Origin of the sequence: Aquincola tertiaricarbonis (assembly GCF_000969605.1) — a bacterium.
Lineage (GTDB): Bacteria > Pseudomonadota > Gammaproteobacteria > Burkholderiales > Burkholderiaceae_C > Aquincola > Aquincola tertiaricarbonis.
In genome coordinates, this window is the sequence record NZ_JZUE01000021.1 from 56,091 (window position 1) to 107,717 (window position 51,627).

The window sequence follows — 51,627 nt, forward strand, 5'->3', positions numbered from 1 at the left end:
CGCGATGAACTCCTGCATCGTCCTGGCCGGCACCTTGGGGTTGACCGCGAACACGCTGGGCACGGTGGCCACGTTGGTCACCGGCGCGAAGTCCTTGACCGCGTCGTACTTCATGCGGCCGGCGTACACCGCGGGGTTGGAGCCGTGGGTGCTCATCGAGGCCATGCCCAGCGTGTAGCCGTCGGGCCTGCTCTTGGCCACCTGCTCCATGCCCAGCGAGCCGCCGGCGCCGGCGCGGTTCTCCACCACGAAGGTCTGGCCCAGCTCGCGGCCGGCGTACTCGGCGATCAGGCGGGCGGCCATGTCGGTGCTGCCGCTGGGCGAGAAGGGCACGATCAGCTTGATGGGCCGGCTGGGATAGGCCTCCTGCGCGGTGGCAGGAGCCAGGCCGGCCGTGGCCAACGCGGCCAGCGCCAGGCAGGCGGCGCGGCGGCCGGGGGAGGGAAGGCGGTGGATGCTCATGGCGGCGCAGTCTGGTGCAGGGCGGCCGCGGGCACAAACGACAATCCGGCACTCGCGCATTACCTTTGTTCATACCGCCTGCCATGCGGCTGCATTCCCCTTCGATGTCCGAGCTGCACGCCTTCGTGGCCACTGCCCGCAGCGGCAGCTTCACCCGCGCGGCGCAGGCGCTGTGCGTCACACAGGGTGCGATCAGCCGCGCGGTGGCGCGGCTGGAAGCGCACTTCGGCCAGGCGCTGCTGCTGCGCCAGCCGGCCGGACTGGTGCTCACCGAGGCGGGCCGCAGGCTGCTGCATCAGGTGCAGGCGCCGCTGGCAGCCATCGAGCAGGCCAGCGCCGGGCTGCGGCAACCGGCCGGCGCCCCCACGCTGGCGCTGGCCGTGGTGCCCACGCTGGCCAGCGTGTGGCTGGTGCCCCGGCTGGCTGGCTTCCAGCGGCTGCATCCGGAAGTCACGCTGCGCTTCGTGCCCTACCGCAAGGACGAGGATTTCAGCGGCAACGCCGCGCCCGATGCGGCCTTGCTCACCGGCCTGGGCCCGGCCCAGTGGCCGGCCTGGCATTGCGACGAGGTGATCGGCCGCCAGGTGGTGCCGGTGTGCCACCCGCGGCGGGCCGCGGCGCGGGCCTGGGCCACGCCAGCCGCACTGGCCGCGGAACCGCTGCTGGGCCACACCACCTCGCCGGCCAACTGGGCGCTGTGGTTCCAGGCCGTGGGCGCGGCCGATGTGCAGCCGGTGCTGGCCTCGGCCTTCGACCAGGTCAGCATCCTGGTGCAGGCCGCACTGGCCGACATGGGCGTGGCCCTGGTGCAGCGCTGCCTGGTGCGGGCCGAGGTGGAGTCGGGTCGACTGGCGGTGCCCTTCGACCTGCCGGTGATCCTGCCGCGCGGCTACTACCTGTGCTGCCCACCCGCCCATGCCCACCGGCCGGCACTGGTGGCGTTCCGCCAATGGTTGCTGGCCGAGGCGGAGGAGGATGCGGGCAGGCCGTTCACGCTGCCCGGCGCCGCTTGCGCGGCCTGAGCCCCCGTCCTACAACCTGTTGCGAATGGCGCCGACGGGTCCTGCGGGGCGCCGCGGCCATGATCGGCGCAAACGCTGCCGTACCCATGACCACCACCGCCACCCGCCCGCCGCTGCCGCCTCTTCGACGCGGCCAGGACCTTGCCGAGCCCACTGCGCCGTGGAACCGGCCCACCCGCGCCGCGCGCTGGTGGAGCATGGGCCTGCCGCTGCTGCTGGTGCTGGTGGGCAACGGCCTGCTCTTCGCCACCGGCGTGCGGGGCGGCAGCGACGGCTTCGAGAGCCTCCGCCTGGCACCGCCCGGCTGGTTCGTCGGGCTGATGTGGGTGCTGATCTTTCCCATGTGGGGGCTGGCCCGCTGGCGCGTGTGGCAGGCCGGCGCGGTGGGCCGTCGCGCGGCGCGCTGGGTGGTGGCCCTGATGGCCTGGTCGCTGGCCTATCCGGCATTGACGCTGGGCTTCGATGCGGGCCTGTCGGCCGCGGCCAACCTGGCTTCGCTGGCCCTGGTGCTGCTGACCACGCGCCGCGTGCAGCGGGCCAGCGCCGCCGCCGCCGTGTGGCTGTACCCCTCCATTGTCTGGATCGGCTTCGCCACGCTGCTGGGCCTGGTCGCCTGGTGGCCGCACTGACCTTCCTGGAAGAACATCCCCTGCCCATGGCCGATCCGCTGCAGCGTTACCGCGACAAGCGCAACTTCAGCGCCACGCCCGAACCGCAGGGCGGCCAGCCCAGCGGCAGCGGCCTGCACTTCGTGATCCAGAAGCATGCCGCCCGCTCGCTGCACTACGACTTCCGCCTGGAGCTGGACGGCACCCTGAAGAGCTGGGCCGTGCCCAAGGGCCCCAGCCTCGACCCGCACGAGCGCCGCATGGCCGTGGAGGTGGAAGACCACCCGCTGGACTATGCGCGCTTCGAAGGCACCATCCCGGAAGGTCACTATGGCGCCGGCCAGGTGATCGTGTGGGACAACGGCACCTGGCAGCCCGAAGGTGATGCCCGGGCCGGGCTGGCCGCCGGCAAGCTCAAGTTCACCCTCCATGGCCACAAGCTGGCCGGCCGCTGGACGCTGGTGCGCATGCGCGGCCGCGGCAACGAGCGACAGACGCCGTGGCTGCTCATCAAGGAACACGACGACGCGGTGCGCCCGGCCAGCGAATACAGCGTCACCGAGGCCGAGCCCGGCAGCGTGCTGAGCGACGCCGCCATCGGCGAGCCCGGTGCCGCCCGCAAGACGGCGCGCAAGAAGCCGGCTGCCCAGCCCGCCACCCGCAGGACCGCCGCCGCCAAGACCGCTGCGGCGAAGCCCGCCCCGCGCCGGGCTCGCGTGCCGCTGCCCGAAGCCCTGCAGCCCCAGCTGGCCACGCTGGTGGACGGCGTGCCGCCCGATGGCGAGTGGCTTTACGAGATGAAGTTCGACGGCTACCGGCTGCTAGCGCGCGTCGACGGTGGCGAGGTGAAGCTATTCACCCGCAACGGCCACGACTGGACGGCCAAGCTGCGGGGCGTGGCCAAGGAAGTGGCGCAGCTCGGCATCGACGCGGCCTGGCTGGACGGCGAGATCGTGGTGCTCGACGAGCAGGGCGTGCCCAGCTTCCAGCGCCTGCAGAACGTGTTCGAGCAGCGCCGCACGCAGGACATCCTGTACTACCTCTTCGACGCGCCCTTCCTCGACGGCCAGGACCTGCGCGAGCAGCCTCTGCGCGAGCGCCGCCGCCTGCTGCGAGAGCGCATCGAGGCCGCGGGCACGCTGCCACACATCCGCTTCAGCGAAGACTTCGCGGTGGAGCCGTCGCACCTGCTGCACACCGCCTGCCAGATGCGCATGGAAGGCGTGATCGGCAAGCGGGCCGATGCACCCTATGCCACCGGCCGCAGCAAGAGCTGGATCAAGCTCAAGTGCAAGCAGCGGCAGGAATTCGTGATCGGCGGCTGGACCGATCCGCAGGGCAGCCGCACCGGCCTGGGCGCGCTGCTGCTGGGCGTGCACGACGCGGCCGGCGCGCTGCACTATGCAGGCAACGTGGGCACCGGCTTCAACCAGCAGTCGCTGGCCGACCTGTCTAGACAACTCGAGCCGCTGGCCGCCGACGCGGCGCCGTTCACCGAGCTGCCGCGTGGCATCAAGGGCCATTGGGTGAAGCCCGAGCTGGTGGCCGAGGTGTCGTTCGCCGAATGGACCAAGGACGGCCGCGTGCGCCAGGCGGTGTTCCACGGCCTGCGCAGTGACAAGCCGCCGCAGGCCATCGGCGTGGAGCAGGCGGTGGAGCCCCCTCGACAGTCAGGCTCACTGGCGGCCAGGCCGGCGAAGAAGCCGGCCGGCGCGCAGGCCAAGGCGCCGCCCGCCGCCCCTGCGGCCACCACCCGCTCGCGCCCGGTGAAGCTGCCTGCCGGCCTGCGGCTGACGCATGCCGACCGCGTGGTGGACGCCAGCACCGGCATCACCAAGCAGGAGCTGGCCGAGTACGCGGCCCGCGCCGCCAGCCGGCTGCTGCCGCACCTGCGCGGACGGCCGGTGTCGCTGGTGCGGGCACCGGCCGGCATCGGCGGCGAGCTGTTCTTCCAGAAGCACGACAGCGGCAAGATCAAGGGCCTGCTCCAGCTCGATCCTTCGTTCGACCCCGAGCATGCGCCGCTGATGGAGATCGCCAGCACCGAGGCGCTGCTGAACGCGGTGCAGTTCAACGTCATCGAGTTGCATACGTGGAATGCGACCACCGCGGCCATCGACCAGCCCGATCGCATGACCTTCGACCTCGACCCCGGCGAAGGCGTGGCCTGGCCGCAGATCGCCGAAGGCGCGCAGCTGGTGCATGCGCTGCTGGACGAGCTGGGCCTGCAATCGCTGCTGAAGACCAGCGGCGGCAAGGGCCTGCATGTGGTGGTGCCCTTCAAGCCCTCGCTCGGCTGGGACGCGGTGAAGTCGCTGTCGCAGCGCATCGTGCTGCACCTGGCGCAGACGCTGCCCGACCGCTTCGTGGCCAAGAGCGGCCCGAAGAACCGCGTGGGCCGGATCTTCGTGGACTACCTGCGCAACGGCCGCGGTGCCACCACGGTGGCCGCCTGGTCGCCGCGGGCGCGGCCGGGCATGGGCGTGTCGGTGCCGGTGGGCTGGGACGAACTGGCCTCGCTCACCAGCGGCGCGCACTACCACCTGCGCAACGTGGACGAGCGGCTGTCGCAGCCCGAAGCCTGGGCCGGCGCCTCGGCCGCCAAGAAGCAGGGCCTGGCCAATGCGATGCGCATACTGGATTTCGTACCGCCCGCAATGAAATAGTTTGCAAATGGGGGGCGCTACCCCCTGAACGGGGTTACACTGGCTAGGTAGGCATACACAAGACCGTCTCTATGAGGTCATTCGATCTTCCTGTCCCATTCGGTGGCAGGCTCGGTATGGATTTCTCCCCCTGGTGATTTCTTGCGTGTCTCTGCCACGCGTCAGCATGTGCTGCGCGTGCTTCTTTTTACCCAAGGAACATCATGTCCACCAAGCAAACGCAAACCGGCATCGTCAAGTGGTTCGACGACGGCAAGGGCTTCGGCTTCATCACGCCGGAACAAGGCGGCAAGGACCTCTTCGCGCACTTCAAGGAAATCCGCGCTGAAGGCTTCAAGAGCCTGAGCGAAGGCCAACGCGTTGAATTCGAAGTGACCCAAGGCCAGAAGGGCCCCCAGGCTTCGAACATCCGCCCGCTGTAATCAGCTCACGCTGATTCGGTAGCAAAGAACCGCGGCTTGCCGCGGTTTTTTTACGCCTGTACTTTCCGCGGTCGCCGGCTGCGGCGGGCCGACTGGGTCACTTCCAGCTCCGCGAAGAAGTCGAACAGCTGCTGCGCCGCCGGCGACAGGCTGCGGCCGCGCCGGCGGATCAGCCCCACATGCCGCGTGACCACCGGCTCCTCCAGCGGGATGCTCACCAGCAACGGATGGTCCTTGCCCGGCATCGCCATCGAAGGCACCGCCGCCACGCCGAGGCCCGCTTCCACCAGGCCCAGCAGCGTGGTGACGTGCTGCGCCTCGTACACCGCCTGCGGGCGGCCGTGCACGCCGGCCAGTGCCTGGTCCAGCAGCAGCCGGTTGCCGGAGCTCTTGCTCACGGCGATGAAATCGAAGGCGGCCAGTTCCTGCCAGGTCACGCGCCGCTTGCGCGCCAGCGCATGGTCGCGCCGGCAGGCCGCCACGAAGCGCTCTTCCAGCAGCGGCGTGAACTCGATGTCGGGCTCCTGCGCGCCGATGAAGTTCAGCCCGAAGTCGGCCTCGCCGCGCGACACCGCATCCAGCACCGCATTGGCGCTGGCATCCAGCACCTTCACGCGGATCTTCGGGTAGGCCTCGCGGTAGCGCTGGATCACCCGCGACAGGTAGTAGTACACCGTCGACGGCACGCAGGCGATGGTCACCTCGCCCATGCGCGTGGCCGCCACGCCGCGGATGCCCAGCAGCGTGCTGTCCAGCTCGTCCAGGATCTGCTGCACCTTGCGCGCGAAGTCGCGGCCCACGGCTGTCAGGCTCACGCGCCGGGTGGTGCGGTCGAGCAGGCGCACGCCCAGCGCCTCCTCCAGCTTCTCGATGCGGCGGCTGAAGGCCGGCTGCGAGATGTGCACCGCTTCCGCCGCACGGCGGAAGTTGCTCAGCTCGGCCACCGCGCGGAAGGCGAGCAGGTCGTTCAGGTCGAAATGGATGGCCATGGCGGGCGCCGCGTCAAGTTCCGGATTGATCGACAGTGTGGATCAATCGATACCCACTGTGCAATTCACGCGCATCGATGGGCCGCCCATGATTCAACCCATGGCACAGCTCACCCTTCCTTGCGTATTGATGCGGGCCGGCACCTCCCGCGGGCCGTTCTTCCTGCGGGAATGGCTGCCCGCCGACGACCTGGCGCGTGACCAGGCGCTGATCGGCGCCATCGGCGCCTCCGACCTGCTGCAGGTGGACGGCGTGGGCGGCGGCAGCACGCTCACCAGCAAGGTGGCCATCGTGTCGCGCTCCCAGCAGCCCGATTGCGAAGTGGACTACCTCTTTGCCCAGGTGGGCGTGGGCCAGCAGTCGGTCGACACCCGGCCCAACTGCGGAAACATGCTGTCGGGCGTCGGCCCCTTCGCCATCGAACAGGGCCTGGTGGCCGCACAGGAAGGCGAGACCCGCGTGCGGGTGCACAACGTCAACACCGGCGCCCGCATCGACGTGACGGTGCAGACCCCCGGCCGCCGGGTGCAGTACGAAGGCAGCGTGCGCATCGACGGCGTGGCCGGCACCGCGGCGCCCATCCAGCTCGATTTCCTCGATGCCTGGGGCGCGGTCACGGGCAGCGTGTTCCCCACGGGCCGGCGCACCGACCTGATCGGCGGCATCGCCGTCACCTGCATTGACGCGGCCATGCCGCTGATGGTGGTGCAGGCCGCCAGCCTGGGCCTCACGGGGCGCGAGACGCCGGCGGTGCTCGATGCCGACGCGCCGCTGCTGGCCACGCTGGAATCGCTGCGCCGCCAGGCCGGCGAGCTGATGGGACTGGGCGACGTGTCCGACAGCGTGATCCCCAAGCCGGTGATCGTCAGCGAAGGCGACGGGCCCGACAGCATCACCTCGCGCTACTTCACGCCGCGGCGCTGCCATGCATCGCATGCGGTCACCGGCGCCATCGGCGTGGCTGCGGCCTTTGCGCTGCCCGGCACGGTGGCCAGTAGCGCGCGGCAGCGCAGCGGCCCGCGCAACGTGCTGGTGCTGCACCCGCAAGGCCGCATTGATGTGGCCGTGGCCATCGAAGGCGAGGGCGCCGAGGCCCGCATCCAGCGCGCGGCGCTGGTGCGCACCGCCCGAAAGATTCTGCAAGGGGAGATCCACATCCCCGATTACGTGTTCTCGAAACCCCTGGACGGAGACAAGCCCGTGAAGAAGTTGATCGCCCCCCTGGTGTCCGCCGCCCTGGCGGCCGCCGCGCCCGCCCTGGTGCAGGCCGGCCCCGCCGATGCCGCCTATCCCACCAAGACCATCACCATCGTGGTGCCCACCGCCGCCGGCGGCGCCAACGACGCCATGGCCCGCACCATCGGCCAGAAGCTGGGCGGCATGCTGGGCCAGACGGTCATCATCGACAACCGTGCCGGCGCCAACGGCTCCATCGCCAGCGAATACGTGGCCCGCGCCGCACCCGACGGCCACACGCTGATGCTGGGCTACATCGCCACCCACGGCATGAACCCCGCGCTGCAGAAGCTGCGCTACGACCCGGTGGCCGACTTCGAGCCCATCGGGCTGGTGGGCTATTCGCCCACGCTGATGGTGGCCAGCAAGAACGTGCCCGTGAAGGACGTGCGCGACCTGGTGGCGCAGCTCAAGGCCAAGCCCGACAAGTACACCTATGCCTCGGCCGGCAACGGCACGGCGCCGCATTTCGCGGCCGAGCTGTTCAAGCTCAATGCCGGCGTGGTGATGCTGGGCGTGCCCTACAAGGGCTCGGCGCCCGCGGTCAACGACACCATCGCCGACCAGACGCAGTTCATGTTTCCCAGCCTGTTCACCGCCTACCCGCATGTGAAGAACGGCAAGCTGCGCGCGCTGGCCGTGGCCGGCCCCAAGCGCGTGCCCGCGCTGCCCGACGTGCCCACGCTGAAGGAGGCTGGCGTGGACGGCGTGGACGTCACGCAGTGGTATGCGCTCTTCGCACCCGCCAAGACGCCCAAGGCCGTGGTGGACAAGCTGAACAAGGCCGTCAACCAGGTGCTGGCCGATGCCGAGGTGGTCAAGCGCTTCGAGGACAACGGCGCCGACGTGCAGACCAGCAGCCCGGCCGAGCTGGGTGCGCTGGTGAAGGCCGAGCTGGCCAAGTGGAAGCGCGTGGTGGCCGATGCCCGGCTGACGGTGGAGTGAGCATGCGCGCCCTCCACTTCCACCATCGCCACGCGGCCGGTGCCGCCCTGGCCGCCGCCGCCACCGCCATCGCGGGACCGGCGCTGGCCCAGTCCAGCGTCACGCTGTCCGGCATCGTCGACCTGGCTGCACGCACCGTGCACAACGAAGGCCTGGGCAGCATGCAGTCGCTGGTCAGCGGCTCCAACGCCACCAGCCGCCTGGTGATCCGCGGCACCGAGGACCTGGGCGGCGGCCTGTCGGCCGGCTTCCACCTGGAGCACGGCATCGCCGCCGACGCCGGCACCGCGGTGCAGGCCACGCAGTTCTGGGACCGCCGCAGCACGCTCAGCCTGGCCGCCAAGGCCTGGGGCGAGCTGCGCGCCGGCCGCGACTTCGTGCCCAGCTACACCGGCTGGAGCCGCTTCGATCCCTTCAGCTACGTGGGCGTGGCCGGCTCCAACAACCTGATGGCGGCCAGCCAGCGCGGGCCCATCCGCTCGGCCTTCGGCACCACGGCCAACACCACGGTGCGCTCCAGCAACGCCGTGCAGTGGCTGCTGCCCGCGGGCCTGGCCGGCCTGGAAGGCGGCGTGATGCTTGCGGCCGGCGAGGGCGGCGCGGCCGGCAGCGGGCAGTACAAGCTGGCCGGTGCCCGCATCGGCTGGGCCGGCGGCGCCTGGGTGCTGTCGGCCGCGCACACGGCTACCGAGCCGGCCCTGCCCGACGACGAGCGCTTCCAGGACACGGCCCTGGGCGCGAGCTATGCGCTGGGCTTCGGCCGGCTCAGCCTGGCCGTGCGGCGCTTCGAGCTGCCCGATGCACGGCAGCTGAACCTGCTGGTCGGCCTGGTGGTGCCGGTGGGTGCGCACGAGCTGAAGTTCTCCTTCAACCGGGCCGACTTCTCCGGCCGCGTGGGCACCGCCGGCATCGGCGGCAACGAAGCGCGGCAGTGGGGCCTGGGCTACGTGCACAACCTGTCCCGTCGCAGCGCGCTGTATGCCACCGCCTCGGTGATCGACAACCGCGGCGGCGCCAGCTTCAGCGTGCCTGGCGGCCCGGCCGGGCTGGCCGGCGGCCAGCGCTCCACCGGTGCCGAAGCCGGCATCCGACACACCTTCTAGGAAAGGGCTGCCATGCCTTCCACCCTCATCGATTCCGCCATCTTCCAGGGCATCTTCTCGTCGGACGCCATGCGCCAGGTGTGGTCGGACGAGAACCGCACGCAGAAGTACCTGGACGTGGAACGCGCGCTGGCCATCGTGCAGGGCCGCCTGGGGCTGATACCGCAGGAGGCGGCCGACGAGATCGTGCGCCACTGCCGGCTCGACGAGATCGACATGGCCAAGTTGCGCCAGCAGACCGAGCGCATCGGCTACCCCATCCTGGGCGTGGTGTCGCAGCTCAATGCGCTGTGCCGCGACCGCCTGGGCGAGTACTGCCACTGGGGCGCCACCACCCAGGACATCACCGACACGGCCACCGTGCTGCAGATCCGCGAGGCGCTGCAGATCGTGGACGACGAGCTGGCCGCCATCAGCGCCGCGCTGGCGCAGCTGGCGCGCCGCCACCGCGACACGCCGATGATCGGCCGCAGCAACCTGCAGCAGGCCATTCCCGTCACCTTCGGCTACAAGATGGCCGGCCTGCTGTCGGCCATCGAGCGGCACCGCCAGCGGCTGGTGCAGCTGAAGGCTCGGGTGCTGGTGGGCGAGTTCGCCGGCGCGGCCGGCACGCTGGCCTCGTTGTCCACCGGCGCGATGGAGACGCAGGCCGGCCTGTGCGCCGAGCTGGGCCTGCAGCAGCCGCTGATCGCCTGGCACACCATCCGCGACAACATCGCCGAGGTGGGCGCCTTCCTCGGCCTGGTGGGCGGCACGCTGGGCAAGCTCAGCATGGACGTCAAGCTGATGATGCAGACCGAGGTGGCCGAGGTGTACGAGCCCTATGCCCACGGCCGCGGCAGCAGCAGCACCATGCCGCAGAAGCGCAACCCGATCAGCAGCTGCTACATCCACGCGGCCATCTCGGTGGTGCGCCAGCATGCGGCCGCGCTGATGGATGCGATGGTGGCCGACCACGAGCGCTCCACCGGCCCGTGGGAGATCGAATGGATCGTGCTGCCCGAGGCCTTCTGCCTGATGGCCGGTGCGCTGAAGCAGTCGCGCTTCGTGCTGGAAGGGCTGGAGGTGGACGAGGCCCGCATGCGCCACAACATCGACATCACCCACGGCCTGGTGATGAGCGAGGCGGTGATGATGGGCCTGGGCCCCTACCTGGGCCGCGAGGCGGCGCACGACCTGGTGTACGACCTGTGCCGGGATGCGGTGCAGCAGCAGCGGCCGCTGCTGGACCTGCTGGCCGCGCACCCGGACATCAGCCGCCACCTGGACCGCGACGCGCTGGCCGCGCTGTGCGAGCCGGCCGGCTACCTGGGCCAGAGCGGCCACATGGTCGACCGCGTGCTGGCGTCGCTCGGGTGACCGGCGCGGGAGGTTGGCCAGGCCCGGATGGCATCATCCCGGCTTTGCGAACCTTCCTACCGGGAGCCCGAACTTGAAGCGACTTTTCCCGCTGCTGACCGCCGCTGCGCTGATCGCGCCGGCTGCGTCGGCCCTGGCGCAGGTGCCTGTCGGCAAGACCAACAGCAAGGCACCCATCATGACCAAGGAAGAGCTGCGCGCTTGCATGAAGCGCGAGGCCGACGTGGAGCAGCGGCGGGTCGCCGCCGAGGCCAGCAAGGCGGCGCTGGATGCGGAGCGGGCCGAGGTGGTCAAGCTCTCGCAATCGCTGCAGCCGCTGAAGGCCGATGCCGAGGCCAAGGGCCAGGCCATCCGCCAGCTCAACGAGCGCATGCGCGAGCTCAGCGGCCGCATCCAGGCCTTCAATGCCAAGGCCGCCCAGCCCGCCGCCGACGACACCGCGCGGCAGGCCCTGCAGGCCGAGGAAAAGCAGCTCAAGACCGATGCCGCCGCGCTGCAGGCCGAAGGCGCGCCGCTGCAGCCCGCCTACGACGCCGCGGTGAATACGCTGAACGAACAGTCCAAGGTGCACGACGCTCGCGCCGCCGCCTGGAACGAGAAGCAGGCAGTGCTGGCGGCCGAGACCGCCGCCGCCGAGGAACAGCGCCAGGCCTGGCTGCGCGACTGCGCCGACCGCCGCTATCGCGAGGACGACGAAAAAGCCATCAAGGCGGGCAAATGAGCGCGGACCTTCGATCGCCGAACCCGCTGCTGGCCCCGTGGACCGCGCCGCACGGCCTGCCGCCTTTCGCGCAGATCGAGGCCGCGCACTTCGCGCCCGCCTTCGAGGTGGCGATGCAGCAGCAGCGCCAGGAGCTGGACGCCATCGCCCAGCAGGCGGCGGAGCCCACCTTCGACAACACCATCGCCGCCTTCGACCGATCGGGCCGGCTGATGAGCGACCTGGAAGGCTGCTTCGCCAACCTCGCCGCTTCCGAGGCCACGCCCGCCTTGCGTGAGGCGCAGCGCGAACTGGCGCCGCGCATCGCGGCGCACGAGAACGCCATCTCGCTGCATGAGCCGCTGTTCCGCCGCATCGATGCGGTGTGGCAGCGCCGCGCCGAGCTGGGCCTGGACCCGGAGCAGCTGCGCCTGGTCGAGCGGGTGCACCTGGACTTCGTGCGCACCGGTGCCCGGCTGGCGCCCGAGGCCCGCGCGCGGCATGCGCAGATCATGGAACGGCTGGCCACGCTCACCACGCAGTTCGGCCAGAACGTGCTGGCCGACGAATCCAGCTGGCAGCTGGCGCTGCCCACGGCGGCCGAGCAGGCCGGCCTGCCGGACTTCGTGCTGGCGGCCGCACGCGAGGCGGCCCGTGCGCGGCAGCTGCCGCAGCCGGTGATCACGCTGTCGCGCTCGCTGATCGTGCCCTTCCTCACCTTCAGCGCCCGGCGCGACCTGCGCGAGCAGGCCTGGCGCGCCTGGACCCGCCGCGGCGAGCATGCCGGCCCCACCGACAATCGCGCGCTGGTGCACGAGATCCTGCAGCTGCGTGCCGAGCGGGCCGCGCTGCACGGCCATGCCAGCTTTGCCGACTTCACGCTGGCCGACACCATGGCCGGCACGCAGGCCGCGGTGGCCCGGCTGCTGGACGACGTGTGGACCCGCGCGGTGGACACCATGGGCCGCGAGCGCGCGCAGATCGATGCGCTGCGCGCCGAAGCCGGCGACACCGGCACGCTGGAACCGTGGGACTGGCGCTACTGGGCCGAGCAGGTACGCCAGCGCCACTACGCCATCGACGATGCCGAGGTGAAGCCGTACTTTTCGCTGGAGCGCATGGTGGCCGCGGCCTTCGACTGCGCGCAGCGCCTCTTCGGCCTGCAGTTCACCGAGCAGCCGCAGCTGCAGCTCTACCACGCCGACGTCAAGGCCTACGAGGTGCGCGATGCCGCGGGCGGGGTGGTGGGCCTGTTCCTGCACGACAACTTCGCGCGGCCCACCAAGCGCAGCGGCGCCTGGATGAGCGCCTACCGGCGCCAGCACCGCAACGGCGCCGAGGTGCATCCGATCATCGTCAACAACAACAACTTCGCCAAGGCCGCGGCCGGCGAGCCCACGCTGCTCGGCTTCGACGATGTGCGCACGCTGTTCCACGAGTTCGGCCACGGCCTGCACGGCCTGCTGTCCAGCGTGCGCTATGAACGGCTGGCCGGCACCCAGGTGCTGCGGGATTTCGTGGAGCTGCCTTCGCAGCTGTACGAGCACTGGGCCACCGAGCCCGAGGTGCTGCAGCGCCACGCCCGCCACGTGCACACCGGCGAGCCGATCCCGCAGGCGCTGGTCCAGCGGCTGCAGGCCGCCGAGCGCTTCGGCCAGGGCTACGAGGCGGTGCGCTACGTGGGCAGCGCCCTCACGGACATGGCCGTGCATGCGCTGCCGCTGGCGCAGGTGCCGGCCGATCCGGTGGCCTTCGAGGCGCAGGTGCTGGCCGAGCGCGGCCTGCCGCATGCGGCCGGGATCAACCACCGCTTCACCCACTTCCAGCACCTGTTCGCCGGCCACGGCTATGCGGCGGGTTACTACGTGTACCTGTGGGCCGAGGTGCTGGACGCCGATGCCTGGGACGCCTTCATGGAAGCCGGCAGCCCGTTCGATGCGCAGGTGGCCGGCCGGCTGCTGCGCCATGTCTACGCGGCGGGCAACAGCGTGGCGCCGGAAGAGGCGTTCGTGGCCTTCCGCGGCCGGCCGCCGGTGGTGGAGCCGATGCTGCGCCAGCGCGGCCTGCTGCCCGAAGCCGCCAGCCAGGGAGCGGCCTGATGCCCGCCGTGAGCGCGCCACAGGCGGTGGCCGAGACGCGGGCCTGGCTGGAGCATGCGGTCATCGGCCTGAACCTGTGCCCGTTTGCCAAGGCGGTGCACGTGCGCGGGCAGGTGCGCTTCGCGGTGTGCGAATCGCCCGAGCCCGAGGCGCTGCTGCAGCAGCTGGCCGACGAGATGCAGGCCCTGGCCGCCACCGACCCGGCGGAAACCGACACCTGCCTGCTGATCCATCCGGCGGTGCTCACCGACTTCGACGACTACAACCAGTTCCTGGACGCCGCCGACGCGCTGCTGGAAGACCTGGGCCTGGAAGGCGTGCTGCAAGTGGCCAGCTTCCACCCGCAATACCGCTTCGAAGGCACCGAGCCCGGCGACATCGAGAACGCCACCAACCAGTCGCCCTATCCGATGCTGCACCTGCTGCGCGAGGAGAGCATCGACCGCGCGGTGGCCGCCTTCCCGGAGCCCGAGGCCATCTTCGAGGTGAACCAGCGCACCCTGGCCGACCTGGGCCACGACGGCTGGGAGGCCCTGCGTGCGCGGTGGGAAGCCGATGCGCGCACGTCGATTGCTGCAGGCCCTTCGGGGCACGATTGAGCGCCCCCGCGGCTGCCGCGCCCGCTTCCTCCCGCGCGGCCATTTCCGACTGAAGGTGCCTCCATGGCCGGTTCCAGCTTGCTCGCCCTGATCGACGACATCGCCTCCGTGCTGGACGACGTGGCCGTGCTCACCAAGCTGGCCACCAAGAAGACCGCCGGCGTGCTCGGCGACGACCTGGCGCTCAATGCCCAGCAGGTCACCGGCGTCAAGGCCGACCGCGAGCTGCCGGTGGTGTGGGCGGTGGCCAAGGGCTCCTTCGTCAACAAGGCGATCCTGGTGCCGGCGGCGCTGCTCATCAGTGCCTTTGCGCCCTGGGCGGTGACGCCGCTGCTGATGCTGGGCGGCGCCTTCCTGTGCTTCGAAGGCGTGGAGAAGCTGGCGCACAAGTTCCTGCATTCGAAGGAGGAAGACGCCGCCACCCGCGCCCGCCATGTACAGGCGCTGGGCGACAGCCACGTGGACCTGGTGGCGCTGGAGAAGGACAAGATCAAGGGCGCCATCCGCACCGACTTCATCCTGTCGGCCGAGATCATCGCCATCACCCTGGGCACCGTGGCCGACGCGCCCTTCACTACCCAGGTGATGGTGCTGGTGGGCATTGCGCTGCTGATGACGGTGGGCGTGTACGGCCTGGTGGCCGGCATCGTGAAGCTGGACGACGCCGGCCTGGCGCTCAGCCGTAGCGGCAGCGGCGGCCTGCAGGCCCTGGGCCGCGGCATCCTGGCCGCCGCGCCCTGGCTGATGAAGTTCCTCAGCGTGGCCGGCACCGCGGCCATGTTCCTGGTGGGCGGCGGCATCCTGGTGCACGGCGTGGGCCCGGTGGCCCATGCCATCGAGGGCTTTGCCGAGCCGCTGGGGGGCGTGGCGGGCTGGCTGGTGGCCAACCTGGCCAACATGGTGGTGGGCGCCATCGCCGGTGCCATCATCCTGGCGGTGGTGATGGGGGTGCAGCGCCTGCGTGGCAAGGCCCCCGCCGCCGCGCATTGATACTCCCGGCTTTGCCCGAGACCGTTTCGTTCCCGTGACCATCCGCTTGCTGCTGGCCCCGATGGAGGGCCTGCTGGACTTCGCCCTGCGCGACACCCTCACCGCCGTCGGCGGCATCGACCGCTGCGTGTCGGAGTTCATCCGCGTCACCGGCACGCTGCTGCCGGAGAAGGCCTTCGTGCGGGTGATGCCCGAGCTGCACAACGGCGGCCGCACCCGTGCCGGCGTGCCGGTGCGGGCGCAGCTGCTGGGCTCCGACCCGGCCTGCCTGGCCGAGAACGCGCAGCGCCTGGCCTCGCTCGGCCCGGCCGGCATCGACCTCAACTTCGGCTGCCCGGCCAAGGTGGTCAACCGCCATGGCGGCGGCGCCGCCCTGCTGGTGGACCCGCCGTTGGTCGGCCGCATCGTGGAAGCCGTCCGCCGCGCGGTGCCGGCGCACATGCCGGTGTCGGCCAAGATGCGGCTGGGCTTCGAGGACGACCGCCTGGCTATCGACTGCGCGCAGGCCATCGAGGCCGGCGGCGCCGAGGAACTGGTCGTGCATGCCCGCACCAAGGCCCACGGTTACAGGCCGCCCGCCTACTGGGAGCGCATCGCCGACATCCGCGCCGCGGTGAAGCTGCCGGTGGTGGCCAACGGCGAGATCTGGACCGTGGCCGACGCGCTGCGCTGCACCGAGGTGTCTGGCTGTGACGCGCTGATGCTGGGCCGCGGCATGGTGGCCGACCCCGGCCTGGCGCTGGCCATCCGCGGCGCGGAACAGGCGGTGGGCTGGCCGGCACTGCAGCCGCGGCTGGCCGACTTCTGGCAGCTCATCCGCCTGCGTGTGGAGGCGCGTCACCAGGCGGGCCGGCTAAAACAGTGGCTCAACTTCCTGCGGCGGGTGCATCCGCAGGCGGAGGACGCCTACCAGGCCGTGCGCACGCTGACCGACCCGCAACTCGTCACGCAGCGGCTGTTCGGCGGCGCCACGTCTCACAGCCTGTAGGCGAACTTGCTACGTCCTTCGTAGTGGGGTGCCGACACACCCTTGAGGTGGTGGGACATGGCGCATCAGAGGGGTGGTGCCTACGCTTGGCACCAAGGACGATGTACCCATCCACCCACCGGGAGCGATGCCATGATTTCCACTGCATCCCACGCCGAAGCCGCCTACGAGCTGCGCTTCGAGTCGCTGTTCCACTCGGGACGCGCACTCACCTTCCCGTGTGACGAGCGCGGCCAGGTGCACCTGGATTCGCTCAGCGAGCGGGCGCGGGACAACTACCTGTACGCACGCGCCGTGGTCGGCCGGGAATACTGCCCGCCCGCGGTCTGCCTGAGCGACCGCGTGCACTGACCACACGCCTGCCGGGCCTGCCCTCAGGCCCCGGGCCGGCGCTGCTGCAGCAGCTGCGCCACCACCGCCATCGCGATCACCTCCGGCTCCTTGCCGGTGATGCCTTCCACGCCGATGGGGCAGTGCATGCGGGCCAGGGTATCGGGCGCCATGCCCTTGGCTTCCATGCGGTGCACGAAGCGCGCGCGCTTGGTGGCCGAGCCGATCAGGCCGAAGAAGCCGAAGTCCCCCCGCTTCAGGATGGCTTCGGTGATGCGCAGGTCCAGGTCGTGGCTGTGCGTCAGCACCAGGTAGAAGGCCCCGGGCGGCGCAGCGTCCACCTCACCTTCCACCGCATCCACCGCCAGCGCGCAGATGTGGTCCGGCGCCGGCACGAAGGCATCGGCGGGCGGAAACTGGTCCTCCCGCTCGTCGATCCAGTCCACCCGGCAATCCAGCGTGGCCAGCAGCCGCACGATGGCCTGCCCCACATGGCCGGCACCGTACAGCTGCAGGTGGAACATCGGCTCGGGCTCGGGCCAGGCGGCCAGGGCCGCATCGTCCAGCCAGTCGAAGGCCAGCGTCACCGCGCCGCCGCAGCACTGGCCCAGCGCCGGGCCCAGCGGATAGTGCCGCTGGAATGCGGCCTGTCCTTCGGCCAGCATCGCACGCGCGGCGTCGATGGCCTTCAGCTCCAGGTGGCCACCGCCGATGGTGCCCACCGCCTCCCGCGCCGACACCAGCATGCGCGTGCCGGCATGGCGCGGCGCCGAGCCGCGCGACTCGACCACCTGCACCACCACCGCGGGATGGCGGGCGGCATGGCGCCAGGCGCGGGCGGTGCGGCGGACGTGGCGGTCCATCGCGCTCAGCCCGCCGCCTTCACCGCGGTGAGCGCGGCCAGGATGGCTTCCGACGTGGCCGGCGCGCGCAGCGGTGGATCGACGCGGTGGTCGGCCGCGGCCGAGATGGCGTCGCGTATCGCGAAGAACACCGAGAACGGCAGCAGCAGCGGCGGCTCGCCCACGGCCTTGCTGCGGTGGATCGAGTCCTCGCGGTTGGGGCCTTCGAACAGCTTGACGTTGAACACCGGTGGGCAATCGTTGGCCGTCGGGATCTTGTAGGTGCTGGGCGCATGCGTGGTCAGCTTGCCGGTCTGCGGGTGCCACACCAGCTCCTCGGTGGTGAGCCAGCCCATGCCCTGGATGAAGGCGCCTTCCACCTGGCCGATGTCGATGGCCGGGTTGAGCGAGCGGCCCGCGTCGTGCAGCACGTCGGCGCGCAGCAGCTTCCATTCGCCGGTCAGCGTATCCACCACCACCTCGCTCACGGCCGCGCCGTAGGCGAAGTAGAAGAAGGGCCGGCCCTTCATCGTCTCGCGGTTCCAGCTCAGGCCGGGCGTGGCGTAGAAGCCGTCGGACCACAGCTGCACGCGATCCAGGTAGGCCTGCGCCACCACCGCATCGAAGGGCAAGGTGCGGCCGCCGACCTGCACCTGGTCATTCGCGAACACCACCTTGGCCGGCGTGCCGCCATGGTGGGCCGCAATGCAGGCGGCCAGCCGCTCCTTGATCTGGCGCGCCGCATCCTGCGCGGCCTTGCCGTTCAGGTCCGCGCCGGTGGAAGCGGCGGTGGCGGAGGTGTTGGCCACCTTCTGCGTGTCGGTGGCGGTCACGCGCACCCGCTCGAAGCCGACGCCCAGCTCATGCGCCACCACCTGGGCCACCTTGGTGTTCAGGCCTTGGCCCATCTCGGTGCCGCCATGGTTCACCAGGATGGAGCCGTCGTTGTACACATGCACCAGCGCGCCGGCCTGGTTGAAGTGCTTCACGTTGAACGAGATGCCGAACTTCAGCGGCACCAGCGCCAGCCCGCGCTTGAGCAGCGGGCTGCCGGCATTGAACTGCGCGATGGCCTCGCGCCGCGCGGCGTAGTCGCTGCTGGCCACCAGCTGGTCGACCACCTCGTGCACGATGTTGTCGGTGACGGTCTGCTCGTAGGGCGTGACGTTGCGCTCGGTGGTGCCGTAGAAGTTGGCCCGGCGCACCGCCAGCGGGTCGCGGCCCAGCCGGCGCGCCACCGCATCCAGGATGTTCTCCACCGCGATGGCGCCCTGCGGCCCGCCGAAGCCGCGGAAGGCGGTGTTGCTCTGGGTGTTGGTCTTGCCCGAGTAGCCGTGCAGCGCCACGTCGGGCAGCCAGTAGGCATTGTCGAAGTGGCACAGCGCGCGGGTCATCACCGGGCCGCTCAGGTCGGCGGAATGGCCGGCGCGCGAGACCATCGTCACCTCGGCGCCCAGGATGCGGCCTTCGTCGTCGTAGCCGACGTCGTACTCATACCAGAAGCAGTGGCGCCGGCCGGTGATCAGGAAGTCGTCGTCGCGGTCCAGCCGCAGCTTGACCGGCCGGTTGAGCTTCTTCGCGGCCACCGCGGCCACGCAGGCGAACAGGCCCGACTGCGACTCCTTGCCACCGAAGCCGCCGCCCATGCGCCGGCATTCCACCTGCACGTGGTGCGCGCGCAGGTGCAGCGCATGGGCCACCAGGTGCTGCATCTCGGTGGGATGCTGGGTGCTGCAATACACATGCATGCCGTCGTTTTCCTTCGGCACGGCATAGCTGATCTGGCCTTCCAGGTAGAACTGTTCCTGGCCGCCGACGTCGAAGCTGCCCTGCAGCCGGTGCGGCGCCTTGGCGATCGCGGCCTGCGCGCCGCCTTCGTTGGTGCTGCGCACCAGGTGCATCGGCGGCACCACGTACTGCTGCTTCTCATGCGCCTGCTGCGGCGTGAGCACCGGCGGCAGGGCATCGATCTGCAGCACCTGCCTGGCCAGCGCGGCCGCGCGCCGGGCCTGGTCGCGGCTGGCGGCAATGACGGCGAACACCGGCTGGCCGAGGTAGCGGATCTCGCCGTCGCACAGGATGGGGTCGTCGTGCACGATGGAGCCGCAGTCGTTGCTGCCGGGGATGTCGGCCGCGGTGAGCACGGCCACCACGCCGGGCATGGCCTTGACCTTGTCGAGCTCGGCGCCTTTCAGCGTGCCGTTGGCCACCGGCGAGAGGCCCAGCGCGCAGTGCAGCGTGCCCTGCAGCTCGGGAATGTCGTCGATGTAGGTGGCCTCGCCGACCACATGCAGGTGCGCCGATTCATGCGGCCGGCTGATGCCGACACGGGCCCCGGCGGCCTCGGCCGTGCGTTCGGCCGGCTCGTCGATGCGGGCCGCGGTGTTCTTCGCATAAGGCGCGAAGGCTTCGGCGGGCTGCAGCAGGCTGGGGGCGATGGGCTTGTTCATGGTGCGGCTCTGGTTTTTTCGGCGGGCGGCGTCGACTTGTCTAGGCAAGTGGCCGGTGCCGGCTTGCGGCGGTGCGCTGTGTTGGGCGGTGTTGGGCTTGCTCTCGCGCCTGGGCTGGGGGCGCGTTGGCGGAGGCTCGGCGGGGCGGGGGGGTGTGCGGGCAGGCCCGGGGGCGCAACTTCCGCGGTTCGCGCTGCGCGCGAACTGCCCTGCGCTGCTCGGTCGGGCGGCCCGCGCCGCGTAACTCGCTGCGGGTGCTTCGCCCCCTCCGCTCAGACACCCGCCTGCGAGTCAGATGTTGTGGCGCGCTGCGCGCGCGGGCCACCCGCCCTGCGCTGCTCGGCGCTCCACATGCGCCCCCGGGCCTGCCCGCACGCCCCCCCGCCGAACACCGGGGGTTCTCGTGCCGGGGCACCTTGAACCCCAACACCAGCTGCTGCGCGTTGGCAGCGACAGCTTGCGCATCACACCGCCTGTGCTGGGCGGGGGGCGGGGCCCGGTGGGGGCGATTTGGGGCTCGGCGAGGAGCGCAGCGACGAGGTCGGCACGCGCAGCGTGCTTCGTAGACTGACTCGCGGTGGCTGTCCGACTGCACTGAGCGAAGCGAACGTAGCGAGTTCCGCCGTGCGACCTTGTCGTGAGCACCGGAGCGCAGTCGGCCCGCAGGGCCGACCGAGAGCGCGCGAGTGCCGCCCGGCCGCCCGAAGGCGCTCGCACCGACGGCCAACGTGCCGGCGGTTTGGCATTTCACCCCCGCTGGGCCCCGCCCCACGCGCAGCGCCGCGAGACAGAGCCGTCGTGCAAGAACTCGCTGCCCAAGCACGGCTCCACCCACCTCACACCCCATGCGGCATCACCGCAAACACACTGGTCTGCTCGGCGGGCAGCGGGTCCACCGTGCGTGTCTCCAGCCAGAAGCGCATCAACAGGTTCTGCGCCACCTGCATGCGGTAGTCGGCACTGGCGCGCATGTCGGTCAGGGGCTTGAAGTCGGTGAGCAAGGCGGCTTGCGCGGCCTTTACCGTGTCTTCGGTCCACGGCTGGCCGACCAGCGCGGCTTCGGCCGCCGCCGCGCGCTTGACCACCGCGGCCATGCCGCCGAAGGCCAGGCGCACGCTCTTCACGGTGTCGCCGTCCAGCTCGATCGAGAAGCCTCCGCACAGCGCCGAGATGTCGCAGTCGAAACGCTTGCTGATCTTGTAGGCGCGCACGGTGCGGTCGAAGGCTGCGCCTGGCACCACCAGCGCCTGCACGAATTCGCCGGGCTCCAGCCTGTTCTTCATGTAGTCCACGTAGAACTCGGGCAGGGGCATGCTGCGCACACGCTCGCCCTGGCGCAGCTCGATCTGCGCGTCCAGCGCCATCAGCACCGGCGGTGAATCGCCGATGGGCGAGCCGTTGGCCACGTTGCCGCCCATCGTGCCGGCATGGCGGATGGGCGGCGAGGCGAAGCGCAACCACACGTCGGTGAGCGACGGCAGGCGCTTCGCCAGCGTTGCATAGGCATCTTCCAGCGACGCACCGGCGCCGATGCGCAGCCCGCCGTCCGGCAGCGTTTCTATCGTTTTGAGCGCAGCCACGTTGCCCACATGGATCAGATCGCCCACGTCACGGAACTGCTTGCTCACCCACAGGCCGATGTCGGTGGAACCGGCCAGCAGCGTGGCCTTCGGCTTGTCCATGCGCAGCGCGGCCAATGCCTCGATCGTGGTGGGCGCATGCAGCGTCGCGGCGGGCTCGCCGGCACGGGCGCCGGTGTACGCCAGCGAGCCTGCCTGCAGGGCCTTCAGCGCGGCCACCACGGGCGCTGCGTCCAGCCGGGCCGCGGGCAGGTCGAACATGCGCTGGCCGGCGTCGATGATCGGCCGGTAGCCGGTGCAGCGGCACAGGTTGCCCGAGAGTTCATCGGCCAATTGCTGGCGGGTGGGCTGGGTGCCGGCGGCCTGGTGGTGCTCGTAGGCCGACCACAGCGACATCACGAATCCCGGCGTGCAGAAGCCGCATTGCGAGCCGTGGCACTCCACCATCGCCTGCTGCACCGGGTGCAGCGTGCCGGCGCACTGGGCCTTCAGGTCCTCCACCGTGAACAGCGCCTTGCCGTGCAGCGTGGGCACGAACTGGATGCAGCTGTTGACCGTCTGCAGCTTCAGCGCGCCGGCCTCGTCCAGCTCGCCGACCACCACGGTGCAGGCACCGCAATCGCCTTCGTTGCAGCCTTCCTTGGTGCCGGTGCAATGGGCGTCCTCGCGCAGCCAATCGAGCACGCTGCGGGTGGGATGCACGCCGCTGACGTCGACGATGCGGCCGCGGTGATGGAAGCGCACGGGTTGTGTTGTCATGGGTAGGAACTTACCCGTTGAGGGGCGGGCCGTGAATACGATAGCCCTCATAGCACCTATCGAGCCAGCCATATGACGCAGCGCGCCGAGTTCGACAAGATCGAGCTGTACCTGATCAGAGTCCTCCACACCGTGATCGTCGAACGCAGCGTCTCCCGTGCCGCCCTGCGCCTGCAGAGCACCCAGCCCGCCGTCAGCGCCCAGCTGAAGCGGCTGCGGGAGCTCACCGGCGATCCGCTGCTGGTGCGGGCCGGCAACGGCATGACGCCCACCGCCACAGCGCTGCAGCTGGTGGGCCCGGCGGCCAGCCTGCTGCAGGCGGCCGATGCGCTGTTCAGCCCGCGCATGCGCAGTGCCTCGTTCGATCCGCAGACCACCACCGCCACCTTCCGCATCGCCGCCAGTGACTACCTGGACCCGAGCTTCCTGCCCGAGCTGGTGGCGCACGTGCACCAGGCCGCGCCGGGCGCGCGCATCGAGCTGCAGGCGCTGTCGCGCGACTTCGACTACCGCCGCGGCCTGGCCGACGGCGAGGTCGACCTGGTCATCGGCAACTGGCTGCGCCCGCCGGAAGAGCTGCACCTGGGCCGGCTGATGTCCGACGAGATCGTGTGCCTGGTGGCCGAGGGCCATCCGGTGGTGCGGCTGGCCGAAGGCGCCGGCAAGGGCTGGACGGTGGAGAAGTACCTGGGCTGCGAGCACGTCGCGCCTTCGCCGCTGAGCCCGGGCGCGCTGGGCGTGATCGAGGAGCACCTGGCTTCGCTGGGCCTCAAGCGCAACCTGGTGGTGCGCAGCGCGCACTTCAGCCTGATCCCGCTGATGGTGGCCCGCAGCGGCCTGGTGCTCACCACCGGCCGCCTGTTCTGCTCGCGTTATGCCGGCGTGCTGCCCGTGCGCATCGTGCGCTGCCCGGCGCCGTTCCCGCCGCTGGCGTACTACCAGCTGTGGCACGACCTGACGCATGCCTCGCCCTCGATGCGCTGGCTGCGCGAGCAGGTGCGCGAGGTGGCCCGCCGCGTGGCCGGCCCCACCGCGGTGCCCGCCACGGCGCATTGAAAATTCCGTTCGACGATTGAAGTGCCGATGACCTCCACCCAAGCCCCGCCCTTCCGACTGGCCCTGCGCGGCGACCTGCTCGACTTCACCGGCATGCCCGACTGGGGTGCGGTCACCAGCCCCGCGGTGCGCTGGCGGCCCGATCACTGGCTGCTGGTCGAAAACGGCCGCATCACCGGCGTGCAGCCGGCCAGCCAGCCCCTGCCCGGCGAGGGCTGGCAACAGCAGGACCACCGCGGCCGGCTGATCCTGCCCGGCTTCATCGACACCCATGTGCACAGCCCGCAGCTCGACGTGATCGGCAGCTACGGCACCGAACTGCTGGACTGGCTCAACACCTACACCTTCCCGGCCGAGAGCCGCTATGCCCAGGCCGCCGAGAGCGAATCGGGTGCCGCGCGTTTCGTGCAGGCGCTGCTGTCGCACGGCACCACGACCGCGGTGGTGTTCCCGACGGTGCACAAGATCAGCGCCGACCTGCTGTTTGCCGAGAGCGCCCGCCGCGGCATGCGCCTGGTCACCGGCAAGGTGCTGATGGACCGCCATGCGCCCGACAACCTGCGCGACGACGTGGTGCAGGCCGAGCGGGACTGCATCGAGCTGATCGAGCGCTGGCACGGCCACCAGCGGCTGAGCTATGCGGTGACGGTGCGCTTCGCGCCCACCAGCACGCCCGCGCAGCTGGCCATGGCCGGCGCGCTGTGCGCCGCCTACCCGGGCCTCTACATGCAGACTCACGTGGCCGAGAACCGCGAGGAAGTGGCCTGGGTGCAGCAGCTCTTCCCCGAGGCGCGCAGCTACCTCGACGTGTACGCCCGCGCCGGCCTGATGAACGAACGCAGCGTGCTGGCGCATGGCATCTGGCTCGACGCGGAAGACCGCGCGGTGCTGCGCGATACCGGCGCGCAGATCGCCCACAGCCCCAGCTCCAACCTGTTCCTGGGCAGTGGCCTGTTCGACTGGCGCGCGACCGAGGATGCGGGCGGCCGCGTCACGCTGGCCAGCGACGTGGGCGGCGGCACCAGCCTGTCGATGATGCGCACCGTGCTGGACGCCTACAAGATCCAGGCGATGCAGGGCCAGCGCCTGACCGGCTGGAAGGCCCTGCATGCCGCCACGCTGGGCGCCGCGCAGGCGCTGCACCTCGACCATGAGATCGGCTCCTTCGAGCCCGGCCGCCTGGCCGACGTCTGCGTGTGGGACTGGGCGGCCGACCCGGTGGCCGAGCGCCGCATGTCGGTGGTGCAGAGCCTGCACGAGCAGCTCTTCGCCTGGTTCACCCTGGCCGACGACCGCAACCTGGTGGCCGCCTACATCCAGGGCGTGCCGCAGTACTGGCGGGCGGCCATGCCCAGCGGCTGAGCCCCGCGGCCGGCGCGCCGCCCACCGCACGACACGACAAGCCAACACATACCGGCCATGAAGCCGGAGGAGACAAGCCATGTTCGAGAAACTGTTCCGCCTGCAGGAGCACGGCACCACCGTGCGCACCGAGCTGGTGGCCGGGTTGACCACTTTCCTGACGATGGCCTACATCATCTTCGTCAACCCCTCCATCCTGGGCGACGCCGGCATGCCCAAGGGCGCGGTGTTCGTGGCCACCTGCCTGATCGCGGCGCTGGGCTCGGCCATCATGGGCCTGTACGCCAACTACCCCATCGCGCTGGCGCCTGGCATGGGCCTCAACGCCTATTTCGCCTACGTCGTGGTGCTGCACATGGGCTTCACCTGGCAGGCGGCGCTGGGGGCGGTGTTCATCTCGGGCTGCCTGTTCTTCCTGGTCACGGTCTTCAGGTTGCGCGACCTCATCATCCGCGCCATACCGCCGGCGCTGCGCATCGGCATCACCGTGGGCATCGGCCTGTTCCTGGCCATCATCGCGCTCAAGAGCGCGGGGCTGATCGCGCCTTCCAAGGCCACCTACGTCACCCTGGGCAACCTCCACACGCCCTCGGTGGTGCTGGCCACGCTGGGCTTCTTCGCCATCGTGGTGCTGGACAAGCTGCGGGTGCCCGGCGCCATCCTGATCGGCATGCTGGGCATCACCGTGGCCTCGTTCTTCTTCGGCGGCAACACCTTCGCCGGCGTGTTCTCGGCGCCGCCGTCCATCGCGCCCACCTTCCTGCAGCTGGACATCGCCGCGGCGCTCAAGGGCGGCATCCTGAACGTGATCCTGGTGTTCTTCCTGGTGGAGCTGTTCGATGCCACCGGCACGCTGATGGGCGTGGCCAAGCGCGCGGGCCTGCTGGTGCCGGGCAAGATGCACCGCATGAACAAGGCGCTGATGGCCGACAGCGGCGCCATCTTCGCCGGCTCGCTGCTGGGCACCAGCAGCACCACCGCCTATGTGGAAAGCGCGGCCGGCGTGCAGGCCGGCGGCCGCACGGGCCTTACTGCGCTGACGGTGGCGGTGCTGTTCCTGGCCTGCCTGTTCATCTCGCCGCTGGCGGGCGCGGTGCCCGCCTATGCCACCGCGCCGGCGCTGTTCTTCGTGGCCTGTTTAATGCTACGGGAGATCACCGAACTGGACTGGGACGAGACCACCGACGTGATCCCGGCGGCGGTGACGGCACTGATGATGCCGTTCACCTACTCCATCGCCCACGGCATGGCCTTCGGCTTCATCACCTACGCGGTGTTGAAATTGCTGACGGGCCGCGGACGCGGCGTGCATTGGATGGTCTGGGTCATCGGGTGTATTTTCCTGTTCAAGTACATCTACATCGGCACTGAATGAATGACAGAACAACGCAGGGGGGCGGCATGCTGAGACTGGAGCTGGCGCACATCAGCAAGCAGTACCCGGCCGTCAAGGCCAACGACGACGTGAGCCTGCGGGTCAAGCCCGGCGAGATCCATGCCGTGCTGGGCGAGAACGGCGCGGGCAAGAGCACGCTGATGAAGATCATCTACGGCGCGGTGCGCCCGGATGAGGGCGAGGTGCGCTGGAACGGCCAGCCGGTGTCCATCCGCAACCCGCAGGAGGCGCGGGCGCTGGGCATCAGCATGGTGTTCCAGCATTTCTCGCTGTTCGACACCCTGACCGCCGCCGAGAACGTGTGGCTGGGCCTGGACAAGAGCATGACGCTGGCCGAGGTCACCGGGCGCATCCGCCAGGTGTCCCAGGCCTACGGCCTGGAGGTCGACCCGCTGCGGCCGGTGCACAGCCTGTCGGTGGGCGAGCGCCAGCGGGTGGAGATCGTGCGTGCACTGCTGACGGACCCCAAGCTGCTGATCCTGGACGAGCCCACCTCGGTGCTCACGCCGCAGGCGGTGCAGAAGCTGTTCGTCACGCTGCGCAAGCTGTCGGCCGACGGCTGCAGCATCCTCTACATCAGCCACAAGCTCGACGAGATCCGCGCGCTGTGCCACCACTGCACCGTGCTGCGCGGCGGCCGGGTGACGGGCGAGGTCGACCCCACCACCGAGACCAACGCCGGCCTGTCGCGGCTGATGATCGGCGCCGAGCCGCCGCAGCTGAAGCATGTGCAGTCCACGCCCGGCGCGGTGGCGCTGGAGCTCAAGGGCCTGTCGCTGGCCAAGCAGTCGCCGTTCGGCACCACGCTGGCCGACATCGCGCTGCAGGTGCGCGCGGGCGAGATCGTGGGCGTGGCCGGCGTCTCGGGCAACGGCCAGCAGGAGCTGATGGCCGCGCTGTCCGGCGAAGACCCGCGGGCGGCCAGCGGCAGCATCACGCTGTTCGGCCAGGACATCGCCGCCGCCAGCCCCGGCCGGCGCCGCGCGCTGGGCCTGCACTTCGTGCCGGAGGAACGGCTGGGCCGCGGCGCGGTGCCCACGCTCAGCCTGGCGCAGAACACGCTGCTCACCCGCACCGAGGCGGTGGGCCGCTGGGGCTGGATCCAGGTGGGCCAGGTGCAGAAGCTGGCCGCCGACCTCATCGCCCGCTACCACGTGAAGGCCGGCGGCCCGGGCGCGGCGGCCAAGTCGCTGTCGGGCGGCAACCTGCAGAAGTTCATCGTCGGCCGCGAGATCGATGCGCGGCCCAAGGTGTTCATCGTCTCGCAGCCCACCTGGGGCGTGGACGTGGGTGCCGCGGCGCAGATCCGCGCGGCGCTGCTCAAGCTGCGCGACGAGGGCTGCGCCCTGCTCGTCGTCAGCGAGGAGCTGGACGAGCTGTTCGAGGTGAGCGACCGGCTGGTGGTGATCGCGCAGGGGCGGCTGTCGCCCAGCGTGCCGGTGGCCCAGGCCACCATCGAGACCATCGGCGAATGGATGTCGGGCCTGTGGCCCGGTGCGGCGGTGAAGGCGCCTGCGGAGGTGGAACATGCTCAAGCTTGAGGCGCGGCCGCAGCCTTCGAAGGTGATGTCGCTCGGCTCGCCGCTGATCGCGCTGGCGCTCACGGTGGTGCTGGCCAGCCTGCTGTTCATCGCCTTGGGCAAGGATCCGGTGCGCGGCCTGTCCATCTTCTTCGTCGAGCCGCTGAACGGCCTGCGCGCCACCGCCGAGGTGCTGCTCAAGGCCACGCCGCTGATGCTGTGCGCGCTCGGCCTGGCGGTGTGCTACCGGGCCAATGTGTGGAACATCGGCGCCGAAGGCCAGTTCCTGCTGGGCGCCATCGCCGGCGGCGGCGTGGCGCTGTGGCTCACCACCCATGGCGTCACCGGGGCGCGCGGCATCTATTCGCCGCTGGTGCTGCTGGCCGGCGTGGTGGGCGGGGCGGCCTGGGCCGCCGTCACCGCGGTGCTGCGCGACCGCTTCAATGCCAGCGAGATCCTGGTCAGCCTGATGCTGGTGTACGTGGCGCAGCAGCTGCTCAACTACCTGGTGTTCGGGCCCTGGAAGGACCCGATGGGCTTCAACTTCCCGCAGACCAAGACCTTCGATGCCAGCACCTGGCTGCCGCAGCTGCTGGCCGGCACGCGGCTGCACTGGGGCATCGTCGTCGCGCTGGTGATGGTGGTGGTGTTCTGGGTGTTCCTGTTCCGCATGTTCCGCGGCTACCAGCTGCAGGTGGGCGGGCTGGCACCGGCGGCGGCGCGGTATGCGGGCTTCTCGGCCCGCAAGTCGCTGTGGACGGCGCTGCTGGTCTCCGGCGGCATGGCCGGCCTGGCCGGCGCGATGGAGGCGGCCGGGCCGCTGCGGCAGCTCACGCCGCACGTGTCCACCGGCTATGGCTTCACCGCCATCATCGTGTGCTTCGTCGGCCGGCTGCATCCGGTGGGCATCGTGCTGTCCAGCGTGCTGCTGTCCATGATGCTCATCGGCGGCGAACTGGGCCAATCGCGCCTGGGCCTGCCCAACGCGCTCACCGGGGTGTTCCAGGGTTCGCTGCTGTTCCTGCTGCTGGCCTGCGACACGCTGATCACCTACCGCGTGAGGTGGCGCTCCGCGCCGCGGCCGGTGGCCCCCAGCGCCGCGCCCGCCGCGCAGCAACTGAAGGAGGCCCAGCCGTGAACGAAGTCGCCCTGTTGATCGCGGCCACGCTGGCCTCGGGCACGCCGCTGGCGGTGGCCGGCCTCGGCCTGCTGCTCAACGAGAAGGCCGGCGTGCTGAACCTGGGTGCCGAAGGCATGATGCTGGTGGCCGCCATCGCCGGCTTCGCCACCGCGCTGGCCACAGGCAGCGACGTGCTGGCCTTCGCCGCTGGCGCCGGCGCCGGTGCGCTGATGGCCGCGGTGTTTGCGCTGCTGGTCATCGGCCTGAACACCAACCAGTACGCCACCGGGCTGGCGCTCAGCCTGTTCGGCGGCGGCTTCTCGGCCTTCGTGGGCGTGGGCTTCGTCGGCAAGAAACTGGAAGACCGCGTGCCCTTCGAGGTGCCGGTGCTGGCCGACATCCCCTTCATCGGGCCGGCGCTGTTCAAGCAGCACTGGATGGTCTACGTGGCCATCGCGCTGGTCGTCGGCCTGTCGTGGTTTCTCTATCGCAGCCGCGCCGGGCTTGTGCTGCGCGCGGTGGGTGAGTCGCCCGAGTCGGCGCATGCGCTGGGCTACCCGGTGCGGCTCATCCGCTTCGCCGCGGTGCTGGGCGGCGGTGCGCTGTGCGGCGTGGCCGGGGCCTTCCTGTCGGTGGTGTATGCGCCGCTGTGGGTCGAGGGCCTGGTGGCCGGCCGCGGCTGGATCGCGCTGGCGCTCACCACCTTCGCCACCTGGCGGCCGGCGCGGGTCTTGCTTGGCGCCTACCTGTTCGGCGGCGTGACGATGCTGCAGTTCGCGCTGCAGGGCGCGGGCGTGGATGTGTCCAGCCAGCTGCTGACGATGCTGCCCTACCTGGCCACCATCGTGGTGCTGGCGCTGATCTCGCGCAACCCGCTGTGGATCCGCATCAACATGCCGGCCTCGCTCGGCAAGCCGTTCCATCCGGGCGCCTAACATAGGCCTTTCCAAGTGTTTCCAGATTCCTCCGAGGAGCCAACATGACTGTTCTGAGCAAGCGCGACCTGCTGAAGTGGGCTGCGCTGTCGTCCGTGGCCGCGGCCGCGCTGGTGGGTTGCGGCAAGAAGGAAGAGCCGGCCGCGCCGGTGGCTTCCTCCCAGCCCGCCTCCGCCCCGGCTGCCGCCGCACCCGAGCCGCTGAAGGCGGCCTGGGTGTACGTCGGCCCGGTGGGTGACGCCGGCTGGACGTTCGCGCACGACCAGGGCCGCAAGGAGGTGGAAGCCGAGTTCGGCAACAAGGTGCAGACCAGCTTCGTCGAGAAGGTGCCCGAGGGCGCCGACGCCGAGCGCGTGATCCGCGACCTGGCCACCCAGGGCAACAAGATCATCTTCGCCACCTCCTTCGGCTACATGGAGCCGATGATGAAGGTGGCCGCCGAGTTCCCGGACGTGAAGTTCGAGCACGCCACCGGCTACAAGACGGCGCCGAACATGCGCATCTACGATGCCAAGTTCTTCGAGGACGCCTACCTCGCCGGCATCATCGCCGGCACCATGAGCAAGACGGGCACCATCGGCTTCGTCGGCTCCTTCCCCATCCCCGAGGTGCTGCGCAACATCAATGCGTACACCCTGGGCGCGCAGAGCGTGAACCCGAAGATCAAGACCAAGGTGGTGTGGGTCAGCACCTGGTTCGATCCGCCGAAGGAAGGCGAGGCCGCGCAGAGCCTGATCAACGGCGGCGCCGACGTGCTGCTGCAGAACACCGATTCCTCGGCCGTGCTGCAGACCGCCGAGAAGAACGGCAAGTACGCCTTCGGCTGGGACAGCGACATGAGCGCCTTCGCTCCCAAGGCCCACCTGGGCTCGGCCGTGGCGCTGTGGGGCGGCTACTACAAGAAGGCCATCAAGGAAGTGATGGACGGCACCTGGAAGACCGAGCGCACCGTGTGGGGCGTCAAGGAAGGCCAGAACGACCTGATCAAGGTCGCCGAGGTGGTGCCGGAAGACACCCGCAAGAAGATCGACGAGATCAAGGTCAAGATGAAGGCGGGCGAGTTCGAGGTGTTCACCGGCCCGGTGGTCGATGCCGCCGGCAAGGAGCGCCTGGCCGCCGGCACCGCCGCCGACCAGGACTGGAAGGACAAGATCGACTTCTACGTCAAGGGCGTGGAAGGCAAGATCCCGTCGGGCAAGTAAGCCCGGTCACGGCCGGCCCGCGGGCCGGCAACGGGCCGCCCTGGCGCCGCAAGGCGGCGGGCGGCCTTTTTCTTTGCAGCGGCAGCCGTTTTGCCACCCATGATCGAACACCATCACTACCACCCCGTGCTGCTGGCCAGCGCGCTGGACGAAGCCCGTGCCGACGGCCGCCGCTGCCCGGTGCCCGCCCAGCTGCTGGGCACCGACCTGGCCATCTGGCGCGACGCCGCCGGCACGGTGCACGCCTTCGACGACCGCTGCCCGCACCGCGGTGCGTCGCTGTCCCTGGGCCGCATCGAGGGCGACCGGCTGGAGTGCGCGTACCACGGCTGGCAGTTCGCGCCCGGCGGCCGCGTGGTGCAGGTGCCGGCGGTGCCCGGCTGGCAACCGCCCGAAGGGCACCGCGCCCGCAGCTACCGCGCCAAGGAAGCCTACGGCCTGGTGTGGGTGGCGCTGGTGCCGGCCGGCGCCGACGACGCCGACGTGCCCGAGCCGCCGCTGCCGGCCTTCTCGGCCGAAGGGGATGCGGAGCTGCGCAAGGTCAACTGCGGCCCCTACGACGTGGCCACCAGCGCGCCGCGCATCGTCGAGAACTTCCTCGACATGGCCCACTTCGGCTACGTGCACGAAGGCTGGCTGGGCGCCCGCGACAACACCGCCATCGAGCCCTACCGCGTCAGCGCCACCGAGCATGGGTTCCTGGCCACCGAATGCCGCGCCTGGCAGCCGCAGAGCAGCGTGCAGGCCGCCGGCGGCGCGATGGTGGAGTACACCTATGAGGTGAATGCACCGTACACCGCCATCCTCACCAAGGTGCCCGACGCGGCCGCGGTCAAGGTGCGGGGCTTCCGTGAATCCATCGCGATGTTCGTGTGCCCCATCGAGCCCGAGCGCAGCCGCGTGTGGATCCGCCTGGCGATGCTGGACTGGACCTCCACCGACGCGCAGCTGCAAGGCTTCCAGCACACCATCTTCTCGCAGGACCAGCCTGTGCTCGAATCGCAGCGGCCGCGCCGGCTGCCCGTCACCGCCCAGGCCCCGGTCACCGAACTGCATTGCGCGGCCGACCGCGCATCCACCGCCTACCGCCGCTACTTGAAAGAGCGCGGCATCACCTTCGGCATCTGCTGAAGCGCCCAGGAGACCTGCCCATGCCCCTCGAACTGGCTTCCCGCCTCGACAAGATCGGCCGCGACGCGCTGCCCCTGCTGCTGCGCGACATGCCCAAGTGCGAGCTGCACATCCACATCGAAGGCTCGCTTGAGCCCGAGCTGATCTTCGCCCTGGCCCAGCGCAACGGCGTCACGCTGGCGTACCCCAGCGTGGAAGCGCTGCGCGAGGCCTATGCCTTCACCGACCTGCAGAGCTTCCTCGACATCTACTACGCCGGCGCCAGCGTGCTGCTGAAGGAGGAAGACTTCTTCGACATGGCGATGGCCTACTTCCGCCGCGCCGCCGCCGACAACGTGGTGCATGCCGAGCTGTTCTTCGACCCCCAGACCCACACCGACCGCGGCGTGCCGTTCAAGACGGTGATCGACGGCCTGACCCGCGCCAGCCAGACCGCGCAGCAGGAGCTGGGCGTCAGCAGCGCCCTGATCCTGTGCTTCCTGCGGCACCTGAGCGAGGAAGCCGCCTTCGCCACGCTGGAAGAAGCGCTGCCGTACCGCGACCAGTTCATCGGCATCGGCCTGGACAGCAGCGAACGTGGCCACCCGCCCGAGAAGTTCGCGCGCGTGTACGCCCGCTGCCACGAGCTGGGGCTGCACCTGGTGGCGCATGCGGGCGAGGAAGGCCCGGCCGAGTACATCGAGACCGCGCTCGACCTGCTGAAGGTGGAGCGCATCGACCACGGCGTGCGCTGCGTGGAGAAGCCCGCGCTGGTGGAGCGGCTGGCGGCCGAGCAGGTGCCGCTGACGGTGTGCCCGCTGTCCAACATCAAGCTGTGCGTGTTCGACTCGATGGACCAGCACAACATCGCTTCGCTGCTGGAAGCGGGGCTGAAGGTCACGGTCAACTCCGACGACCCGGCCTATTTCGGCGGCTACATGAACGCCAACTTCGACGCGGTGTTCAACGGCCTGCCGCAACTGGGGCCGCGGCATGCGTACCAGCTGGCGCTGAACAGCATCGAAGCCAGCTTCGCTTCCGACGCGGCGAAGAGCGAGTGGGTGGAGAAGCTGGACCGGGTGTTTGCTGACGCGTCTTGATGTCGCTGCGGTTTTGGTGGGTTGCCTTTGCGTGTAGGTAACTTGCTGGGTTTGTGCTGTTTGCGCAGGGCCGTGCGGGCCGGCCCGGGGGCTTAGCTTCCGCGGTTCGCGCTGCGCGCGAACTGCCCTGCGCTGCTCACGCCGGTGGCCCGCGGCCCAACTCACCTCCGCTCGCTGCGCAAGCGCCCGCACGGCCCTGCGCAAATGTTGGAGCGGTGGTGCTGCGCATGGAGGTGCTTTGCAGTGGCGCTGCCGTCTGCGACGAGATTGCTGCGTTGGAGCGGTCGGTCGTGGCGCGGGGCTGTTTGCTGAGTGGCGACTTGCTGGGGTTGTGCTGTTTGCGCAGGGCCGTGCGGGCCGGCCCGGGGGCTTAGCTTCCGCGGTCGGTGCTGCGCACCGACTGCCCTGCGCTGCTCACGCCGGTGGCCCGCGGCCCAACTCGCCTTCGTTCGCTTCGCTCACTGCGGCTCAAACAGTCGGCCGCAAGTCAGTTCACGAAGCGCGCTGCGCGCGCGGCCACCGGCGCTGCGCTGCTCGGCGCTCCACATGCGCCCCCGGGCCGGCCCGCACGGCCCTGCGCAAATGGCGGAGCGGTGGTGCTGCGCTTAGAGGTGCCTTGGCACGGCGCCGCGGTTTGCGACGACGATGCTGCGGTGGCGCTGGCGCTGGCGCTGGCGCTGGCGCTGGCGCCGGTGACCGTGGCACGGCGCTGCATGCCAAGCCAACGAGGCGGTTGCAGCAGCTTTCCACACAGCAGAGCGGAGCCGCGCGGGGGGCGGTGCCCGGTGGGGCGATTTGTGGGGTGGCGAGGAGCGCAGTGCCGAGGTCGGCGCGCGCAGCGCGCTTCGTGAACTGACTCGCGGCCGACTGTTTGAGCGGCAGTGAGCGAAGCGAACGAGAGCGAGTTGGGCCGCGCGACCTCGGCGCGAGCACCGCAGAGAAGTCGGCCGCGCAGCGGCCGACCACCCCAGCATGAGCCCCGCCGGGCACCGCCCCCCGCGTGGCGGCCGAACAAGAACAGCACCTATGGCCAACGCCGCCGCGCGGCGGCCGAACAAGAACAGAAACCGGGGCAACGAAACCGCGGACATGGCCGCTGCGTCAGGACGGCGCCTAACGCCTCACGCCGGCCGAACCCGCTTCCGCCTTCGGCCGCAGCAGCACCACGATCAGGCTCAGCACCCCGGCCGTGCCGGCCAGCATCAGTGCGCCGGCACTCCATACCAGCCAGGCCACCAGCGTGGCGCTGTCGCCTACCCAGGTGAGCGCGGTCTGCGCGAAGTCCAGCGCCAGCGACAGCATCTGGCGCCAGCCGGGAATCCAGCGTTCGATCACCTCGCCGTACGGGATGTCGTCGATCAGCGGCCGCACGTCGGTGGCCCAGCCGGCGCCGTTCACCAGCAGTGCGTGCAGTCCCCAGGCGGAAAGCGACCACAGGGCCAGCAGTACGGCAGCAATGATCCAGATGGCGGTCAGCATGTTGTCGGTTCGAAGGTGTTGGCAGCGTTGCCTAGAATCAGGGTGTTCCAGGCCAGCACGGCGTGCCACCGCCGCGCTGGCCTTTCCATTTTGTGGCCATGTCGAGGACAACCATGTTCAAAAACCTCGCTCGGGCGCTGCGGCGCCCGGCGCTGCCGCGCATCGTCGCGCAACTCCTGCTGCCCGCCAGCCTGCTGGTGCTGGCGCCAGCGCCGCCCGCCGTGGCCCAGCCTGCGCCCCTGAAGGTCGGCTTCGTCTACGTTACCCCCATCGGCAGCGCCGGCTGGACCTACCAGCATGAGCTGGGCCGCCAGGCGCTGCAGCGCACGCTGGGCCCGAAGGTGCAGACCACGGTGGTGGAATCGGTGGCCGAGGGTGCCGATGCGGAGCGCGTGATGCGCGACCTGGCCGCCCAGGGCCACCAGCTGGTGTTCGCCACCAGCTTCGGCTACCTGGATCCGGCCTTGCGGGTCGCCGCCGACCATCCCGCCGTGCGCTTCGAGCATGCCGGCGGCTACAAGCGCGCCGCCAACCTGGCCACCTACAACGCCCGCTTCTACGAAGGCCGCTGGCTGGCCGGCTACCTGGCCGGGCGCAGCAGCCGGACAGGCGTGGCCGGCTTCGTGGCCGGCTTTCCGGTACCCGAGGTGGTGCAGGGCATCAATGCCTTCACGCTGGGCATGCGGGCGGCCAATCCGCAGGCCACGGTGCGCGTGGTGTGGCTCAACACTTGGTTCGATCCGCCCAAGGAACGCGAGGCCGCCCTGTCCCTGGTGAATGCCGGTGCCGACGTGCTCACCAACCACAGCGGCTCGCCGGCCGTGCCGCAACTGGCCGAGGAGAAGGGCGTGCGCCTGGTGGCCTACCAGAGCGACATGCGCGCCTTCGCGCCCAAGGCGCAGCTGGCGGCCATCACCGCCGACTGGAGCGGCTATTACCTGCGCCGCACCCAGGCCGTGCTGCAGGGCCAATGGCAGTCCACCGCCACCTGGGGCGGTCTGCGCGACGGCATGGTGGCGCTGTCGGCCGTGGATCCGGCCCTGCCGGCCCTGGTGCGCAGCGCGGTCGCCGAGCGGCAACAGGCGCTGGTAGCCGGCCGCAGCACGCCGTTCGACGGCCCGCTGAAGGACCAAGCCGGGCGCGTGCGCCATGCTTCTGGCCCGCTGCCGGACGAAGCCATCGCCTCCATGGACTGGTTCGTGGAAGGCGTCGTGGGCAGCGTGCCGGGCCGCTGACGATCTTCAAGGCGCATTGATGCAGGATTGGCGGCCTGCAGCATGCGTATTTGCGGGTTCATGCGAAGTGATGCTTTTGATAATGCGCCCTCTTGCGACTCGGAGGGGGCTGCGTGAAGGTGAAGCTGGAGATCAAGGCGGCCTGGATCGGCGCCGCGGTGGTCGTCGTGCTCATCGGGCTGGTGGGCAGCTTCCAGCATCACCACATCGCGCGTGATGTCCGGGCGGTGCTGCAAACGCAGCAGGACGCCCTGGGCGCTTCCATGGCCGAGAGCCTGGGCGACAAGCTGGAGATGCACGCCGCGGTGCTCGAGCAGGGCGCTACCGCCATCGACGCCACCGTGCTGGCCGACACCGCGCAGCTGCGTCGCGCCCTGGCGCGCGCCACCGGCGTGCGGGCGCTGTTCACCGGCGCCTTCGTGGTGCTGCCGGACGGCCAGCTGCTGATGACCGAGCCGCCGCGGCCGGACGACAAGCCGATCAACCTGGCCGACCGCGACTACTTCCAGGCGGTGCTGGCGGGCCGGGCGGTCAGCCTGTCGGCACCGATGATCGCGCGCGCCCGCCACCGCGCCGCCGTGGTGATGGCGGTGCCGCTGCGCGCCAGCGACGGCCGGCTGCTGGGGGTGCTGGGCGGCGGCATCGAGATCGAGCGCGACAACCTGCTGGGCCGCCTGGGCTCGCTGCCGGTGGGCCGCGGCGGCCACTACGAGGTGGTGACGCAGGGCGCCGACCCGGTCTACATCGCCCACCCCGACCGCAGCCGCCTGCTCAAGCCGGCCAGCGCCGCCGGACATCCGGGCGACCTGGTGACCACCAAGCCGGTGCGCCGTGCCGACTGGGCACTGCGGGTGGTGCTGCCGGCGGCGGAGGTGGAGGCGCCGATCCATGCCGCGCAGCAGCGGCTGCTGCTGCAGCTCACGCTGCTGGGCGGCGCCAGCGCGCTGATTGGCTGGCTGGCCATGCGCCGGCTGCTGCGGCCGCTGACGGCGCTGCACCAGGCCATGCGCAGCTGGCGCGCCTCGCCCGGCCAGCCGCTGCGCCTGCGCACCTCGCTGCCCGACGAGCGCGGCGAGCTGGCGCGGGAGTTCGAGGCGCTGGCGCGGGATGCCCGCCAGCGCGAGGCCGAGCTGGCCGCGGTGAGCGATGCATCGCCGCTGGGGCTGTTCCGCGCCGGCATCGACGGCCGGCTGAGCTACGTCAACGATGCCTACCTGCGCATGCATGGCGTGACGCTGGAAGAGGTGCGCGCCGGCCGCGCGATGCTGATGCCGGCCGAGCAGCGCGAGGCGGCGCTGCAGTCCTGGCATGACGCGGTGGTGCACGGCCATGGCTTCAGCAGCGTGCGGCGGCTGCAGCGCGGCGGCGGCGCCCGCGGCACCAGCACGGCCACGCTGGCCGTGCGCTGCGCGCCGCTGGTGGTGGACGGCCGGCTGGAAGGTTTCGTGGGCACGGTGGAGGACGTGACCGAACGCACCGCCGCCGAGGAGAAGCTGATGGCGGTCAATGCCATCTTCGACGCCACCACCGACTTCGTGGTGCAGGCGCTGCCCGATGGCCGCATCACCTACATGAACCCGGCCGCCCGCCGCGCGGCCGGCATCGGCCTGAACGAGCCGCTCGGCGAGCGCCAGGCCTCGGACTTCCATCCCGCCTGGGCCCACGAGCGCTTCCGCAAGGAGGTGCTGCCCGCGGTGCTGCAGCGCGGCGTGTGGGTGGGCGATTTCGTGCTGCTGGACGGCCAGGGGCAGGAGCGCCCGATCAGCCACATGGTGCTGGCCCACCACGGCGCGGACGGCCGCATCCGGCACTTCTCGGCGGTGATGCGCGACGTGTCGGCCGAGCGCCAGGCCGAGCAGGAGCAGCGCCGCCAGGCCGCGACGCTGCGCTCGATGACCGAGGCCATCCCGGCCATCATGCTGGCGGTGGGCGCGGACGGCCGCTTCCGATTCGTCAACAGCAGCTTCGAGCGCTGGCACGGCCTGGCGCGCGGCAGTGTCACCGGCCGCACGGTGCAGGAGGTGCTGGGCACCGACGGCCACCTGCTGCAACAGGCCTGGGTGGCCCGGGTGCTGGCCGGCGACACCGTGCGCTACGAGACCGGCGAAGGCCTGTGCACCGCCCTGGGCCCGCGCCACCTGATGGTGAACCTGGTGCCGCTGCGGCTGGACGACCACACGCTGGACGGCTACGTGGGCGTGGCCTACGACATCAGCGACCGCAAGGAGCAGGAGGCGCGGCTGGAGGCGCTGTCACGCACCGATCCGCTGACCGGCGTGCTCAACCGCGCCGGCCTGCAGCAGCGGCTGGACCAGCTGCTGCAGGAGGCGCGCAGCGGCCACCTGGCGCTGCTCTACATCGACCTCGACCATTTCAAGCCGGTGAACGACCAGCACGGCCACCCGGCCGGGGATGCGCTGCTGCGGCAGTTCGCCCAGCGCATGCTGGCCATCGTGCGGCCCACCGACACCGTGGCCCGGCTGGGCGGCGACGAATTCGCCATCCTGCTGACCCACCTGCGCGAGCGCGCCAATGCCGACCGCGTGGCGGCCAAGGTGGTGCAGGCGGCCTCCTGCCCGTTCGACCTGGACGGCACCTTCGTGCAGGTGGGCGCCAGCGTGGGCGTGGCCGTGGCCAGCGCGGCCGAAGGGCCGATGCCCGACGCCGCCACGCTCATCGCCCAGGCGGACATGCTGCTGTACCGGGCCAAGCGCGCCGGCGGCAGCCGTCACATGGCCGAGGCCGTGGGCGCCTGAAGCTGCGCCGCCAGCCGCGCGGCCCCGGGGCCGAAGGCATAGGCGTCCATGCCCAGCGCGCCGAAGGTGACCGACGCGTGCAGCCGCAGCGGCACCGCCTGCCGCCCGCCCGCGCCGGCGGCCGCATGCCAGGGCAGCAGGTGCTCGTCGGTGGGATGCATCAGCGCCGCATGCGGCGCCTGCGCGCGGTAGTCGAACAGCGCAGGCCAGTCCCGCGCGGTGGCGCGTTCATGCATCCAGCCGCGGAAGGCGGCGCTTTCCGGCAGCTCGGCATCGCCGCTGCGGGGCGTGCCGTGCAGCCGGCCCAGCAGGCGCAGGTTGTGGGTGATGCTGCCGGTGCCCAGCACCAGCACGCCTTCGGCCGCCAGCGGCGCCAGCGCCTGGCCCAGCGCGAATTGCTCGGCCGGGCTGTGCGTGGGCACGTAGGCCAGCGGCAGCACCGGCACGTCGGCCTGCGGAAACATCCAGCGCAGCGGCGTCCAGATGCCATGGTCCAGCCCGCCCTGCGCCAGCCGGTGGGCCGGGATGCCGGCCTGCGCCAGCAGCGCCTGCGCCTGCTGCGCCAGCTCGGGCGCGCCGGGCGTGTCGTAGCGCAGCTGGTAGAGCGCCGACGGAAAGCCGCCGAAGTCGTGCACCGCCTCATGGCGCGGCGCGGCCAGCAGCACCGGCTCCCGGGTCAGCGAATGGGCGGAGATGGCCAGGATGGCCCGCGGGCGGCCGAAGGCGGCATCCAGTGCCGGGCCCAGCCGCTGCCAGAACGCGCCGGCCTCGCCCGGCTCCAGCGCCGTCATCGGCGAGCCGTGGGACAGGAACAACGAGGGCAGCGGTGGGGTGGTGGAGGTCATGCCGGCATTGCACCAGCGCCAGGCGTGGCCACGGTTCTGCGGCTTTGCACGCCGCGTTGCAGCGGGCTGAGGGCGCGTCGACGCCCCCGGTTGTCGAAAAGCGCCAGGGCGGATCGTCGTGGCAGACCGACATCCCACGGAGCCCCGCCATGGCCGACCCGCACCCGCTCACGCCCGCCGCCGAACTGGCCGCGCGCCAGCCGCGACGCTTTCCCGGCGAAAGCGCCGACTACCGCCGCGCCCGCACCGCGCTGCTGGCCGAGGAGATCGAGCTGCGCCGCCACATCGAGCGGGTGGCCGCGCTGCGCCGCGCGCTGCCGCCGGGCGGCCTGGTGCCGCAGGACTATGTGTTCGAGGGCGAGCAGGGCCCGGTCACGCTGTCAGGCCTGTTCGGCCCGCACCGCACGCTGATCACCTACAACTGGATGTTCGGCCCGCGGCGCGAGGCTTCGTGCCCCATGTGCACCTCCATGCTGGCCGCGCTGGACGGCGAGGTGCCCGACCTGCTGCAGCGCGTGGCCTTCGTGGCCATCGCCCGCTCGCCGCTGCCGCGGCTGCTGGCCTTCAAGCGGGAGCGCGGCTGGCAGCACCTGCCGGTGGTCTCCTCGGGCGGCAACAGCTTCAACCGCGACTATGTCGACGAAGACCCGGAGGGCAGCGACGACCACGCCGGCTTCAACGTCTTCGTGCGCACGGACGACGGCATCCGCCACTTCTGCGGCGACGAGATGGGCTTCGAGACCGCCGATCCCGGGCAGGACCCGCGCGGCGCGCCTGACTTCATGCCGCTGTGGAACCTGCTGGACCTGACGCCCGAGGGCCGCGGCACCGACTGGTATCCGCAGCTGCACTACGGCCGCGCGGCCGGCGGTTGCTGCGGCTGACGCGACCGCCCGCCTGCAAACCCCGGGCGGCGCGGGCGGCAGCCCATCCTGCTACCGTGCAGCCCATGACTGCGACCTCCCTTTCTCCTTCCGCGTGGCGCCTGGCCTGGCGGCAGACGCTGCGCGATTTCCGGGCCGGCGAGCTGCGCCTGCTTATCGTGGCGGTGATGCTGGCGGTGGCGGCGCTCACCGCGGTGGGCTTCTTTGCCAACCGGCTGAACACCGGGCTGGAACGTGATGCCGCGCAGCTGCTGGGCGGTGATGCGGTGGTGGCCAGCGACCGGCCCACGCCCACGACGCTGGTGGAGGAGGCCGCCGCGCGCGGCCTGCGCACCAGCCGCAGCGCGGTGTTTCCCAGCATGGGCCGGGCGCCGGACGAGCTGGGCGGTGCCAGCCGGCTGGTCGGCGTCAAGGCGGTGGACGACAGCTATCCGCTGCGCGGCCGCATGCGGGTCAAGGCCGGCCCCGAGGCCGAGGAGCAGGCCGTGAACAACGGCCCGCCGGCCGGCAGCGTGTGGGTGGACGCCGCGGTGCTGGAATCTCTCGGCCTGAAGGTGGGCGACCCGCTGCTGCTGGGCGATGCCTCGCTGCGCATCGACCGCGTCATCACCATCGAGCCCGACCGCGGCGCCGGCTTCATCAGCTTCGCGCCGCGGGTGATGCTGGCGTTGTCCGACCTGCCGGCCACTGGCCTCATCCAGCCCGCCAGCCGCGTGACCTACCGGCTGGCGGTGGCTGCGCCCGGGGCCAGCCTGGCCGAGGTGGGCCGCTACGTGGCGGACATCAAGCGCCGCATCGGCAGCGAACAGCTGCGCGGCGTGGACGTGGAGTCGCTGGAATCGGGCAGCCCGCAGATGCGGCGCACGCTGGACCGCGGCGAGAAGTTCCTCAACCTGGTGGCGCTGCTGGCCGCGCTGCTGTCGGCGGTGGCGGTGGCCATCGCCGCGCGTGACTTCGCCAACCGCCACCTGGACGACTGCGCGATGCTGCGGGTGCTGGGCCAGCCGCAGCGTTCCATCGCGCTGTCGTACGGGCTGGAGTTCGGCTTCGTCGGGCTGGTGGCCAGCGGCCTGGGCGTGCTGCTGGGCTTCGTGGTCCACCATGTCTTCATCTGGCTGCTGGCGGGGCTGGTGCAGGCGGAGCTGCCGCCGCCCGGGCTGTGGCCGGCGCTGTTCGGCCTGGGCGTGGGCCTGACGCTGCTGCTGGGCTTCGGCCTGCCGCCGGTGCTGCAGCTGGCGCAGGTGCCGCCGCTGCGCGTGATCCGGCGCGACGTGGGCGCGCTCAAGGCCTCGTCGCTGCTGGTGCTGGCCGCCGGCACGCTGGGCTTTGCCGCGCTGCTGGTGGCGGTGTCGTCCGACCTCAAGCTGGGGCTGATCGCGGTGGGCGGCTTCGCCGCCGCGGTGGTGGTGTTCGCCTTGCTGTCCTGGGTGGCGGTGCAGGTGCTGCGCCGGGCGGTGCCCGAGTCGCGCGCGCCGCGCTGGCTGGTGCTGGCCACGCGGCAGATCGCGGCGCGGCCGGCCTTCGCGGTGCTGCAGGTGTCGGCGCTGTCGGTCGGCCTGCTGGCACTGGCGCTGCTGGTGCTGCTGCGCACCGACCTCATCGACAGCTGGCGGGCCGCCACGCCGCCAGATGCGCCCAACCGCTTCGTCATCAACCTGCAGCCCGACCAAGCCGAGCCCTTCCGCGCGGTGCTGAAGGAAGCGGGCGTGCAGCGCTACGACTGGTTCCCGATGATCCGCGGCCGCCTGGTGGCCATCAACGGCCAGCCGGTGGTGCCCGACGCCTACGAGGACGGGCGCGCCCGCCGCCTGGTGGACCGCGAGTTCAACCTCAGCCACGACACCGTGCTGCCCGAGCACAACCAGGTGATCGCCGGCCGCTGGACGCCGGACGAGCCCGACGCGGTGAGCGTGGAAAGCGGCCTGGCCGAGACGCTGGGCCTGAAGCTGGGCGACCGCATGCGCTTCGACATCGGCGGCCAGCTGCGCGAAGGCCGCATCACCAGCCTGCGCAAGCTGGACTTCGCCTCCATGCGGGTGAACTTCTTCGTCATGTTCCCGCTGGGGCAGATGGAAGGCGTGGGCACCACCTACATCAGCGCCTTTCGCGCGCCGGAGCTGCCGGGCTTCGACAACCGGCTGTCGCGCGACTTCCCCAACATCACCAACGTGAACGTGGCGGCTTCGCTGGCGCAAGTGCAGGGCGTGCTGGACCAGGTGATCCGTGCGGTGGAGTTCCTGTTCGGCTTCACGCTCGCGGCGGGACTGGTGGTGCTGTTTGCGGCCATCACCGCCACGCGGGAGGCGCGATCGCGAGAGTTCGCGATCATGCGGGCCATGGGCGCCGGCCGCACGCTGCTGGCGCGGGTTCAGCGCACCGAGCTGCTGGGCGTGGGCGCGCTGGCCGGCCTGCTGGCGTCCACCGCCGCCATGGGCGTGGGCTGGGCGCTGGCGCGTTATGCCTTCGAGTTCAGCTGGTCGGCGCCGTGGTGGGTGCCGCTGGCGGGCACCGCGTCGGGCGCGCTGCTGGCCCTGGCCGCCGGCTGGTGGGGCCTGCGCGAGGTGCTGCGGCGCCCGGTGGTGGAGACGTTGCGGCGCGCCCAGGCATGAATGTGGGCACCCGGGCCAGCGGGTACGCGGGCCCCTGCCGGGCGGCGGCCGCGGGTGGGCGCCCGGGTTCGCGCGGGTGCAGTTGGTGCGTCGTGGTGGCGGTTCGTCGGCGCGGGCTGCGGTTCGTCGCAAGTCGCTGTGCGGGGGGAGGGGCGGTGCCTAGAGTTCACTCCATCGCAACGCCACACCCCGCAGGAGCCCACCATGAACAGCCCCCGTTTCTCCAGCCAAGCCACCGCCTTCGTCCTGGCCGCCGTCGTCACGCTGGGCATGCTGGCCGGCGTGGACAGCCTGGCGACCCAGGGCCATGCGGCGCAGGACGGTGTGCTGCTCGTCCAGCAGCAACAGCAGCAGCAACAACAACCGGCCGAGGCTAAGCCGGCTGGCCCTGCAGCTTGAAGGTGCCCACCATGCCGCTGAGCGCGCCGGCCTGCTGGCGCAGGTTCTCGGCGGCGGCGGACGACTGTTCCACCAGCGCGGCGTTTTGCTGCGTCATCTCGTCGAGCTGACCGACCGCCTGGGTGACCTGGTCGATGCCCATGCTCTGCTCGCTGCTCACGGCGGTGATCTCGGCGATCACCGCGCTCACGCGGCGCACGCTGTCCACCACCTCTTCCATCGTGCGGCCGGCGTCCTGCACCAGGCGGGCGCCGGTTTCCACCCGTTCGGAGCTGCTGCCGATCAGGCGCTTGATCTCGCGCGCCGCCTCGGCGCTGCGCTGCGCCAGCATGCGCACCTCGCCAGCCACCACGGCGAAGCCGCGGCCCTGTTCCCCGGCGCGGGCGGCCTCCACCGCCGCGTTCAGCGCCAGGATGTTGGTCTGGAAGGCGATGCCGTCGATGGTGCCGGTGATGTCCGCGATCTGACGCGAACTGGTGCTGATCTCGTCCATCGTCGAGATCACTTGCGACACCACCTCGCCGCCGCGCTGGGCCACCTGCGCGGCCGACCCGGCCAGCTGGTTGGCGCTGGCGGCCGATTCGGTGCTGTGGCGCACCGTGCCGGTGAGCTGCTGCATCGACGAAGCCGTCTGCTGCAGGCTGCTGGCCGTCTGCTCGGTGCGCCGGCTCAGGTCCTCGTTGCCGGAGGCGATCTCGGCCGATGCGGTGGCCAGGCTGTCGGCGGACTCGCGCACCTGGGTCACCAGGCCGCGCAGCGCGCCGCACATCTCGGCCAGCGCCTGGCGCACCGCGCCGATCTCGTCGCGGCGCGTGGTGTCGATGCGCAGGGCGAGGTCGCCTTCGCCGATGCGCCGGGTCAGCGCCACCACCTCGGCCAGCGGCCGGCGGATGGAGCGCACGATGGCGGCGGTGCTGGCCATCATCGCCAGCACGATCAGCGCCATCACCCCGCTGACGGCCCACACGGTGTTCATGCGTTCGCGGCCGGTGGCCTCGCGCACGGCGGCCGCGCGCTGCTGCTGCAGCGTCACGAAGGCCTGCTGCGAAGCCAGGTAGTCGGCCACCGCGGGCTGCACCTTGCTGCCCATGGCCGCCATGGCGCCCGCGGCATCACCCGCCTTGCGCAGCGCCAGGGCCTGCTTGCGGGTGTCCAGGTAGTTCTGCCGGCGCTGGGCCACTTCGGCCAGCGCGGCCTTTTCCTCGGCATCGGTGGCCAGTGCGTCCACCTGCTTCTGCAGCTCGCTGATGCGGGCGCTGGCCGCGTCGATCTGCGGCTTGAGCGTGTCGGTGAGCTGCGGCTCGGTGCTGGCCAGCGTGGCCATCACACGGGCCGCGTTGGCCTCGGTCATGCCGGACCAGCGCAGCGCCAGCTCCAGCTTCTTCTCCTGCGTGGCTTCCCGCTCGGCCGCGACGGCGAGCAGGCTGCGGGTCCTCAGCACCGAGGAGGTGGACATCGCCACCACCAGCACCGCCAGGGCCACCGTGGGCAGCCAGATCTTTTGCGAAAGCGTGAACTGCATGGCTTCGGCGGCGGTGCGGGTTCAGTCGGCTCAGGCCGTCGCGGCGTCCATCAGGCCCATCTCGGCGCTGCTCATCAGCGCTTCGATGTCCATCAGGATCAGCATGCGGTCGGACACGCTGCCGATGCCGGTGATGTAGCTGGTGTCGATCTGGCCGGAGCTCAGCTCGGGGGCCGGCTTGATGGTGTCGGGCGCCAGTTCCAGCACGTCGGACACCGAATCCACCACCGCGCCCACCACGCGGCCACGCACGTTCAGCACGATGACCACGGTGAAGGTGTTGTAGTCGGCCGAGTCGCATCCCAGCTTCAGGCGCAGGTCGACGATCGGCACGATCACGCCGCGCAGGTTCACCACGCCCTTGATGAAGCTGGGCGCATTGGCGATGCGGGTGGGCTGCTCGTAGGAGCGGATTTCCTGCACGCGCAGAATGTCGATGCCGTACTCCTCCGCGCCGAGGCGGAAGGTGAGGTATTCGCCGCCCGGGGCGCCGCCACGGGCCTTGGCGTTCTGAACCGCGCGTTGGGCTTCGGCGCGGGCCACTTCGGTGGCGTCGGTGATCATGTCCATGGTGGCGTCCTTCGTCTGGTTGCGTCGCTGCTGGGATATCGGCGTGCGCTCGGCGCACTGAAGCCGTCGTCCGTCCGGCCGGCCTGCGGGCCGCACCGGTTCTCCTGGCAGCTTCGGCCGCTTTGCCCGTGGCTTGAGGGCCGCGGTGGCCTGGATGGCAGACTGCGCCGATGTCCTCGATCCCTGCCCCCGTCCCGCAGCCCCTTCCGGTAACGCGCCCCCGCCGACTGCGCCGCTGGGCGGTGGCCTTCGGCATGCTGTCGCTGCTGGCCTGCGCCGCGGTGGCCGCCGCCGTGGTGCTGGCGCTGCAGCCCACGGCCGTGGTCAGCGGCCCCTCGGCCACCGCCGGCTTCGACCTGCGCCGCGGCTGGCTGCTGCTGCGGGCGCACGACCCGCGCCGCCTGGTGCCCGGCCAGCCCGGCCATGTGCAGCTCGACGAGGCGGAACTGCAATGGCTGGTCGACCAGGCCGTGGCCCGCGGCCCGGCCGGCACGGCGGTGCGCGTTGCGCTGGCCGAAGGCAGCGCCGGGCTGCAGGCCAGCCTGCCGGTGCCGGCGGGGCTGCTGCCGGCCGCGCTGGTGCAGTCGCTGGGCGGCTGGCTGAACGTCGACCTGCGGCTGCGGCAGCCGACGGCCGCCGGGCTGCCCGAGGTGACTGCCCTGCGGCTGGGCCGCCTGGCGGTGCCGCCGGCGCTGGCGGTGCCCCTGGTGCAATGGACGCTGCCGCGGGCGGCCCCGGGTGCGCTGCCGGCGCTGGAGCTGCTGCAGGTGGTGCGCACCCTGCATTTCACGCCGGGTGGTCTGGAAATCGGCTACGTCTGGGGCGAGCACAGCCTGCAGGCCCTGGGCGCTGCGCTGCTGCCGGCTGAGGAGCGGGTGCGGCTGCAGGCCTATGCGCTGGCTATCAGCCGCGCCGCCGGCACCGGTGCGTCGCCCTGGCCGCTGCCGCAGCTGCTGCAGACGGTGTTCACGCTGGCGGGCGAACGCTCGGCCACCGAGGAGCAGGCCGGGGCCGAAAACCGTGCCGCCTTGCGCGCGCTGGCGCTGCTGGCCACCGGCCGGCCGCTGCAGCCCTGGCTGCCGCCGGGCGAGCGCCACCGCGCCGGTCCGCCGCGCCCGCTGCTGCTGCACGGGCGGGTGGACTTTCCGCAGCATGTGGTGGTATCGGCGGCGCTGGCGGCCGAGGGCGGCGGGCCGCTGGCCGATGCCATCGGCGTTTACAAGGAACTGCTGGACGCGCGGGAGGGCAGCGGCTTCAGCTTCAACGACATCGCGGCCGACCGCGCCGGCACCCGCCTGGGCCTGCTGGCCATGCGCCAGCCGCGCCAGCTGCAGCAGCGCCTGGCCGAAGGCGTCGTCGACGACGATCTGTTGCCGGATGTGTCCGGCCTGCCCGAATACCTGCCCGAGCCGGTCTTCCGGCGCCGCTACGGGGGCGTGGGTTCACCTGCTTACGAAGCCATGCTGGCGGAGATAGAAAAACGTCTGCTGGACAGCCCGCTGCTGCGTTAGAGGTTGGCGGCGCGGGCCCGGCAGTTGCAACAGCACGCTACCGGCTGGAACCGAACCGGCAGCGCACCACTCCGCCAACATCGTCCACCCACCGAAGTGCCCCACCCATGCGCAAGACCTCGCTTCTGTTGACCGCCCTCGGACTCGGCATGTCGGCCTGGGCCGTGCAAGTGCGCGCCCAGTCCACCACCAGCACCACGGCCGCCGTGGTGGACGCCCGCTGGAAGGAAAGCATCGATGCCTTTGCCGCGCAGGACAAGCTGAACGCGCCGCGCACCGGCGGCGTGCTGTTCGTCGGCAGCTCGTCCATCCGGATGTGGAGCGGCCTGGAGGATGCCTTCGCCAGCGCCAACATGCCGGTGCTCAAGCGCGGCTTCGGCGGCTCACGCATGCTGGACTGCGCGCAGTACGTGGACGCGCTGGTGATGCCCTACAAGCCGCGGCTGGTGGTGGTGTACGCCGGCGACAACGACCTGGCCGAAGGCCGCACGCCGCAGCAGGTGCTGCAGAGCTTCACCCGGTTCACCGAAGCGGTGCGCGCGGCACTGCCGGAAACCCGCATCGCCTACCTGTCGATCAAGCCCAGCCCGCTGCGCGCAGCGCTGGTGCCCGCCATCCGCGAGACCAACGGCCTGATCTCGGCCTATGCGCGCAACACGCCCAACCTCGACTACATCGATGTGTTCAGCAAGATGCTGGACGACAGCGGCAAGCCGCGCGGCGAGCTGTTCCTGGCCGATTCACTGCACCTGAACGCCGAGGGCTATGCGCTGTGGCGCAACGTCATCAACCCGCATCTGCTGCCGGCCGAGGGCGCGCCGGTGCAAGCGTCGGTGCAAGGCTCGGCCCCGGCGCCGCTGGCTCCGCAGCCGCAGGCGGCGTCGCTGAAGACGCTGGTGTCGACGTCGGCGGCGTCGCGCTGACCGAGGCCATCGGGCCGGCGCCGGAACCGGCGTCCGCGCCCGCCGCCGCCAGGCGCGGCTTGCGGCTCAGCCGCTTCTTCAGCGCGGCACGCTTCTCGGCGGTGCGGCGGTCCAGTTCGCCGCTCACCCAGGCCACCAGGTACAGCGCCGGGAAGCTCACCAGCACGATGGCGGCGTCCACCCAGTAGGGCCGCTCCGGCTGCACGTCGCCGGCCAGGGCCAGGGCCACCAGCGCCAGCACCAGGTGGGCGCAGAACACCGGCAGCGAGGCGCGGCCCAGCGTTTCCAGCACCGGCAGCCGCGGCAGGTGGCGGCGCAGCCAGGGCGCGAAGTGCATCGCCAGCAGCAGCAGCGCCATGAAGTTCATCAGGCGCAACGGGCCCAGCGTCCACTTGTCGAACAGCGGCGCCAGCGAGGGCTGGCCCGGGAACGGCGTCTGGCCGATGGCATGCCGCCACACGAAGCCCACCACCGCGATGCCGATGGCCGCATTGACCATCCAGCGCGGGAACACCGTGGGCGGTGCATCCGGCTGCTCGGCCTGCATGCAACCCAGCCACAGCCCCAGCACCCACAGGAACTGCCAGCCCCAGATCTCGAACGAGCCGGTCTGCTGGTAGGGCACCGGGATCGGCGCGATGGCGGTCACGCCTTCATAGATCACGCGGCCGATGTCGAACTGCGCGGCCAGCCACATCAGCAGGCTCAGGCCCAGGATGCCGCCCCACCCCCGGTGCAGCCCGTGCAGCAGCAGCAGCGGGCTGGCCAGCATGAACACGATGTAGATCGGCAGGATGTCCAGCAGCGGCGGCGAATAGATCAGCAGCAGGCCGCTGAAGAAGGCGGCCAGCGGCCGGTCGAGGTAGAAGCCGATCAGGTTGATGATCGCGTCCTGCCCGGTGAGGATGCCCATCACCGCCACCACCGTCAGCAGGAACAGCAGCAGCGCGATCTGGCAGGCATAGATCTTCAGCGCGCGCTTGAAGAAGGCGCCGCGCATGGCGTCCGCGCCTTCGCGCCGCTCGCGCGCCGTGTACACCATGCCGGCCATGAAGGCCGACAGCATGACGAAGCCTTCGGCCGCCGAGACGAAGCCGAAGGGCTGGCCGGTGGGATCGGACAGCCGGGTCGGCAGGTGCGTGAAGGTCATCAGCACCAGCATCAGCCCGCGCACCGCGTCGAGCTCCCACAGCCGCTTTGCGGTCTGGCCGCCGGGCCCGCCACTTGCCACGTGCTTCTCCTGCTGAATCACCGATGAGGTGCGGTGATTCTTCAAGCCCCGGGGCCCCGCCGCTGTAGGACAAGGGCGGGTCGCCGGCTGGGACAGCGGCGCGCGTGGACCCGGCGCCGGGGCCGGGCAGGGCGGCTCAGGCCGGCTGCAGGCGGAAGCCCTGCATCAGCTGCGTGAGGCGGGCGGCCTGCTCGCGCAGGCTCTGCGCGGCGGCGGCGGATTGCTCCACCAGCGCGGCGTTCTGCTGCGTCATCTGGTCGAGCGCCACCACCGAGTGGTTCACCTGGCCGATGCCCTGGCTCTGCTCGCCGGTGGCCACGGTGATCTCGCCGATGATGTCGGTCACGCGCTGCACGCTGGCGACGATCTCGCCCATGGTGCTGCCGGCGTCGCGCACCAGGCGGGAGCCGGTTTCCACCCGCTCCACGCTGGCGCCGATCAGGCCCTTGATTTCCTTGGCGGCCTCGGCGCTGCGCTGCGCCAGGCCACGCACCTCCGAAGCCACCACCGCGAAGCCGCGGCCCTGCTCGCCGGCGCGGGCGGCTTCGACAGCGGCATTCAGCGCCAGGATGTTGGTCTGGAAGGCGATGCCGTCGATGGTGCCGATGATGTCGGCGATCTTCTTCGAGCTGGTGTGGATCTCGTCCATGGTGGACACCACCTGCGACACCGCCTGCCCGCCGCGTGCGGCGGTGCTGGAGGCCGAGCCGGCCAGCTGGTTGGCGGTGGTGGCGGCGTCGGCGGTGTTCTTCACCGTGCCGGTGAGCTGCTCCATGCTGCTGGCGGCCTGCTGCAGGTTGCTGGCCGTGTGCTCGGTGCGCTGGCTCAGGTCCTGGTTGCCGGTGGCGATCTCGGACGAGGCGGTCTCGATGGAGTGCACTGCGCCGCGCAGCTCGGTGAACATGGCCAGGAAGCGCTGGCGCATGCCTTCCACCGCGCGCAGCAGCGTGCCCACTTCGTCCTGCTGGCTGCTGTGGGTGGCGTGGGTGAGGTCGCCGGCGGCCAGCGTCTCCACCGCAGCCACGGCCTGCTGCAGCGGCCGCGCCACCCAGCGGCGCATCGCCCAGAACAGCGCGCCGCCCAGGGCCAGCGCAGCCGCGCCCAGCAGCACGCCATACAGCGTCACCGTTCGCCAGTGGGAGGCCAGGGCCTCGGCCTCGCTCAGCTCGGCCACCACCCACCAGCCGGTGCTCTCGCTGCGGCGCATCACCGCCCAGCGTGCGTCGGGCGTGGCCGCCAGCAGGGCCGGCGCATCGGGCAGCCAGCCGCCTTCGGCCTGCGGCAGGCGCTCGAACAGCGGCTGCGCATCGGGGCGGGCTTCCAGCACCTTCTTGCCCGTGGCCTGCGGATGGAAGACGAACAGTGCGTCGGCCGGCTTGGCGCGCGGATCGATCACGTACAGGCCGCCGCTGTCGTGCAGGTGCGTGGCGGACAGCAGCGCCAGCATCTCCGACTGGAAGCTGCTGAGGTCGAAGCCGATGAACAGCGCGCCGACGACGGCCCCTTGGCCATCGCGCACCGGCTCGTAGTGGGTCATGTAGGGCTTGCCGAACAGCGTGGCGCGGCCGCTGTAGGCCTGGCCGTCGGTCAGCTTCGCATGGGCCGGATGGGCCTTGCCCAGCAACGTGCCCATCGCGCGGTCGCCGTTTTCCTTGCGCAGCGAGGTGGTCACGCGGCGGAAGTCGTCGCCGTCGCGGGCGAACACGGTGGCCACGCCGCCGGTGGCCGCCTGGAAGCGGTCCACCTCGTCGAACTGGCCGTTCAGCGGCCGGCCGGCGGCCGACAGCGTGGCACCGGCACCCAGCTCGAAGGTGGCCGGAAAGCCCGCGCGGAAGCCGGCGTGGCTGCGCTGCGCCATCTGGCGCGACGACTTGTCGAAGGCGTCGATGAAGGCGGCCATCGACTGCGCGGTGCTGCCGGCGGCGGCGACGGCGGCGCGGCGCTCGCCGCCGGTGGTCACCGCGGCGATGACCAGGCAGATGGCGAGAAGCACGGCGCCCACCCCCAGGCTGCCGATGACGGACAGCCGGCGGGCCAGCGAACCAGCAGCGGAAGAGGTGGAGATCGGCATCACAAAGCCTCCGGGGAGGGGTACAACAAAAAAGCGGGCCGAAGCCCGCTCAGGTCAGAAGGTTTCCCAGTCGTTGTCGTCGACGACACGGGCCGGGGCGGGCGGCGCCGCCGGCTTGGCGGCCGGGGCGGCGGGCAGCGGCTTGCTGGCCGCAGGGGCCTTGGCCACGGCGGGGGCGGGCGCTGCGACGGTCTTGGCCACCGCGGCCGGCTTGGAGGCGGTGGCCTTGGCGGCGACCGTGCTCTTGGCCTGGGCCAGGCGGCTGGCCGCGGCCTTGACCGCCGGCTTGACGGCCGACACCAGCTTGCTGGCCACCTGGCGCGAGCTGCTGCTGGCGCGCTGGATGGCCTTCGCTGCGGGCGCAGCGGCCGGGCTGGCGGCCGGTGCATGGTGCACCACCGGCCGCACCGGCTGCACCGGCGCCGCAGCACTGCCGGACAGGGTGAACGAGGCGGTGAGCTGCGTCAGGCGCGCGGCCTGTTCCTTCAGGCTCTCGGCGGCGGCGGCGGACTCTTCCACCAGCGCGGCGTTCTGCTGCGTCATCTGGTCGAGCTCGATCACCGAGCGGTTGACCTGGTTGATGCCCTGGCTCTGCTCCGACGAAGCCGCCGTGATCTCGCCGATGATGTCGGTCACGCGCT

Annotated in this window: 39 protein-coding genes and 3 pseudogenes (1 of these 42 cut by a window edge); 30 read left to right on the top strand and 12 right to left on the bottom strand. The window is 71.1% G+C overall.

The window, feature by feature from the left end:
* Window positions 1-462 carry the 5' portion of a tripartite tricarboxylate transporter substrate binding protein BugE gene (locus VO99_RS20935; protein WP_046114869.1) on the bottom strand. 540 nt of this gene lie to the left of the window's left edge, so only the first 462 of its 1,002 coding nucleotides appear in the window; the start codon lies at window positions 460-462; the stop codon falls past the left edge of the window.
* Between the two features lie 83 nt (window positions 463-545).
* Between VO99_RS20935 and VO99_RS20940 the strand changes: the two genes are divergently transcribed.
* The 4 genes from VO99_RS20940 (at window position 546) to VO99_RS20955 (ending at window position 5,180) form a co-directional block, all read left to right on the top strand.
* Window positions 546-1,484, top strand: coding sequence for a LysR substrate-binding domain-containing protein (locus VO99_RS20940; protein ID WP_046114870.1), 939 nt, complete (start codon window positions 546-548; stop codon window positions 1,482-1,484).
* 86 nt (window positions 1,485-1,570) lie between these two features.
* Window positions 1,571-2,113: a TspO/MBR family protein gene (locus tag VO99_RS20945; protein WP_046114871.1), complete on the top strand. Its 543-nt coding sequence runs from the start codon at window positions 1,571-1,573 to the stop codon at window positions 2,111-2,113.
* Window positions 2,101-4,758 (top strand): DNA ligase D, encoded by a 2,658-nt coding sequence (gene ligD, locus VO99_RS20950; RefSeq protein WP_375136411.1) that lies wholly within the window; start codon window positions 2,101-2,103, stop codon window positions 4,756-4,758. Before VO99_RS20945 ends, ligD begins: the two co-directional genes overlap by 13 nt.
* A gap of 203 nt (window positions 4,759-4,961) precedes the next feature.
* Complete coding sequence (locus VO99_RS20955) at window positions 4,962-5,180, top strand: cold-shock protein (RefSeq protein WP_046114872.1); 219 nt, start codon at window positions 4,962-4,964, stop codon at window positions 5,178-5,180.
* Between the two features lie 50 nt (window positions 5,181-5,230).
* On the opposite strand, the gene VO99_RS20960 is transcribed toward VO99_RS20955, so the two are convergent.
* Window positions 5,231-6,169, bottom strand: coding sequence for a LysR family transcriptional regulator (locus tag VO99_RS20960; protein ID WP_046114873.1), 939 nt, complete (start codon window positions 6,167-6,169; stop codon window positions 5,231-5,233).
* Window positions 6,170-6,269: 100 nt separating this feature from the next.
* On the opposite strand from VO99_RS20960, the pseudogene VO99_RS31880 reads away from it, so the two are divergent.
* From VO99_RS31880 to VO99_RS21005, 10 genes and pseudogenes are all read left to right on the top strand, one after another.
* A pseudogene (locus VO99_RS31880) lies at window positions 6,270-7,319 on the top strand (4-oxalomesaconate tautomerase); the annotation flags it as partial.
* Window positions 7,320-7,394: 75 nt separating this feature from the next.
* Entirely contained in the window at window positions 7,395-8,351 is a 957-nt protein-coding gene (locus VO99_RS31885) for a Bug family tripartite tricarboxylate transporter substrate binding protein (protein WP_375136413.1), read from the top strand.
* A gap of 2 nt (window positions 8,352-8,353) precedes the next feature.
* Window positions 8,354-9,454 (top strand): porin, encoded by a 1,101-nt coding sequence (locus tag VO99_RS20970; protein ID WP_046114875.1) that lies wholly within the window; start codon window positions 8,354-8,356, stop codon window positions 9,452-9,454.
* Between the two features lie 12 nt (window positions 9,455-9,466).
* On the top strand, window positions 9,467-10,813 hold the full coding sequence (locus tag VO99_RS20975) for a class-II fumarase/aspartase family protein (RefSeq protein WP_046114876.1): 1,347 nt from the start codon (window positions 9,467-9,469) through the stop codon (window positions 10,811-10,813).
* 73 nt (window positions 10,814-10,886) lie between these two features.
* Window positions 10,887-11,534: a hypothetical protein gene (locus tag VO99_RS20980; RefSeq protein ID WP_046114877.1), complete on the top strand. Its 648-nt coding sequence runs from the start codon at window positions 10,887-10,889 to the stop codon at window positions 11,532-11,534.
* Window positions 11,531-13,612 carry a M3 family metallopeptidase gene (locus tag VO99_RS20985; RefSeq protein WP_046114878.1) on the top strand — a complete coding sequence of 694 codons (2,082 nt, stop codon included), beginning with the start codon at window positions 11,531-11,533 and terminating at the stop codon, window positions 13,610-13,612. Before VO99_RS20980 ends, VO99_RS20985 begins: the two co-directional genes overlap by 4 nt.
* Window positions 13,612-14,211, top strand: a complete 600-nt coding sequence (locus VO99_RS20990; protein ID WP_046114879.1) for a DUF1415 domain-containing protein — start codon at window positions 13,612-13,614, stop codon at window positions 14,209-14,211. Before VO99_RS20985 ends, VO99_RS20990 begins: the two co-directional genes overlap by 1 nt.
* Before the next feature lie 63 nt (window positions 14,212-14,274).
* The gene (locus tag VO99_RS20995) at window positions 14,275-15,201 is read left to right on the top strand and encodes a DUF808 domain-containing protein (protein WP_046114880.1); all 927 of its coding nucleotides are present in this window, start codon (window positions 14,275-14,277) and stop codon (window positions 15,199-15,201) included.
* A gap of 61 nt (window positions 15,202-15,262) precedes the next feature.
* Window positions 15,263-16,189, top strand: coding sequence for a tRNA dihydrouridine synthase (locus VO99_RS21000; RefSeq protein WP_046114918.1), 927 nt, complete (start codon window positions 15,263-15,265; stop codon window positions 16,187-16,189).
* Between the two features lie 132 nt (window positions 16,190-16,321).
* Complete coding sequence (locus VO99_RS21005; RefSeq protein WP_046114881.1) at window positions 16,322-16,540, top strand: hypothetical protein; 219 nt, start codon at window positions 16,322-16,324, stop codon at window positions 16,538-16,540.
* A gap of 23 nt (window positions 16,541-16,563) precedes the next feature.
* On the opposite strand, the gene xdhC is transcribed toward VO99_RS21005, so the two are convergent.
* The 3 genes from xdhC to xdhA all read right to left on the bottom strand — a co-directional run bounded on the left by xdhC (window position 16,564) and on the right by xdhA (window position 22,150).
* Window positions 16,564-17,382, bottom strand: coding sequence for a xanthine dehydrogenase accessory protein XdhC (xdhC, locus tag VO99_RS21010; protein ID WP_046114882.1), 819 nt, complete (start codon window positions 17,380-17,382; stop codon window positions 16,564-16,566).
* 5 nt (window positions 17,383-17,387) lie between these two features.
* Window positions 17,388-19,811, bottom strand: coding sequence for a xanthine dehydrogenase molybdopterin binding subunit (gene xdhB / locus VO99_RS21015; RefSeq protein WP_046114883.1), 2,424 nt, complete (start codon window positions 19,809-19,811; stop codon window positions 17,388-17,390).
* An 836-nt stretch (window positions 19,812-20,647) separates the two neighbouring features.
* The gene (gene xdhA / locus VO99_RS21020) at window positions 20,648-22,150 is read right to left on the bottom strand and encodes a xanthine dehydrogenase small subunit (protein WP_046114884.1); all 1,503 of its coding nucleotides are present in this window, start codon (window positions 22,148-22,150) and stop codon (window positions 20,648-20,650) included.
* Window positions 22,151-22,222: 72 nt separating this feature from the next.
* On the opposite strand from xdhA, the gene VO99_RS21025 reads away from it, so the two are divergent.
* The 9 genes from VO99_RS21025 to VO99_RS21065 all read left to right on the top strand — a co-directional run bounded on the left by VO99_RS21025 (window position 22,223) and on the right by VO99_RS21065 (window position 32,951).
* Window positions 22,223-23,206, top strand: a complete 984-nt coding sequence (locus tag VO99_RS21025; protein WP_046114885.1) for a LysR family transcriptional regulator — start codon at window positions 22,223-22,225, stop codon at window positions 23,204-23,206.
* A gap of 27 nt (window positions 23,207-23,233) precedes the next feature.
* Window positions 23,234-24,568: a guanine deaminase gene (guaD, locus tag VO99_RS21030; protein WP_046114886.1), complete on the top strand. Its 1,335-nt coding sequence runs from the start codon at window positions 23,234-23,236 to the stop codon at window positions 24,566-24,568.
* Window positions 24,569-24,647: 79 nt separating this feature from the next.
* The gene (locus tag VO99_RS21035; RefSeq protein ID WP_046114887.1) at window positions 24,648-25,943 is read left to right on the top strand and encodes an NCS2 family permease; all 1,296 of its coding nucleotides are present in this window, start codon (window positions 24,648-24,650) and stop codon (window positions 25,941-25,943) included.
* Window positions 25,944-25,969: 26 nt separating this feature from the next.
* Complete coding sequence (locus VO99_RS21040) at window positions 25,970-27,505, top strand: ABC transporter ATP-binding protein (RefSeq protein WP_046114888.1); 1,536 nt, start codon at window positions 25,970-25,972, stop codon at window positions 27,503-27,505.
* A complete protein-coding gene (locus tag VO99_RS21045; RefSeq protein ID WP_046114889.1) occupies window positions 27,492-28,622 on the top strand; it encodes an ABC transporter permease in 1,131 nt (376 codons plus the stop codon). Before VO99_RS21040 ends, VO99_RS21045 begins: the two co-directional genes overlap by 14 nt.
* Entirely contained in the window at window positions 28,619-29,539 is a 921-nt protein-coding gene (locus VO99_RS21050; RefSeq protein WP_046114890.1) for an ABC transporter permease, read from the top strand. Before VO99_RS21045 ends, VO99_RS21050 begins: the two co-directional genes overlap by 4 nt.
* 44 nt (window positions 29,540-29,583) lie before the next feature.
* Window positions 29,584-30,741: a BMP family ABC transporter substrate-binding protein gene (locus VO99_RS21055; protein ID WP_046114891.1), complete on the top strand. Its 1,158-nt coding sequence runs from the start codon at window positions 29,584-29,586 to the stop codon at window positions 30,739-30,741.
* Window positions 30,742-30,840: 99 nt separating this feature from the next.
* Complete coding sequence (locus VO99_RS21060; RefSeq protein WP_046114892.1) at window positions 30,841-31,872, top strand: aromatic ring-hydroxylating dioxygenase subunit alpha; 1,032 nt, start codon at window positions 30,841-30,843, stop codon at window positions 31,870-31,872.
* A 20-nt stretch (window positions 31,873-31,892) separates the two neighbouring features.
* Window positions 31,893-32,951, top strand: coding sequence for an adenosine deaminase (locus VO99_RS21065; protein WP_046114893.1), 1,059 nt, complete (start codon window positions 31,893-31,895; stop codon window positions 32,949-32,951).
* Between the two features lie 1,113 nt (window positions 32,952-34,064).
* Here VO99_RS21065 and VO99_RS21070 read toward each other — a convergent pair.
* Window positions 34,065-34,430: a hypothetical protein gene (locus VO99_RS21070; protein ID WP_046114894.1), complete on the bottom strand. Its 366-nt coding sequence runs from the start codon at window positions 34,428-34,430 to the stop codon at window positions 34,065-34,067.
* Between the two features lie 113 nt (window positions 34,431-34,543).
* Here VO99_RS21070 and VO99_RS21075 point away from each other — a divergent pair, with 113 nt between their 5' ends.
* Both VO99_RS21075 and VO99_RS21080 read left to right on the top strand, forming a co-directional pair.
* A complete protein-coding gene (locus tag VO99_RS21075; protein WP_046114895.1) occupies window positions 34,544-35,665 on the top strand; it encodes a BMP family ABC transporter substrate-binding protein in 1,122 nt (373 codons plus the stop codon).
* A 113-nt stretch (window positions 35,666-35,778) separates the two neighbouring features.
* Window positions 35,779-38,421, top strand: coding sequence for a diguanylate cyclase domain-containing protein (locus tag VO99_RS21080; RefSeq protein WP_046114896.1), 2,643 nt, complete (start codon window positions 35,779-35,781; stop codon window positions 38,419-38,421).
* Here the strand turns inward: VO99_RS21080 and VO99_RS21085 are convergent.
* Window positions 38,394-39,266, bottom strand: coding sequence for a dioxygenase family protein (locus VO99_RS21085; protein WP_046114897.1), 873 nt, complete (start codon window positions 39,264-39,266; stop codon window positions 38,394-38,396). The genes VO99_RS21080 and VO99_RS21085 overlap by 28 nt on opposite strands.
* Window positions 39,267-39,415: 149 nt before the next feature.
* On the opposite strand from VO99_RS21085, the gene VO99_RS21090 reads away from it, so the two are divergent.
* From VO99_RS21090 to VO99_RS30920, 3 genes are all read left to right on the top strand, one after another.
* Complete coding sequence (locus VO99_RS21090) at window positions 39,416-40,150, top strand: DUF899 family protein (RefSeq protein ID WP_046114898.1); 735 nt, start codon at window positions 39,416-39,418, stop codon at window positions 40,148-40,150.
* A gap of 65 nt (window positions 40,151-40,215) precedes the next feature.
* On the top strand, window positions 40,216-42,759 hold the full coding sequence (locus VO99_RS21095) for an ABC transporter permease (RefSeq protein WP_046114899.1): 2,544 nt from the start codon (window positions 40,216-40,218) through the stop codon (window positions 42,757-42,759).
* A 204-nt stretch (window positions 42,760-42,963) separates the two neighbouring features.
* Window positions 42,964-43,158 carry a hypothetical protein gene (locus tag VO99_RS30920; protein WP_046114900.1) on the top strand — a complete coding sequence of 65 codons (195 nt, stop codon included), beginning with the start codon at window positions 42,964-42,966 and terminating at the stop codon, window positions 43,156-43,158.
* Here VO99_RS30920 and VO99_RS21105 read toward each other — a convergent pair.
* Together VO99_RS21105 and VO99_RS21110 are read right to left on the bottom strand one after the other, a co-directional pair.
* Window positions 43,133-44,680 carry a methyl-accepting chemotaxis protein gene (locus VO99_RS21105; protein ID WP_046114901.1) on the bottom strand — a complete coding sequence of 516 codons (1,548 nt, stop codon included), beginning with the start codon at window positions 44,678-44,680 and terminating at the stop codon, window positions 43,133-43,135. The genes VO99_RS30920 and VO99_RS21105 overlap by 26 nt on opposite strands.
* A 30-nt stretch (window positions 44,681-44,710) precedes the next feature.
* Window positions 44,711-45,250 carry a chemotaxis protein CheW gene (locus VO99_RS21110; RefSeq protein ID WP_083440796.1) on the bottom strand — a complete coding sequence of 180 codons (540 nt, stop codon included), beginning with the start codon at window positions 45,248-45,250 and terminating at the stop codon, window positions 44,711-44,713.
* Between the two features lie 170 nt (window positions 45,251-45,420).
* Between VO99_RS21110 and VO99_RS21115 the strand changes: the two genes are divergently transcribed.
* Window positions 45,421-46,761 (top strand): YfiM family lipoprotein, encoded by a 1,341-nt coding sequence (locus VO99_RS21115; protein ID WP_157039684.1) that lies wholly within the window; start codon window positions 45,421-45,423, stop codon window positions 46,759-46,761.
* 314 nt (window positions 46,762-47,075) lie between these two features.
* Window positions 47,076-47,525 (top strand): annotated as a pseudogene (locus VO99_RS32010) (GDSL-type esterase/lipase family protein); the annotation flags it as partial.
* Between the two features lie 22 nt (window positions 47,526-47,547).
* Here the strand turns inward: VO99_RS32010 and VO99_RS21120 are convergent.
* The 3 genes and pseudogenes from VO99_RS21120 to VO99_RS21130 all read right to left on the bottom strand — a co-directional run.
* A complete protein-coding gene (locus VO99_RS21120; protein ID WP_375136412.1) occupies window positions 47,548-48,915 on the bottom strand; it encodes an OpgC domain-containing protein in 1,368 nt (455 codons plus the stop codon).
* A gap of 136 nt (window positions 48,916-49,051) precedes the next feature.
* Complete coding sequence (locus VO99_RS31890; protein WP_046114902.1) at window positions 49,052-50,986, bottom strand: methyl-accepting chemotaxis protein; 1,935 nt, start codon at window positions 50,984-50,986, stop codon at window positions 49,052-49,054.
* Between the two features lie 54 nt (window positions 50,987-51,040).
* Window positions 51,041-51,627 (bottom strand): annotated as a pseudogene (locus VO99_RS21130) (methyl-accepting chemotaxis protein); the annotation flags it as partial.

Bases quoted from the DNA above. Each gene is read 5' to 3' on its own strand.
- VO99_RS20970 (WP_046114875.1), top strand. From the start codon at position 8,354: ATGCGCGCCCTCCACTTCCACCATCGCCACGCGGCCGGTGCCGCCCTG.
- VO99_RS20990 (WP_046114879.1), top strand. From the start codon at position 13,612: ATGCCCGCCGTGAGCGCGCCACAGGCGGTGGCCGAGACGCGGGCCTGG.
- VO99_RS21115 (WP_157039684.1), top strand. From the start codon at position 45,421: ATGTCCTCGATCCCTGCCCCCGTCCCGCAGCCCCTTCCGGTAACGCGC.
- VO99_RS21055 (WP_046114891.1), top strand. From the start codon at position 29,584: ATGACTGTTCTGAGCAAGCGCGACCTGCTGAAGTGGGCTGCGCTGTCG.
- VO99_RS21040 (WP_046114888.1), top strand. From the start codon at position 25,970: ATGCTGAGACTGGAGCTGGCGCACATCAGCAAGCAGTACCCGGCCGTC.
- VO99_RS30920 (WP_046114900.1), top strand. From the start codon at position 42,964: ATGAACAGCCCCCGTTTCTCCAGCCAAGCCACCGCCTTCGTCCTGGCC.
- VO99_RS20955 (WP_046114872.1), top strand. From the start codon at position 4,962: ATGTCCACCAAGCAAACGCAAACCGGCATCGTCAAGTGGTTCGACGAC.
- VO99_RS21005 (WP_046114881.1), top strand. From the start codon at position 16,322: ATGATTTCCACTGCATCCCACGCCGAAGCCGCCTACGAGCTGCGCTTC.
- VO99_RS21000 (WP_046114918.1), top strand. From the start codon at position 15,263: ATGGAGGGCCTGCTGGACTTCGCCCTGCGCGACACCCTCACCGCCGTC.
- xdhB (WP_046114883.1), bottom strand. From the start codon at position 19,811: ATGAACAAGCCCATCGCCCCCAGCCTGCTGCAGCCCGCCGAAGCCTTC.
- VO99_RS20945 (WP_046114871.1), top strand. From the start codon at position 1,571: ATGACCACCACCGCCACCCGCCCGCCGCTGCCGCCTCTTCGACGCGGC.
- xdhC (WP_046114882.1), bottom strand. From the start codon at position 17,382: ATGGACCGCCACGTCCGCCGCACCGCCCGCGCCTGGCGCCATGCCGCC.
- VO99_RS21105 (WP_046114901.1), bottom strand. From the start codon at position 44,680: ATGCAGTTCACGCTTTCGCAAAAGATCTGGCTGCCCACGGTGGCCCTG.
- VO99_RS20975 (WP_046114876.1), top strand. From the start codon at position 9,467: ATGCCTTCCACCCTCATCGATTCCGCCATCTTCCAGGGCATCTTCTCG.
- VO99_RS21060 (WP_046114892.1), top strand. From the start codon at position 30,841: ATGATCGAACACCATCACTACCACCCCGTGCTGCTGGCCAGCGCGCTG.
- VO99_RS21025 (WP_046114885.1), top strand. From the start codon at position 22,223: ATGACGCAGCGCGCCGAGTTCGACAAGATCGAGCTGTACCTGATCAGA.
- VO99_RS20995 (WP_046114880.1), top strand. From the start codon at position 14,275: ATGGCCGGTTCCAGCTTGCTCGCCCTGATCGACGACATCGCCTCCGTG.
- guaD (WP_046114886.1), top strand. From the start codon at position 23,234: ATGACCTCCACCCAAGCCCCGCCCTTCCGACTGGCCCTGCGCGGCGAC.
- VO99_RS21075 (WP_046114895.1), top strand. From the start codon at position 34,544: ATGTTCAAAAACCTCGCTCGGGCGCTGCGGCGCCCGGCGCTGCCGCGC.
- VO99_RS21065 (WP_046114893.1), top strand. From the start codon at position 31,893: ATGCCCCTCGAACTGGCTTCCCGCCTCGACAAGATCGGCCGCGACGCG.
- xdhA (WP_046114884.1), bottom strand. From the start codon at position 22,150: ATGACAACACAACCCGTGCGCTTCCATCACCGCGGCCGCATCGTCGAC.
- VO99_RS31890 (WP_046114902.1), bottom strand. From the start codon at position 50,986: ATGCCGATCTCCACCTCTTCCGCTGCTGGTTCGCTGGCCCGCCGGCTG.
- VO99_RS21110 (WP_083440796.1), bottom strand. From the start codon at position 45,250: ATGGACATGATCACCGACGCCACCGAAGTGGCCCGCGCCGAAGCCCAA.
- VO99_RS21085 (WP_046114897.1), bottom strand. From the start codon at position 39,266: ATGACCTCCACCACCCCACCGCTGCCCTCGTTGTTCCTGTCCCACGGC.
- VO99_RS21090 (WP_046114898.1), top strand. From the start codon at position 39,416: ATGGCCGACCCGCACCCGCTCACGCCCGCCGCCGAACTGGCCGCGCGC.
- VO99_RS21070 (WP_046114894.1), bottom strand. From the start codon at position 34,430: ATGCTGACCGCCATCTGGATCATTGCTGCCGTACTGCTGGCCCTGTGG.
- VO99_RS21035 (WP_046114887.1), top strand. From the start codon at position 24,648: ATGTTCGAGAAACTGTTCCGCCTGCAGGAGCACGGCACCACCGTGCGC.
- VO99_RS21095 (WP_046114899.1), top strand. From the start codon at position 40,216: ATGACTGCGACCTCCCTTTCTCCTTCCGCGTGGCGCCTGGCCTGGCGG.
- VO99_RS20985 (WP_046114878.1), top strand. From the start codon at position 11,531: ATGAGCGCGGACCTTCGATCGCCGAACCCGCTGCTGGCCCCGTGGACC.
- VO99_RS21045 (WP_046114889.1), top strand. From the start codon at position 27,492: ATGCTCAAGCTTGAGGCGCGGCCGCAGCCTTCGAAGGTGATGTCGCTC.
- VO99_RS20940 (WP_046114870.1), top strand. From the start codon at position 546: ATGCGGCTGCATTCCCCTTCGATGTCCGAGCTGCACGCCTTCGTGGCC.
- VO99_RS20960 (WP_046114873.1), bottom strand. From the start codon at position 6,169: ATGGCCATCCATTTCGACCTGAACGACCTGCTCGCCTTCCGCGCGGTG.